53 protein-coding genes and 4 tRNA genes (2 of these 57 only partly in view) are annotated in these 56,335 nt (G+C 65.8%); 44 read left to right on the top strand and 13 right to left on the bottom strand.

The window, feature by feature from the left end; all coding sequences use genetic code 11:
* Positions 1 to 1,668: the 5' portion of an EcoAI/FtnUII family type I restriction enzme subunit R gene (hsdR, locus tag ACF3NP_RS08755; protein ID WP_181889741.1), read on the bottom strand. Its footprint begins 735 nt before the window's first position; the window shows 1,668 of its 2,403 coding nt (coding positions 1-1,668); it begins with the start codon at positions 1,666 to 1,668; its stop codon lies beyond the left edge, outside the window.
* Positions 1,669 to 1,804: 136 nt separating this feature from the next.
* On the bottom strand, positions 1,805 to 3,826 hold the full coding sequence (locus ACF3NP_RS08750) for an exonuclease domain-containing protein (protein ID WP_181889742.1): 2,022 nt from the start codon (positions 3,824 to 3,826) through the stop codon (positions 1,805 to 1,807).
* A 270-nt stretch (positions 3,827 to 4,096) separates the two neighbouring features.
* Here ACF3NP_RS08750 and ACF3NP_RS08745 point away from each other — a divergent pair, with 270 nt between their 5' ends.
* From ACF3NP_RS08745 to ACF3NP_RS08735, 3 genes are read left to right on the top strand one after another with little or no spacing between them, the layout of a single operon-like run.
* Positions 4,097 to 4,480: a hypothetical protein gene (locus tag ACF3NP_RS08745; protein ID WP_338026645.1), complete on the top strand. Its 384-nt coding sequence runs from the start codon at positions 4,097 to 4,099 to the stop codon at positions 4,478 to 4,480.
* Positions 4,481 to 4,528: 48 nt separating this feature from the next.
* Complete coding sequence (locus ACF3NP_RS08740; RefSeq protein ID WP_181889744.1) at positions 4,529 to 4,960, top strand: hypothetical protein; 432 nt, start codon at positions 4,529 to 4,531, stop codon at positions 4,958 to 4,960.
* On the top strand, positions 4,950 to 5,168 hold the full coding sequence (locus tag ACF3NP_RS08735) for a hypothetical protein (RefSeq protein WP_181889745.1): 219 nt from the start codon (positions 4,950 to 4,952) through the stop codon (positions 5,166 to 5,168). The genes ACF3NP_RS08740 and ACF3NP_RS08735 overlap by 11 nt, the downstream gene beginning before the upstream one ends.
* On the opposite strand, the gene menE is transcribed toward ACF3NP_RS08735, so the two are convergent.
* Together menE and ACF3NP_RS08725 are read right to left on the bottom strand one after the other, a co-directional pair.
* Positions 5,165 to 6,304, bottom strand: a complete 1,140-nt coding sequence (menE, locus tag ACF3NP_RS08730; protein WP_181889746.1) for an o-succinylbenzoate--CoA ligase — start codon at positions 6,302 to 6,304, stop codon at positions 5,165 to 5,167. The genes ACF3NP_RS08735 and menE overlap by 4 nt on opposite strands.
* Entirely contained in the window at positions 6,301 to 7,110 is an 810-nt protein-coding gene (locus ACF3NP_RS08725; protein WP_181889747.1) for a YhfC family glutamic-type intramembrane protease, read from the bottom strand. The genes menE and ACF3NP_RS08725 overlap by 4 nt, the downstream gene beginning before the upstream one ends.
* A gap of 275 nt (positions 7,111 to 7,385) precedes the next feature.
* On the opposite strand from ACF3NP_RS08725, the gene ACF3NP_RS08720 reads away from it, so the two are divergent.
* Positions 7,386 to 8,375, top strand: a complete 990-nt coding sequence (locus ACF3NP_RS08720) for a hypothetical protein (RefSeq protein WP_181889748.1) — start codon at positions 7,386 to 7,388, stop codon at positions 8,373 to 8,375.
* A gap of 23 nt (positions 8,376 to 8,398) precedes the next feature.
* Here ACF3NP_RS08720 and ACF3NP_RS08715 read toward each other — a convergent pair whose 3' ends face one another.
* On the bottom strand, positions 8,399 to 9,331 hold the full coding sequence (locus tag ACF3NP_RS08715; protein ID WP_181889749.1) for a 1,4-dihydroxy-2-naphthoyl-CoA synthase: 933 nt from the start codon (positions 9,329 to 9,331) through the stop codon (positions 8,399 to 8,401).
* 61 nt (positions 9,332 to 9,392) lie between these two features.
* Between ACF3NP_RS08715 and ACF3NP_RS08710 the strand changes: the two genes are divergently transcribed.
* The 10 genes from ACF3NP_RS08710 (at position 9,393) to ACF3NP_RS08665 (ending at position 19,689) form a co-directional block, all read left to right on the top strand.
* Positions 9,393 to 9,629, top strand: a complete 237-nt coding sequence (locus ACF3NP_RS08710; RefSeq protein ID WP_181889750.1) for a FeoA family protein — start codon at positions 9,393 to 9,395, stop codon at positions 9,627 to 9,629.
* Positions 9,629 to 11,557 (top strand): ferrous iron transport protein B, encoded by a 1,929-nt coding sequence (gene feoB / locus ACF3NP_RS08705; protein ID WP_392398631.1) that lies wholly within the window; start codon positions 9,629 to 9,631, stop codon positions 11,555 to 11,557. Before ACF3NP_RS08710 ends, feoB begins: the two co-directional genes overlap by 1 nt.
* Positions 11,557 to 11,826 (top strand): hypothetical protein, encoded by a 270-nt coding sequence (locus tag ACF3NP_RS08700; RefSeq protein ID WP_181889752.1) that lies wholly within the window; start codon positions 11,557 to 11,559, stop codon positions 11,824 to 11,826. Before feoB ends, ACF3NP_RS08700 begins: the two co-directional genes overlap by 1 nt.
* Before the next feature lie 44 nt (positions 11,827 to 11,870).
* Complete coding sequence (locus ACF3NP_RS08695) at positions 11,871 to 12,833, top strand: o-succinylbenzoate synthase (protein ID WP_181889753.1); 963 nt, start codon at positions 11,871 to 11,873, stop codon at positions 12,831 to 12,833.
* 49 nt (positions 12,834 to 12,882) lie between these two features.
* Positions 12,883 to 14,463: an SLC13 family permease gene (locus ACF3NP_RS08690; protein ID WP_181889754.1), complete on the top strand. Its 1,581-nt coding sequence runs from the start codon at positions 12,883 to 12,885 to the stop codon at positions 14,461 to 14,463.
* Between the two features lie 68 nt (positions 14,464 to 14,531).
* The gene (locus tag ACF3NP_RS08685; RefSeq protein WP_181889755.1) at positions 14,532 to 15,080 is read left to right on the top strand and encodes a hypothetical protein; all 549 of its coding nucleotides are present in this window, start codon (positions 14,532 to 14,534) and stop codon (positions 15,078 to 15,080) included.
* On the top strand, positions 15,081 to 16,697 hold the full coding sequence (gene menD / locus ACF3NP_RS08680) for a 2-succinyl-5-enolpyruvyl-6-hydroxy-3-cyclohexene-1-carboxylic-acid synthase (RefSeq protein WP_181889756.1): 1,617 nt from the start codon (positions 15,081 to 15,083) through the stop codon (positions 16,695 to 16,697). It begins immediately after the preceding gene.
* Complete coding sequence (locus ACF3NP_RS08675; protein WP_236883578.1) at positions 16,694 to 17,110, top strand: DUF3592 domain-containing protein; 417 nt, start codon at positions 16,694 to 16,696, stop codon at positions 17,108 to 17,110. The genes menD and ACF3NP_RS08675 overlap by 4 nt, the downstream gene beginning before the upstream one ends.
* A 645-nt stretch (positions 17,111 to 17,755) precedes the next feature.
* A complete protein-coding gene (locus ACF3NP_RS08670) occupies positions 17,756 to 18,979 on the top strand; it encodes a glycosyltransferase family 4 protein (RefSeq protein ID WP_181889758.1) in 1,224 nt (407 codons plus the stop codon).
* Between the two features lie 32 nt (positions 18,980 to 19,011).
* Positions 19,012 to 19,689: a metal-dependent transcriptional regulator gene (locus tag ACF3NP_RS08665; protein ID WP_038609549.1), complete on the top strand. Its 678-nt coding sequence runs from the start codon at positions 19,012 to 19,014 to the stop codon at positions 19,687 to 19,689.
* On the opposite strand, the gene ACF3NP_RS08660 is transcribed toward ACF3NP_RS08665, so the two are convergent.
* Genes ACF3NP_RS08660 through ACF3NP_RS08645 form a run of 4 tightly spaced genes read right to left on the bottom strand, consistent with a single transcriptional unit; the run spans position 19,590 to position 22,428 of the window.
* Positions 19,590 to 20,513 carry a metal ABC transporter permease gene (locus tag ACF3NP_RS08660; RefSeq protein ID WP_051106251.1) on the bottom strand — a complete coding sequence of 308 codons (924 nt, stop codon included), beginning with the start codon at positions 20,511 to 20,513 and terminating at the stop codon, positions 19,590 to 19,592. The genes ACF3NP_RS08665 and ACF3NP_RS08660 overlap by 100 nt on opposite strands.
* Positions 20,510 to 21,235 (bottom strand): metal ABC transporter ATP-binding protein, encoded by a 726-nt coding sequence (locus ACF3NP_RS08655; RefSeq protein ID WP_034997179.1) that lies wholly within the window; start codon positions 21,233 to 21,235, stop codon positions 20,510 to 20,512. Before ACF3NP_RS08655 ends, ACF3NP_RS08660 begins: the two co-directional genes overlap by 4 nt.
* Positions 21,232 to 22,155, bottom strand: a complete 924-nt coding sequence (locus ACF3NP_RS08650; RefSeq protein ID WP_066529067.1) for a metal ABC transporter substrate-binding protein — start codon at positions 22,153 to 22,155, stop codon at positions 21,232 to 21,234. The genes ACF3NP_RS08655 and ACF3NP_RS08650 overlap by 4 nt, the downstream gene beginning before the upstream one ends.
* Positions 22,156 to 22,191: 36 nt before the next feature.
* Positions 22,192 to 22,428, bottom strand: coding sequence for a hypothetical protein (locus tag ACF3NP_RS08645; RefSeq protein WP_181889759.1), 237 nt, complete (start codon positions 22,426 to 22,428; stop codon positions 22,192 to 22,194).
* A 93-nt stretch (positions 22,429 to 22,521) separates the two neighbouring features.
* On the opposite strand from ACF3NP_RS08645, the gene ACF3NP_RS08640 reads away from it, so the two are divergent.
* Complete coding sequence (locus ACF3NP_RS08640) at positions 22,522 to 23,211, top strand: demethylmenaquinone methyltransferase (protein WP_181889760.1); 690 nt, start codon at positions 22,522 to 22,524, stop codon at positions 23,209 to 23,211.
* Here ACF3NP_RS08640 and ACF3NP_RS08635 read toward each other — a convergent pair.
* Positions 23,208 to 24,428 (bottom strand): geranylgeranyl reductase family protein, encoded by a 1,221-nt coding sequence (locus ACF3NP_RS08635; protein WP_392398630.1) that lies wholly within the window; start codon positions 24,426 to 24,428, stop codon positions 23,208 to 23,210. The two genes, ACF3NP_RS08640 and ACF3NP_RS08635, sit on opposite strands and share 4 nt — an antisense overlap.
* A 95-nt stretch (positions 24,429 to 24,523) precedes the next feature.
* Here ACF3NP_RS08635 and ACF3NP_RS08630 point away from each other — a divergent pair, with 95 nt between their 5' ends.
* From ACF3NP_RS08630 to rplA, 9 genes are all read left to right on the top strand, one after another.
* Entirely contained in the window at positions 24,524 to 25,549 is a 1,026-nt protein-coding gene (locus ACF3NP_RS08630; protein ID WP_181889762.1) for a polyprenyl synthetase family protein, read from the top strand.
* Between the two features lie 64 nt (positions 25,550 to 25,613).
* A tRNA-Tyr gene (locus ACF3NP_RS08625) sits at positions 25,614 to 25,698 on the top strand.
* Positions 25,699 to 25,897: 199 nt separating this feature from the next.
* A tRNA-Thr gene (locus ACF3NP_RS08620) sits at positions 25,898 to 25,970 on the top strand.
* Positions 25,971 to 26,009: 39 nt separating this feature from the next.
* A tRNA-Met gene (locus ACF3NP_RS08615) sits at positions 26,010 to 26,081 on the top strand.
* Between the two features lie 64 nt (positions 26,082 to 26,145).
* Positions 26,146 to 26,221 (top strand) — tRNA-Trp (locus tag ACF3NP_RS08610).
* 21 nt (positions 26,222 to 26,242) lie between these two features.
* The gene (secE, locus tag ACF3NP_RS08605; protein WP_181889763.1) at positions 26,243 to 26,560 is read left to right on the top strand and encodes a preprotein translocase subunit SecE; all 318 of its coding nucleotides are present in this window, start codon (positions 26,243 to 26,245) and stop codon (positions 26,558 to 26,560) included.
* Positions 26,561 to 26,675: 115 nt separating this feature from the next.
* Positions 26,676 to 27,635 (top strand): transcription termination/antitermination protein NusG, encoded by a 960-nt coding sequence (gene nusG / locus ACF3NP_RS08600; RefSeq protein ID WP_236883579.1) that lies wholly within the window; start codon positions 26,676 to 26,678, stop codon positions 27,633 to 27,635.
* A gap of 170 nt (positions 27,636 to 27,805) precedes the next feature.
* Positions 27,806 to 28,234 carry a 50S ribosomal protein L11 gene (gene rplK, locus ACF3NP_RS08595; RefSeq protein WP_034997189.1) on the top strand — a complete coding sequence of 143 codons (429 nt, stop codon included), beginning with the start codon at positions 27,806 to 27,808 and terminating at the stop codon, positions 28,232 to 28,234.
* 64 nt (positions 28,235 to 28,298) lie between these two features.
* Positions 28,299 to 29,006: a 50S ribosomal protein L1 gene (gene rplA, locus ACF3NP_RS08590; protein ID WP_181889764.1), complete on the top strand. Its 708-nt coding sequence runs from the start codon at positions 28,299 to 28,301 to the stop codon at positions 29,004 to 29,006.
* A 64-nt stretch (positions 29,007 to 29,070) separates the two neighbouring features.
* Here the strand turns inward: rplA and ACF3NP_RS08585 are convergent, their stop codons facing one another.
* Positions 29,071 to 30,153 carry an HNH endonuclease signature motif containing protein gene (locus ACF3NP_RS08585; protein ID WP_181889765.1) on the bottom strand — a complete coding sequence of 361 codons (1,083 nt, stop codon included), beginning with the start codon at positions 30,151 to 30,153 and terminating at the stop codon, positions 29,071 to 29,073.
* Between the two features lie 174 nt (positions 30,154 to 30,327).
* On the opposite strand from ACF3NP_RS08585, the gene ACF3NP_RS08580 reads away from it, so the two are divergent.
* From ACF3NP_RS08580 to ACF3NP_RS08520, 13 genes are all read left to right on the top strand, one after another.
* Positions 30,328 to 31,272, top strand: a complete 945-nt coding sequence (locus ACF3NP_RS08580) for a choice-of-anchor M domain-containing protein (protein WP_181890046.1) — start codon at positions 30,328 to 30,330, stop codon at positions 31,270 to 31,272.
* The gene (locus ACF3NP_RS08575) at positions 31,269 to 32,768 is read left to right on the top strand and encodes an anchored repeat ABC transporter, substrate-binding protein (protein WP_181889766.1); all 1,500 of its coding nucleotides are present in this window, start codon (positions 31,269 to 31,271) and stop codon (positions 32,766 to 32,768) included. Before ACF3NP_RS08580 ends, ACF3NP_RS08575 begins: the two co-directional genes overlap by 4 nt.
* The gene (locus ACF3NP_RS08570) at positions 32,765 to 33,619 is read left to right on the top strand and encodes a choice-of-anchor M domain-containing protein (protein WP_236883580.1); all 855 of its coding nucleotides are present in this window, start codon (positions 32,765 to 32,767) and stop codon (positions 33,617 to 33,619) included. Before ACF3NP_RS08575 ends, ACF3NP_RS08570 begins: the two co-directional genes overlap by 4 nt.
* Positions 33,616 to 34,368, top strand: coding sequence for an anchored repeat-type ABC transporter ATP-binding subunit (locus ACF3NP_RS08565; protein WP_181889768.1), 753 nt, complete (start codon positions 33,616 to 33,618; stop codon positions 34,366 to 34,368). Before ACF3NP_RS08570 ends, ACF3NP_RS08565 begins: the two co-directional genes overlap by 4 nt.
* A gap of 28 nt (positions 34,369 to 34,396) precedes the next feature.
* Complete coding sequence (locus tag ACF3NP_RS08560; protein WP_236883605.1) at positions 34,397 to 35,230, top strand: anchored repeat-type ABC transporter permease subunit; 834 nt, start codon at positions 34,397 to 34,399, stop codon at positions 35,228 to 35,230.
* A complete protein-coding gene (locus ACF3NP_RS08555) occupies positions 35,227 to 37,452 on the top strand; it encodes a choice-of-anchor M domain-containing protein (protein ID WP_181889770.1) in 2,226 nt (741 codons plus the stop codon). The genes ACF3NP_RS08560 and ACF3NP_RS08555 overlap by 4 nt, the downstream gene beginning before the upstream one ends.
* Positions 37,453 to 37,504: 52 nt before the next feature.
* Positions 37,505 to 37,738, top strand: a complete 234-nt coding sequence (locus ACF3NP_RS08550) for a colicin E3/pyocin S6 family cytotoxin (RefSeq protein WP_181889771.1) — start codon at positions 37,505 to 37,507, stop codon at positions 37,736 to 37,738.
* Positions 37,731 to 37,952, top strand: a complete 222-nt coding sequence (locus ACF3NP_RS08545) for a hypothetical protein (protein WP_181889772.1) — start codon at positions 37,731 to 37,733, stop codon at positions 37,950 to 37,952. The genes ACF3NP_RS08550 and ACF3NP_RS08545 overlap by 8 nt, the downstream gene beginning before the upstream one ends.
* Positions 37,953 to 38,253: 301 nt before the next feature.
* Positions 38,254 to 38,775: a 50S ribosomal protein L10 gene (gene rplJ / locus ACF3NP_RS08540; RefSeq protein WP_181889773.1), complete on the top strand. Its 522-nt coding sequence runs from the start codon at positions 38,254 to 38,256 to the stop codon at positions 38,773 to 38,775.
* Between the two features lie 52 nt (positions 38,776 to 38,827).
* A complete protein-coding gene (rplL, locus tag ACF3NP_RS08535) occupies positions 38,828 to 39,217 on the top strand; it encodes a 50S ribosomal protein L7/L12 (protein ID WP_181889774.1) in 390 nt (129 codons plus the stop codon).
* A gap of 93 nt (positions 39,218 to 39,310) precedes the next feature.
* On the top strand, positions 39,311 to 40,249 hold the full coding sequence (locus ACF3NP_RS08530; RefSeq protein ID WP_181889775.1) for a DUF3068 domain-containing protein: 939 nt from the start codon (positions 39,311 to 39,313) through the stop codon (positions 40,247 to 40,249).
* Between the two features lie 294 nt (positions 40,250 to 40,543).
* A complete protein-coding gene (gene rpoB, locus ACF3NP_RS08525; RefSeq protein ID WP_181889776.1) occupies positions 40,544 to 44,041 on the top strand; it encodes a DNA-directed RNA polymerase subunit beta in 3,498 nt (1,165 codons plus the stop codon).
* Between the two features lie 84 nt (positions 44,042 to 44,125).
* On the top strand, positions 44,126 to 48,124 hold the full coding sequence (locus ACF3NP_RS08520; protein ID WP_181889777.1) for a DNA-directed RNA polymerase subunit beta': 3,999 nt from the start codon (positions 44,126 to 44,128) through the stop codon (positions 48,122 to 48,124).
* A 99-nt stretch (positions 48,125 to 48,223) separates the two neighbouring features.
* On the opposite strand, the gene ACF3NP_RS08515 is transcribed toward ACF3NP_RS08520, so the two are convergent.
* The gene (locus ACF3NP_RS08515; RefSeq protein ID WP_181889778.1) at positions 48,224 to 48,844 is read right to left on the bottom strand and encodes a DUF1707 SHOCT-like domain-containing protein; all 621 of its coding nucleotides are present in this window, start codon (positions 48,842 to 48,844) and stop codon (positions 48,224 to 48,226) included.
* 81 nt (positions 48,845 to 48,925) lie between these two features.
* On the opposite strand from ACF3NP_RS08515, the gene ACF3NP_RS08510 reads away from it, so the two are divergent.
* Genes ACF3NP_RS08510 through ACF3NP_RS08500 form a run of 3 tightly spaced genes read left to right on the top strand, consistent with a single transcriptional unit; the run spans position 48,926 to position 50,651 of the window.
* The gene (locus tag ACF3NP_RS08510; protein WP_181889779.1) at positions 48,926 to 49,516 is read left to right on the top strand and encodes a hypothetical protein; all 591 of its coding nucleotides are present in this window, start codon (positions 48,926 to 48,928) and stop codon (positions 49,514 to 49,516) included.
* Positions 49,513 to 50,010 carry a hypothetical protein gene (locus tag ACF3NP_RS08505; protein WP_181889780.1) on the top strand — a complete coding sequence of 166 codons (498 nt, stop codon included), beginning with the start codon at positions 49,513 to 49,515 and terminating at the stop codon, positions 50,008 to 50,010. Before ACF3NP_RS08510 ends, ACF3NP_RS08505 begins: the two co-directional genes overlap by 4 nt.
* Entirely contained in the window at positions 50,007 to 50,651 is a 645-nt protein-coding gene (locus tag ACF3NP_RS08500; RefSeq protein ID WP_181889781.1) for a hypothetical protein, read from the top strand. Before ACF3NP_RS08505 ends, ACF3NP_RS08500 begins: the two co-directional genes overlap by 4 nt.
* On the opposite strand, the gene ACF3NP_RS08495 is transcribed toward ACF3NP_RS08500, so the two are convergent.
* Entirely contained in the window at positions 50,621 to 51,907 is a 1,287-nt protein-coding gene (locus ACF3NP_RS08495; RefSeq protein WP_392398629.1) for a hypothetical protein, read from the bottom strand. The two genes, ACF3NP_RS08500 and ACF3NP_RS08495, sit on opposite strands and share 31 nt — an antisense overlap.
* Before the next feature lie 224 nt (positions 51,908 to 52,131).
* Here ACF3NP_RS08495 and rpsL point away from each other — a divergent pair, with 224 nt between their 5' ends.
* The 4 genes from rpsL to tuf all read left to right on the top strand — a co-directional run.
* The gene (gene rpsL / locus ACF3NP_RS08490) at positions 52,132 to 52,503 is read left to right on the top strand and encodes a 30S ribosomal protein S12 (RefSeq protein ID WP_034997208.1); all 372 of its coding nucleotides are present in this window, start codon (positions 52,132 to 52,134) and stop codon (positions 52,501 to 52,503) included.
* A gap of 3 nt (positions 52,504 to 52,506) precedes the next feature.
* On the top strand, positions 52,507 to 52,974 hold the full coding sequence (gene rpsG / locus ACF3NP_RS08485; RefSeq protein WP_085956818.1) for a 30S ribosomal protein S7: 468 nt from the start codon (positions 52,507 to 52,509) through the stop codon (positions 52,972 to 52,974).
* Positions 52,975 to 53,176: 202 nt separating this feature from the next.
* Positions 53,177 to 55,300, top strand: a complete 2,124-nt coding sequence (gene fusA / locus ACF3NP_RS08480) for an elongation factor G (protein WP_181889783.1) — start codon at positions 53,177 to 53,179, stop codon at positions 55,298 to 55,300.
* A gap of 324 nt (positions 55,301 to 55,624) precedes the next feature.
* Positions 55,625 to 56,335: the 5' portion of an elongation factor Tu gene (gene tuf / locus ACF3NP_RS08475; protein WP_181889784.1), read on the top strand. It continues 480 nt past the right edge of the window; 711 of the gene's 1,191 nt are visible here — the first part of the coding sequence; it begins with the start codon at positions 55,625 to 55,627; its stop codon lies off the right edge, out of view.

Genomic DNA, 56,335 nt, shown 5'->3' with positions numbered 1-56,335 from the left:
CAAAGGCATGTCTATGCTGCCTGCTGGGTTGCCGTCGAAATCCGGGTCGGCGAAGAGTCGGGTCGATCCACGGAAGTCCATGATCGTGAAGAACTCTTTGCCATGCTCAGGATCGAGCCGGGTGCCGCGTCCGACGATCTGTTTGAACTCCGTCATTGACCCAATGTTGGACTCCAAGACGATGAGCTTGATCGTTTTGACGTTGACGCCTGTGGTGAGCAGTTTCGATGTAGTCACCAGTGTCGGGTACTGCTCGTTGACGTCAGCGAAGTTGTCGAGCTGACCCTTGCCTTCTTTATCATCCCCGGTGATCTTCATGACGTACCGGTAGTCCTCGATGACCCGTTCAAGGTTCTCGTTCGCTAGAGCTTGGCGCATTCGTTCAGCATGCTCAATATCGACGCAGAAGACGATGGTCTTCGAATCGGTGCCGTACCTCTCGAGCCAGGACGTCACGTACTTGGCAACCATCTGGGTGCGCTCATCAATGATGAGGTTACGGTCGTAGTCCTTGACGTTGTACTCGCGATCCTCAACTTCGTTGCCATCAACGTCGACTTGCCCCTCGAACGGTCGCCAGTTTTCCAAGTCGACGTCCAAGCCAACACGGATCACCTTGTACGGAGCGAGGAAGCCATCCTCGATTCCCTGTTTCAAACTGTAGGTGTAGACAGGCTCACCGAAGTAGTCGATGTTCGACACTTCCTTGGTTTCTTTCGGTGTTGCCGTCATACCAATGTGGATGGCGCTAGAGAAATAGTCGAGGACACGTCGCCACAGCGATTCTTCGCGTGCCGATCCACGGTGACACTCGTCAATGATGACGAGGTCGAAGAACTCTGGTTTGAACTGCCGGAATGGTTCTTCACCCTCCTCACCAGTGAGCTGTTGATACAGGCTCATGTAAACCTCGTAAGAGGAATCCAAGTGCTTGCCTTTGACCTTGGTGATGCGGCCAGAGAGTGGCTCGAAGTCGCCGGTGATGGTCTGATCGATCAGCACGTTGCGATCGGCAAGGTACAGTACCCGTTTCACTGTTCTAGCTTTGAGGAGCCGCCAAATAATCTGAAAGGCCGTGAATGTCTTGCCGGTGCCGGTGGCCATCACCAGGAGTAGACGGCGGTCGCCGTGTGCGATGGCTTCCAGCGTGCGGTCTACCGCTACCTGCTGGTAATAGCGAGCTTCTTGCGGTTTGAACGGGTCAACATGGTATGGCTCAGCGATCAGTGCCGCACCCTGAGCGTCAAGTCCTTTGCCAACCAGATAGCGTTGCCACAACTCATCCTCGGTAGGGAACTCATCCAAGCCGATCTCTCGCTCAACGCCGGTGAAGAAGTCGTGCTCGATGAAGCCCTTGCCGTTTGACGAGTAGGCGAACGGGGCGTCAAGCTTCGCGGCATAACCTAGTGCCTGCTGCAGACCTGCACGGACAGTATGCTCCATGACCTTGGCTTCAACAACCGCAAGCGGCTTACGCGACTTCGAACCAAGCAGCACGTAATCCGCTTTGCTGATCTCGCCCCGTTTGGTCTTGGTACCTTGAACAATGACCTGGCCAGGAGCGATGACAAGCTCCATACGAAGTTGCTCTTTACGCCAACCAGCCGTCTCTGTGATCGCAGGTGTAATGAACCTGATTTTGACGTCCTCTTCAGTGAGCTTTTGCATCGTCATCTCCCTTCTCAAAGGCGATTCCGTACTTGCCCTGGGGCTGGTTCTCACGGAGCTGATCGAGGACTTCGCTGAAGGAGGACATGGGCATCATTTTGCCCGTAAACCTCAGCTGTTTTGGCTTAAGGGGTGTCTATTTCCCCCTGATGAGGTTGATCAGCGCCATCACACCCGAGATCGCCGCGGTGAGGCCGGCTAGCAAGAACCCGAGTGCGAACACTCCGGCGATGAACGACTTCGCGTCGGGGTCGAAAGTCTCGATGCAAAGCCCGAACAGGAAAAAGCACAGCACACCGAGGCCCGCAGACCACTTAAACACCTTGGAAGCCTTTGGGCGTTTGACTGGCGTGGGCGCCGGGTCCATCAGAGCAGGGGTGTTCCAAGACGACTGCAACGGCGCCGGGGTGTAGCGCGGGGCGTTCGCGGCGGTAAGGAGTTCTTCCGGGGTGGGGTCGACGGGGCTGCTTGCGGTTTGGCGGGGCTGCGCTTGCGTAGGGGCGGACGGTTCGGGGATTGGCCTCGGGGTGATTGCGGTGCTGCCAGCTGTGCGCTCGGGGGCGGGCTCGGGAGTGGCATTCTCGGTGGAGTCGTCCACAATGCCGTCGGCTGCGAGGCCCACCACCATCTCCACCAGTTGGCTGCGGCGCTTCGGGCCTACGCCGGGGAGTTGGAGCAGGTCGTCTGCGCTGACTTGCAGCATCTCGGGGTGCTCCAGGCTCCACACCGCGAGGTAACGGTCGATGCCCCTGCCGGTGGCTTCCGGGACGTGGTGGGGTTGGAGGTTGTCCGCCATCTCGTGCAGCGGGCGGTTCGGGTGCAGCGCGATCCACGCTGCTGCGATGCGGGATGTGGACGTGCCTGTCGTTTGAACTTGCTGCGGGGAGAGCCAGGAGAACTGTGCTGTGGACTGCTCCAACGCTGCGGGTTGCTCCGACACCGCTGGTTGCACTGAAACGGCTTCGTGATCGATCGTGCTCAGTAGCTGTGCGAACTTCGTCTCGCCGACGATTGGAATGCCGTACTTTCGCGCCTTTTGAGCCTTGCCGCTCATGGAGTCGGGGTTGGCGGCGACCAGCAGGGCACACTTCTTTGTCACTTGGCCTATGTGCAGGCCGGCGGCGGTGGCGCGGCGCACCCACTCTTCCTGCGGAATGTCCATCGCGCCAGTGAGCGCGATGTGATCGCCCAGCTGGAGGGTGAATTGGGCGGGGGCGGTGCCGGCCTGTGGTTCGTCGAGGAGCGACTGCACAAAAGCGAAGTCCACGCTGAGCGCGTCGGCAATGGCGAGCAGCTCGGCGCGCTCGCCATCGGTGATGACGCCGTCGGACCAGGCATCGACGGCGAGCTGGCGCGTGAATTCCTCATTGATCGCATCCACATCGTCCGCGTCCAGACCAGAGGCGATCGCGGTTTGTTCCAGTTGGCGCATTTCGGTGCGGGAAATGTGGCGGTCTACAAGCGCACGGGTTAGCTCATCGCGGTACGCGTCCTCATCCCTTGCACCGCTTGCGGGCAGGGCGTGAGAGAGCTGGCCGGACCAGGAGGATTCGGCACCGCGTGGTAGGACGCGGCATTCCGCGGTCGGGGCGGGGAACGTTGCCGTCGGGTAGCCCGACACATCGGCGCCGCAGTGGAAGTGGAGGTGATGGAGCAACTCCGCGGTTGCCTGCGCGTCGGCGAGGGCCGAGTGCGCTTGGGGGTTGTGGATGCGGGTGGCCGTGAGGGCGTCGCTGAGCTTCGCGCAGCCCAAGTGCTGTTTGGCCAGCGCCATCGTGTCCAGCCAGGGTTGGCAGAGACCGTTGTGCGCATGCGCGCGGTTGAACTCGTTGGTGAGGAAACGGTGCTCGAACGGCGCATTGTGCGCCACCAGGACGCGGCCGTCGAGCAAGGAGCCGAGGTACGCGGCGACGTCGCGGAACGTGGGCGCGTCCACAACATCGGTCGCGGTGATCTTGTGGATGTGGCTGTTGGGAATATCGCGACTGGGCTGGATCAGTGTCTCCCACGTGCGCTCCACGGTGAGGTCGGGCCGAAGCAGGACCACGCCGATTTCCACGATGCGGCAGGCGTTGCTGACCCCTGTGGTCTCGAGATCCACCACCGCGAACCCGGTGTCGTGGGTGGTGAGGTTTGGGTGCCCGGTCTGCGGGTCCATCGTGGCTCCTTGTTCTGTGCGGCTTTGCGCTGCTTGTTGGTGACTGCCTAGCAGAGTAGGACACGGGCCGACACGCGGTGAGGGTTGTCGGACGGGTGTTCGGCTGGGGTCGGTGCGTCTAAAAGGCGAAGGGTGGAATTGGTTGTCAACATGAGGATGACAGACGAGTGCCGGAGGGGGTTGAACAATGAAGCGTTATGCAGTAATCAAGAAGCTGCGAACGGAAGCGTGTGACTTAGGAAAAGGGTGGTGGCGATGAAGGCGTTCACGGTGACCGCAGAGCGTGGGCGCAGCGGCGCATGGGTGCTGGAATGCGACGAACTTGGGGTGGTTTCGCAGGCCCGGAGGCTCGACCGCGCGGAGGGTGAGGTCGCTGAGGCGATCGCATTTCAATCTGGGTTGCAACCGGGCGAGTTTAAGATCGAGGTCGTGCCGATCCTCCCCGCTGAAGTCGAGACGCTGCGCCAGCGTGCCGACGACCTCGGCGTGAAGGCGAAAGCCGCGTCGGAAGAAGCTGCGGCTGCGAGGGCTGCGTTGGCGCGAAAGTTGAAAGACGAGGGCTTCACACTCCGCGAGATGGGGCAGGTGCTCGGGGTGTCGTACCAGCGGGCGTCGGAGTTGGCGGCGGGGGAGGGGACCGGAGGGCGTCGATAGGTAAAAGCTCCACGGAACCGGCGGCGGGTTCGCTGCGTCTAAAGAAACATGAAGAACTCGGGAGTGATCGCTTGGCTGTTCACTGGACTGGCGGCGACTGTGGCGGTCGCGTATGCGGTGGTGCTGGCCTTGGGGCCGCCGAACATGACCGCAACGGTGCTGGACTTTTCCGCGAAAGTGATTGGGCCACTGGGAGCTGCGCTGATCGCGTGGGCGGGTGTCTCACACACGGTGGCGAACTCGCGACTGCAGGACACGGCGAAGGAATGGCATCAAGATCTGCGGTGGGCGACGGAGCTGTGTTTAACGGGCGAGCCGAAACGGATCGGTATAGGTATTGCGCTGCTTGATGAGCTGGACGATCGTCGATTTCTGGACCATGAGCAGGTTAGAATGGTCAGCAGAATAACGGACGAAGTGCTTCAAAACATCCTCGCGGAAGGGCCTGATGGAGAATGGAGCGGCGAAGATGCGGTATAGCTACAAGGAAATCAAGTCTCTAGACGGACTGCGCCTCAAGCGTCCGCCGCACCAGGGGGAGATCGCGGCTGCGCACTTAGTGATCAAGCAGATTAACGAAGGGAAGCGCCCGGGCGAAGAGATCACGCCGTTTCTCCGGTGGGTGGCTGACTACGGCTCGCCGGGCTTCCAGGTCGCGCCCGTGGTCATTGAGAACCCGAACAGCTAAAACAGCTCCTTGACGGCCGCGCGGTCCACCTTGCCCGGGCCGAGCTGCGGCAACGCCGCCACCGACTTGAGCTCCTTGGGGAGCTGCCAGTGCGCGATGCGGCCGGAGTCCTCGGCGTCGGCGAGCGCGTCGAGGATATCGGGCACTGTCGCGGAGCCGGTGTAGGCGGCGCAGATGCGCTGGCCGAAGCGGTCGTCGTCTTTGCCGATGACGGTGGCGGCGGTGACGCCGTCGATACGCAAAAGCTCTTCTTCTAGCACCTCGGGGTGGAGCTTGAGGCCGCCGGAGGAGATGACGTTGTCGGTGCGGCCGAGGACCGTGAGCACGCCGCTGTTGAGCTCGCCGGCGTCGGAGGTGCGGAACCAGCCGCCGGCGAGATCGGGGGAGTCGAAGTTGTGGTAGCCGCGGGCGACCATGGGACCGCCGAGGTGGATGCGCCCGTCCTGGATTTTCACGCGGGCTCCGGCGATGGGGCGGCCGTCGTAGACGCAGCCGCCGGAGGTTTCGCTGGAGCCGTAGGTGGTGACCACGTTGATGCGCAGCTTCTTAGCGGAGTCGAGCAGGCGCGGGTTGGTGGCTGCGCCGCCGACGAGGACCGCGCTGAAGGTTCGCAGCGCGTCGATGCCCTTGAGCGTGGAGGTGGCCTTGGCCAGCTGCATCGGGGTCAGGGCAGTGTAGGTGCGCTCGCCGGTTTGGGCGAGCTCGTGGGCGCGGGCGGCAAACTCCGCGACGTTGAAGCCGCGGGTCAGGTCAATGAACGCGGGCTCGACGCCGGCGACCATGCTGCGGACGAGGACTTGCAGGCCGGCGATGTAGGCGGTGGGCATGGCCAGTAGCCATTGGCCTTCGCCGCCGAGCGCCTGGTGGGTCGCGTCCGCGCTGGAGATCAAGTTCGCCGGGGTGAGCATCGCGCCCTTCGGCTTGCCAGTGGAGCCGGAGGTGGACACGACCAGGGCGATGTCGTCGTCGATGGGCGCGCCGGGTTTCAGCGTGTTGCGCAGCAGGTTCGTGCGCGCCGGGTCGTTCGCAGGCACAGGCAGCAGCGTGCGCTGGCCGGTCAGGGCCTCTTCCAGCGCGGGGATAATCGCCAGCGGGTTGGCGGGGTCGACGGGGAGAAGTTCCAGCAGGTGGGTCACTTGGCGGGCGTTTCGTTGTCGAGGGGGTTGGTGGGAGTGGTGCGGGCGAAGGTCTTGCGCGACAGCGGGCCGTCGATAGTTGCCCACAGCCCCGCGGCTGTGATTGCGGTGAGCAGCGCGTACATCACCGGCGCGCTGTGGGGCGCGATGAGCACGGCAACGGCGTTGAACCCAATGTGGCACACAACCGCCAGCGCCCAGAGCTGCCAGCGGCGCTCGCGCACCGCGCGCAGCACGATCAGGGTAAACACCACGTGTGCGGCGATCGCGAGCGCTCGTTCGTACCAGCTTGCGGCGATCATTCCCAAGCCGATGTTCTGCAGCGCCTCAATCTGGTCTGCAATGGCCTGCGCGGTGGCGGGGTCGTCGTTTCCGGTGGCCTGCGCCTTGATTGCGTCGCCGGTGGTCAGCAGCATGAGGTTGCCGACGAACAGGTTGGCAAAGAGCAGCAGCGCCTCTATGCCGCCGTGGCCCAGGCCGAAGCCGACGCCGTCGTTCCACTCGCGGGTGTTCGTGTCCCAGAAACGCAGCACGATCCAGCGGGCGGTCTCCTCGAACAAACCGGAGGTGACCAGGAACAGTGCCGTGGTCAGGGCAGTGGCCGTTGCTGGATCGAATGTCTTGCTGAACAGGAACTGCAGCGGGATCACCAACGCAAACCTGGCCACCTGGGACAAAGGGAACGCCAGTGTGCCCCAGCCCAGCGACGCCCACCTGAAGCCGAGCCTGCGTTTTGCCACAAACCACGCGGCCAGCACGAGAGCGGCCAAGCCGACGAATTGCAGAATGAGAAGGCCCATCGTCATGGCAGAAACGATACCGCTGCAGTCGTGGCGGGTCGCGGTGGGCGGTGCGACGGGGCGGATCGGCGGGGCGGATAAACGGGCGTTTGCGGCGAGGTCGATACCTTGATGTCGATAGTTGCTGGTCACAGCGTTTCGCCGATTTTGAGCCGAAAACACTCCCGACGCGCTGACCTGGAACTATCGACCTGGAAGTATCGACATCGAGCTATCGACCTGGCTAGGCCCGCTCCTGGTCACCTGTAACGCAGATCTCACTTGCCACCGATAAAACAGACATGAGGAAGATCATCGCACCGGCCGTCGCTGCGGCGACCGCCCTAACACTCACCGTCCCTGTCACTGCTACCGCCGCCACCTTGACCCCGTTTACCAAGGACGGCACCAACTACTGCCGCGTCACGCTCAACGACGTCGAGCGCGGCCCCGCCAACCAAGCCGAACGCGCCGCGAAAACGCTCACGCACGGCATGTACGCCACCTCGGTCGTCGAGGCATTCGAGGCAACATTCCCGGAGCTGAAGAAGCTTGGCGACGATTACGTGGCCGAGCCGGACGTCGTCAAGCATTTGCGCCTGCTGCGGGACGACAAAACACCCGAGGACGACATCCGTGCCGACGCCCGCGCCGCCGCGAAGGAAAAGCTGGCGCCGCTGGGTCTGCACGGCACCGACGCCGACTTCTACCTGGATATGAAGGAAGGCTCCCAGATCCCGCTCGGTCCGGCCGGCCGCGCGCTGAAGGGCAACGCCGACTGGTTCGTGGGCATCGACGGCGGGGTGCCGAAGGTGCAGCCGCTCGGCGACGACTACGCGTTCGGCCGCACCGGCCAGAACACCGCGCAGTGGCTGCGCCACGTGGAAGGCTGGCAGCGCGACGCGTTCGCCGCGAACATGAAAAAGACCTACTTCGGCCAGGTGCAGGACACGTTGGAAAGCTCGTACTACTACGCGCTCGAGGAGGCCAAGACCTGCCACGACGGCACCAGCCACGTCATCTTCCCCATGCAGGATCTGAAGCTGCCGAAGGCGCCGGAACTGGCCAACGCCGACTTGGGCGATACCGCGCCTGAGCCGGTTCCAGCCCCGAAGGACCCGGAGGAGAAGCCGGACACCAACGCCCCGGAGACCTTCGACGCCAAGTTGGCCAAGATCTTGGGCATCGTCGCCGCGGTGTTGACGGCACTGGGCGCGCTGTTCGGCCTGCTGCAGAACATGGGCGTCAAGGGCCTGCCCGCCATTCCGCAGATTCCGGGGTTGACCAAGTAACTAGCCGGCGCAGCCTCGCAGCGCTAGTAGTAGAACGGGAACTCGTCCCAGCGCGGCGGGCGCTTTTCCAAAAACGAGTCGCGGCCCTCGACGGCCTCGTCGGTCATGTACGCCAGGCGGGTGGCCTCGCCGGCGAAGACTTGCTGGCCCATCAGGCCGTCGTCGACAAGGTTGAACGCGAATTTCAGCATGCGCTGCGCGGTGGGGGACTTGCCGTTGATTTCGCGGGCGACCTGGATCGCCTCGTCCTCAAGCGAGGCGTGCGGCGCGACGATGTTCACCGCGCCCATGCGCTGCATCTCCTCCGCGGTGTAGGTGCGGCCGAGGAAGAAGATCTCGCGCGCGAACTTCTGGCCCACCATCTTGGCCAAATACGCCGAGCCGTAGCCGGCGTCGAAGGACCCCACGTCCGCGTCGGTCTGCTTGAAGCGGGCTTCCTCGCGCGAGGCGATGGTCATGTCGCACACCACGTGCAGCGAGTGCCCGCCGCCGGCCGCCCAGCCGTTCACCACGGCGATGACCACCTTCGGCATCGTGCGGATCAAACGCTGGACCTCCAGGATGTGCAGGCGCCCGCCCTCGGCCTTCACGCGCGCTTCATCGACGGTCTCCGCAGTCTCGCCGCCTGCGTACTGGTAGCCGGAGCGGCCCCGGATGCGCTGGTCGCCGCCGGAGCAAAACGCCCAGCCGCCGTCCTTTTCCGATGGCCCGTTGCCGGTCAGCAGCACCACGCCTACCGACGGATCGCGCCGGGCGTGATCCAACGCCTGGTAGAGCTCGTCAACGGTGTGGGGGCGAAACGCGTTGCGCACCTCGGGCCGGTCGAACGCGATGCGCACGGTGCCGTCGGCACGCGTGTCGCCCACGTGGCGGTGGTAGGTGATGTCCGTGAAATCAAAGCCCTCGACCTCGCGCCACTGGCTGGGGTCGAAGGGCTGGGCGGTGGAGTACTGCATGGGGGTAATCGTACCCATACACCCCTTTTAGTTAGGGCAGCCTTGCTTTAGTATCAGTGTCATGCAAGAACATGTGCTTATCGACGTTCCAGTCGGCCACAACGCCACCATCACGCACGTCAGCTGCCCGACGGCGCGTCGGCTGCGCGAGCTGGGCCTCCGCGCCGGTGCGGAGGTGACCGTCATGCAGAAAACCGCTGGCGGCGGCCGCGTGATCAAGGTCCGAGGCTCCCATTACGCACTGGGTAAGGACACTCTTCGCCGCATCACCATCGCTCCGACCGAGCAGGCCGCGTAATGGCCGACTGTCACGGCGCGCCGGTTTCAGAGTTCGCGCCGGTGGGCACGCCCACCATCGCGCTGGTCGGCGCGCCGAACGCGGGCAAGTCCACGCTGTTCAACGCGTTGACGGGCGCGAGCGCGACCATGGGCAACTACCCGGGCACCACCGTCGAGGTTGCCCGCGGCGTGTGGCGCCCCGCCGGCGCCACCTACAACATCGTCGACTTCCCAGGCGCGTACTCGCTGGACCCAGTCAGCCCCGACGAGGCACTCACGCGCGAGCTGCTTATCGACGACACACGTGACCGCCCCGACCTCATCCTGGCGACGGTGGACACCTCGAACCTGGCGCGCGGCCTGTACTTGGTGGCGCAACTGGCGGAGCACCCGTACCGGCTCGTGGTGGTGCTGACCAAGAGCGACGTGGCGGCCAAGCAGGGACTGGAGGTGGACCCAGTGGCGCTCGAGCGGGAACTGGGCGTGCCGGTTGTAGTGCTGGATCCGCGGCGGAGGGACGTTGGTGGGGTGGCGGAGCTCGTCGCTAAGCAACTGCACGTACCTGCCGCAGCGGCGCGTGGGACCGCGGCCGGCGACGAGTTCGCGCAGGCCGATGAGCGTTTCGAGTGGATCGACAACGCGGTGGCCGCCGCGACCGTGCGCAACGAGCACCGCGACACCGTGACCGAGGCCGTGGACCGTGTCGTGCTGCACCCTGTGGCCGGCCCTCTGATCTTTTTGGCCGCCATGTTCGCGGTCTTCCAGATCACCACCACCGTCGCGGCACCTCTGCAAGATGGCCTGGATGCCTTCTTCGCCGGGCCGCTGTCGGACTGGGCCACCGCCGGTTTGGCGCGCATCGGTCTGGGTTACCCCGTCGTGCAGGGGCTGATTGTCAACGGACTGATCGGCGGCGTGGGCATGGTGCTCACGTTCGTGCCGCTGATGGCGCTGATGTTTCTGTGCCTAGCAGTGCTGGAGGACTCCGGGTACATGGCCCGTGCCGCCGTGGTCGCGGATCGGCTGATGCGCGCGATCGGGCTGCCCGGCAAGGCGTTCATCCCGCTGATCGTGGGATTCGGGTGCAACGTGCCGGCGATCGCCGCCACGCGCGTGCTGGCCACCCCGGAGCAGCGGCGGCTGACGGCACTGCTGGTGCCGTTCACCTCATGCTCCGCGCGCTTGACGGTGTACGTAATGCTGGCGCAGACGTTCTTCCCGGACCACGCTGGCACGGTGGTGTTTGCCATGTACGTGGTCTCCATTGCGCTGGTGGTGCTGGCCGGGCTTCTGCTGCGCGGCACTCTGTGGCGGACGATGGGCTCGGACCCGTTGGTGATCGACCTGCCCACCTACCAGCTACCCACCGCGCGGCTGAGCCTGTCCGTGATGTGGTCGCGCCTGAAGGGCTTTCTCAACACCGCAGGCGGCATCATCGTCGCCACCGTGGTGGTCATCTGGGCGCTCCAATCCACACCCGCGGTGGGCGGGTACAGCTGGGGCGACGAGGACCTGGCGCCGGCGGACTCCGCCTACGGTGTGGCTTCCGGCGCGGTTGCCCCAGTGTTTGAACCGGCGGGTTTCGGCTCCTGGTCGCTCACCGGCCCGCTGGTCACCGGCTTTCTGGCCAAAGAGGCGGTGATTTCCACCTGGGCGCAGACCTACGCGCTGGAGGACCCGTCGGGCCTCGAGCCTAAGGAGCAGGGCACCTCCGACCTGGCCGCCGCAGTGCGCGCGGACTTCGACGAAGCTTCCGGCGGGCACAGGATCGCCGCGGTGTGGGCCTACATGATCTTCCTCATGGCGTACACCCCGTGCGTGGCTACGCTCGCCGCGCAGCGCCGCGAGATCGGCTGGAAGTGGACCCTGCTCGGGCTTGTGGGCCAACTCGCGCTCGCGTGGGCGCTGGCCGTGGGCACCTTCCAGCTGCTGAAGGTGTTCTTCTGATGCGCCCCATGCAGGCCGTTGTGGCGGCTATCAAAGACGGTGCACGCTCCCGCACCGACATCCGCCGCGTGACGGGGCTGACGGATTCCACCGTGGATGCCGTGGTCCACCACCTTGAGCGCACCGGCCACCTCACGCTGGAAGAGCTCGGCTCGTCTTGCGCGGGCGGGAACTGCAGTTCGTGCATCGCCGCCGCGGCCAACGGCATGACGTGCGCGGACAGACCGAAGGGGCCGGTCGCTCTCGTGCTGACCAAGCGGCCGCAGTAGCCTCTATGCAACTACCTCGGCCGGTAAAGAGGTATAAAGCACCCATGCTGCCTTCCGCCGACGAGATCCTCGAGCGCGCCCACGTTGTCGCGCTGCCCATGGCCGTGAAATTCCGCGGCGTGACCACCCGCGAGGCCCTGCTCATCGACGGCCCCGCCGGCTGGGGCGAATTCTCCCCCTTCGTCGAGTACGGCCCGCAGGAGTCCGCCGCGTGGCTGGCCGCCGGCATCGAGGCGGCGTTTACCGGCCTGCCTGAAGCGCACGGCGAAGTCGAGGTCAACGGCACCATCCCGGCGGTCGCCGACGTCGAGCCGGTGCTCGCGCGCTACCCCGGCGTCACCACCTTCAAAATCAAGGTGGCCGAGAAGGGGCAATCGCTTGACGACGACTTCCGGCGTGTCGCCGCCGTCCGCAAGCTTCGCCCCGACGCGACACTTCGCGTGGACGCCAACCGCGGCTGGAGCGTCGATGAGGCCGTCGAGGCCGCCGAGAAACTGGGGGAGCTGGAGTACATCGAGCAGCCCTGCGCCACTGTGGAGGAACTCGCGGAGGTTCGGCGACGCACCCAGACCCCGATCGCTGCGGACGAGTCCATCCGCCGCGCCGCGGACCCGTACCGCGTGGCCGAGCTCGGGGCGGCGGATGTGGCGGTGTGCAAGGTGGCGCCGTTAGGTGGCGTCGATAAGCTTCTGCGAATTGCCCGCGACTTGGACCTCGATGTGACCGTGGCCAGCGCGTTGGATACCGCCGTCGGGATGGACGCGGGGCTGGTGGTCGCGAAACTTGCCGGCTCGCGCGCGGCTGGGCTGGCCACGCAGCGGCTGTTTGTTGAAGACGTCGCGGAGCCCCGGGAGATCACAAACGGACGCATGGCTGTCACCCGCACCACCCCCGATCCGGACAGACTGCACGCGCTGCGGGCGCCAGCGACGCGCCGCGACTGGTGGTTCGACCGCGTCCGCGCCTGCGTAGAGGTGCTAAATCAGTGCCCCCGAATCCGGGTGTAATTCCGGAAACGGGTGTGGGAATCAGGGGGTGTCCGCTAACCTTTCGCCCATGTCGACTCCCGTGATCCACGATTCCGCCGCCCTTTCCGACGGCGACCTCGCCAAAGCACCCGAACCCGGCGAGTGGCGCCGCCAACTCATCGGCCTGATCACCGGCGTGATCCTCGCCGCGCTCGTCTACTTCTTTTTCCCCTCCGGCGCGGCGGACACCGTCGCTCAGTCCTCCGGCGCGAAGGAAGGCGTGGAGTACTCCGCCGACACCATGCGCATCGTCGCCGCCACCACCGTCCTCATGGGCGCGTGGTGGATGACCGAGGCGATCCCGCTGGCCGCCACCGCACTGCTTCCCATCGCCGTGTTCCCGCTGGCGGGCGTGGCGCCGTTTAAAGACGTCTCTTCGCCCTACGCGTCCGCGACAATCTTCCTCTTCATGGGCGGCTTCCTCATGGCGCTGGGCCTGCAGCGCTGGAACCTGCACCGCCGCCTGGCGCTGATGGTGGTCAAGGTGGTGGGCACCAGCCCGAAGCGCATCATTTTGGGCTTCATGCTCGCCACCGGATTCATGTCCATGTGGGTGTCCAACACCGCAACCGCCGTGGTGATGCTGCCCATCGGCACCTCCGTGCTCATGCTCACCGCGGACACCGTCGGCGGGATGAAAAACCAGAAGAAGTTCGCCACCGCGCTCATGCTGGCGATCGCGTACTCGGCGTCCATCGGCTCGCTGGCAACGCTCATCGGCACCCCGCCGAACGCGCTGCTGAAGGGCTACATGGAAGAAGCCCACGGCATCGTCATCGGCTTCGGCGAGTGGATGCTGGTGGGCCTGCCGGTGGCCGTGGTGTTCACCTTCATCGCGTGGTGGGTGCTCATCACCGTGTTCAAGCCTGAAGTGGACACCATCCCGGGCGGGCGCGAGCTCATCGACGCCGAGCTGAAAAAGCTCGGCCCCTGGACCTTCCCCCAGGTCGCCGTCGGTGTGATCTTCCTGGTGGCCGCACTGGCGTGGATCTTCATCCCGCTGGGCCGCAACCAGTTCGGCTGGGACTTCCCGTACGACGACGCGATTGTGGGCATCATCGCCGGCCTGCTCATGTTCATCGTGCCCGGCACCGCCAACGGCAAGCGCCTTCTGGACTGGGAGACGGCCAACGAGATGCCGTGGGACGTGCTGCTGCTGTTCGGCGGCGGGCTTTCCCTGTCCGCCATGTTCACCGCTACCGGCCTGTCCCTGTGGATCGGCGAGAAGGCCAAGGGGCTGGCGTCGCTGCCGATGATCCTGCTTATCTTCGCAGTCGCCGCGCTCGTGCTGATCTTGACGGAGCTGACCTCCAACACCGCCACGGCCGCGACGTTCCTGCCCATCATGGGCGGCGTTGCAGTGGGCATCGGGCTTACCGACGCCACGGAGATGAACGTCATGCTCCTTGCCATCCCGGTAGCACTCGCCGCCACCTGTGCGTTCATGCTGCCGGTGGCGACCCCGCCGAACGCGATCGCGTACTCCTCCGGCTACGTCACCATGGGCGAGATGATCAAGGGCGGCGTCTGGCTCAACGTGATCGCCATGGTGCTGATCACGCTGGCGACCTACTTCATCGCGGTGCCTGTGTTCGGGCTCGTGCTCTAAAGCCTCTAAAGCCCGACACCTTCGCGCCCCGTCAATTGCATTTGGCGGGGCGCGCTAGTGTATTTCGCATGGATAACGAGACGAGACAGTACGGCCCCCAGGGTGGCGAGCCGCGCCGCGAGCGGCCCCGGCAGTACTTCCCGGACCAGTCCCAAAACCAGTACCAGCAGCAGGCGCAGCCGCGCTACGAGGAGCACTACGCCCAGCCCGCCTACCAGCCGCAGTACGAGTACGAACAGCCGTACTACGACAACGGCTACGAGCCGGAGCCGGAGAAGGACACGTCGGCAGGCGCGATTGCGCTCGGCGTGTTCGCGGCGCTGAGCTTCATCGCCGCGGTGGTGCTGGCCGTGCTGTGGCGCGGCGCGGCGGCGGAGGCGGACAAGCCGCCGGTGACGGAGACCAGCACGGTTACCCAGACCACCACGGAAACGAAGACGGAGACCACCACCAAGTTCCCGTCCATTTTCCGGGACCGGGACAACCCCACCGCCACGCTGGAGCCGATGGAGCCTGCGCCGGATCCGAACGAGATCGAGCGCGAGATCCGCGACGGCGCCCGCGACATTCTGGACCAGCTGCGCGGCGGCGCGGACGAGTACCTACAGGAGCAGTAGATGGCAGCTATGGAGATTGCGGCGGCGGTGGCGGAGCTCGTCGCGAAGCATTGCACCGATGTGGTCATGAGCCCGGGCTCGCGCAACTCGCCGCTGGCCTACGCGCTTTTGGCGCGCCGCGACGTGACGGTGCACATGCGTATCGACGAGCGCTCCGCCGCCTTCACCGCCCTCGGCCTCGCACGGGTGCAGCGCCGGCACGTCGGCGTGGTGATGACCTCCGGCACCGCCGTGGCCAACGCGTACCCGGCGGTGATTGAGGCGCACATGTCGCACACCCCGCTCGCGGTGATCAGCGCGGACCGCCCGGAGCGCCTCGTCGGCACAGGCGCGTCGCAGACCATCTGGCAGCAGGGCATCTTCGGCCGTTACGCCGAAACGCAGCAGGTGCAATCGCTTGACGACGTCCACGCGGCCTCCTTTGCCACCCCCCAGGTCCACATCAACGTGGCCCTCGACGCCCCGCTCGTGCCGGAAGCGCTGCCGGAGCCGGTGGGGCAGCCGCGCCGGGTTGGGCCGGGTGCGCTCGAGGGGTCGCGCGACTGGGTCGATCACGGCGCTGTGGACGTGGACCTGACCCGCAACTCCCTGGTCATCGCCGGCGACGAGGCCTGGGAGGTGCCGGGACTCGAGCACGTGCCCACCATCGCCGAGCCCACCGCGCCCACACCCTTCCACCAGGTGCACCCGCTGGCCGCGCGCTTTTTCGCCCAGTCCGAGGTGGCCATCTCCCACGACGGTGGCGACTTCGCCGCCGACACCAAACCGGAGCAGGTCATCGTGGTCGGCCACCCGACGCTGCACCGCGACGTGATGGCCCTTTTGGCCGACCCGGACATCGAGGTCATCGGCATCTCGCGCACCGAGACGTTCACCGGCCAGCCCGACAAGCGCGGCTCGCGCGTCAACGCCACCGGCCAGCCCACGGACACGTGGCTGAAAATCTGCGAGGCCGCCGGCGACGTCGGCGCCGACACCGTGCGCCAGGCGCTCACCGAAGACGAGTTCGGGTTCACCGGCCTGCACGTCGCCGCCGCGGTGTGCGACACCCTCGGCGTGGGCGACACGCTGGTGCTCGGCTCGTCCAACCCGGTGCGCGACGCGTCGTTCGTGGGCATGCCCTTCGACGGGGTATCCACGTATGCCGCGCGCGGTGCCGCGGGCATCGACGGCACCGTCTCCCAGGCCGTCGGCGTGGCGTTGGCCACCCAGGCGCTGCGCCCGGACGAGATCCGCGCCCCGCGCGCGCTCGCCCTGATGGGGGATTTGACCTTCCTCCACGACGCCAACGGCCTGCTCATCGGGCCCGACGAGCCACGCCCGGGCAACCTCACCATCGTGGTGGCCAACGACGACGGCGGCGGCATCTTCGAGTCCCTCGAGCCGGGCGCGGACAACCTCCGCGGCGCGTTTGAGCGGGTGTTTGGCACGCCCCACGGCACGGACGTGGAGAAGCTGGCGGAAGCGTACGGGGCCGACTACCGCCGCGCCGACACCCTCGCCGAGCTCAACGAGGTGCTGCTGGAGCTCGAGGCCCAGCCAAACCCGATCAGCGTCGTGGAGACCGCCACCACCCGCAGCACCCGTCGAGCGCTGGCGGCGCGCCTGAACCGATGAGGTGGCGCCGCCGCGCGCACCAGGTGGTGCTCGCGCTCTACGCGTTTGCCACCCTCGGCAGCGTTGCCATGGTCGCAGGCCCCGCGCTCAACGACGCTCGCATCCAGGCCAACCCCGGCCGCGGCACCGCCATCGTCACCGAAGCCGGGCGCATGCGCACGTTTGTGGAGTACCAGACGGAAGACGGCCAGCTGGTATCCCCGCCGCGCGGGCTTCTGTACCCGACCGGCCTGGGGGAAGGGCAGCAGGTGTGGGTGACCTACGACAAAACCGACCCCGACCTGGTCAAGGTGGAAGGCCGCGGCTGGGCGCTGGCGCTTCTGCCCGCCCTGTCGACGTGGGCGGTGGCCACGCTCGTCGCGGCCGGGGCGTGGTTTGCTGTTGGGCGTTGGGGGCCGGAGGAACGTCGATAAGCTCTCGCTTCCGCGCCGCCGGCACCCCCGCGACCAAGGTGTCGCTGGGGACGTCGCGCGTGACCACCGACCCCGCGGCCACCACCACACGGTCGCCGATGCTCACACCCGGCATCACCATCGCGCCCGCGCCGAACCAGCAATCCTCGCCGATAGTGATCGGGCGGGCGCGCTCCCACCCCTGCGCCCGGCGGGCGTGATCCGTCACCGGGTGCTCCACGGTGATGAGCTGGCAGCCGGGACCGAACAGCGTCCTCGCGCCGATGTTTATGTCTGCCAGGTCCAGGATGACGCAGTTGAAGTTGAGGAAACATCCCGGGCCGAATTCGGTGTTGGCGCCGAGCTCCACGTACAGCGGGGCGAACACCTCGGGCAGCTCGCCCTGCGGGAAAATCTCCCGCAGCAGCTCGGCCGAGCGTTGTGGATCCGTCAGGGCAGGGCCGTTGAGCTCGCGCAGCGCGCGGCACACCTCGGCGCTGCAGGCGCTTGGCTCCTCGCCGCCCGGCAAGTACCAGCGGCCGGACCGGATATGGGCCATGTCATAGGTTGTGCTCCATGGGCCCCAACGTAGCGTTTGCGAAAATTCACGCGCCGTTTAACTGCGGTTGGGCGGTGGTTCGCCTGGGTGTGCAAAAGTATGTGGCTATGCGAGTGGGAATCGTGGCGGAGTCTTTCCTCCCCAACGTCAACGGAGTGACCAATTCGGTGCTGCGCGTGCTCGAGCACCTCAAGCGCGAAGGCCACGAGGCGATGGTCGTCGCACCCGGCGCGCGCGACTTTCAGGACGAGATCCCGGACTACCTCGGTTTCGAGATCGTCCGCGTGCCTACCGTCATGGTCCCGCTGGTGGATTCGCTGCCGATCGGCGTGCCCACCTCCACCGTCGCCGCGGCGCTGTCCGGGTTCAAGCCGGACATCATCCACCTGGCTAGCCCGTTCGTCCTCGGCGGGGCGGGCGCGTTCGCGGCGCGCCAGCTCGGCGTGCCGGCGGTGGCGCTGTACCAGACGGACGTCGCCGGCTTCGCCACCAAGTACCACCTGCCCATGGTGGCGAATTTGGCGTGGGACTGGACGCGCACGATTCACAATATGAGCGAGATGACGCTGGCGCCGTCGTCGAGCTACATCCGCATGCTCGAGTCCCACGGCATCAAAAACGTGCGCCACTGGGGCCGCGGCGTGGACACCGAGCTGTTCAATCCGGCAAAGCGCTCCGACGTGCTGCGCCGCATGTGGGATCCCACGGGCGAGAAGAAGATCGTCGGCTTCGTGGGCAGGTTGGCCGCGGAGAAGTCGGTGCACCGCCTCGCCCCGCTTGTCGACGACCCTGCGGTCCAACTCGTCATCGTCGGCGACGGCCCGGAGCGGGATTGCCTTGCCGAGACCCTGCCTTCCGCCGTGTTCACCGGCGCGCTGTCCGGCGAGGAGCTCGCCCGCGCCTACGCGTCGCTGGACCTGTTCGTGCACACCGGCGAGTTTGAGACGTTCTGCCAGGCCATCCAGGAGGCGCAGGCCTCGGGCGTGCCGACGATCGGCCCGCGCGCCGGCGGCCCCATCGACCTGATTAAGCACGGAGACAACGGCCTGCTGCTTGAGGTGGACACCTTCGAAGACGAGCTGCCGGACGCCGCGCGCTGGATCCTCGACGACGTCCGCCACGCCACCCTGCAGGCCGCCGCCCGCGAGTCCGTGGCCGACAAGACCTGGGCCGCACTCGGCGACCAGCTGCTGGGTTACTACACCGAGGTGCTGGACTCCTACGAGCGCAAGGTGGTCAGCCTGTTCGGCCGCGACGTGGCCCTGCCGCGCTGGGCACCGGCACGCCTAGGCCAATCCCGCAGGCAAGCGCGGCGCGGCGACACCGCGTAGGCGCATGCGCGCCGCCAAGTAGAGTGGCGAGCATGTCCGTCGGCGACCTGTCCACCAGCACCCAGAACTACCTCAAAGGCATCTGGGCGCTTTCGGAGTGGTCAGATACGCCGGTGACGCCGTCGTCAGTGGCCAAGCACCTTGGACTGCGCAAATCCACCGTCTCCGACGGGGTGCGCAAACTCGGCGAGCAGGGCCTGGTGGAGCACAAGCCCTACGGCGCCGTCGAGCTGACCGACACTGGCCGCACGTACGCGGTGGCGATGATCCGCCGCCACCGCCTGATTGAAACGTTTTTGGTGGAGGCGTTGGGCTACACCTGGGACCAGGTGCACGACGAGGCCGAAAACCTCGAGCACTCGGTGAGCGACTTTATGGTCGACCGCATCGACGCGTTTTTGGACTACCCCAGCCGCGACCCCCACGGTGACCCCATCCCCTCAGCCAGCGGGCGTGTTGATGCCCCCGAGGCCGTCCCACTGACCGGCGTGCAGCCGGGGCAGAAGGCCACGATTGAACGCATTGCCGACGACGACCCGAAACTGCTGCAATTCTTCGACAGTCACGGGCTCGTCGTCGGCGCAACCCTCGAGGTGGGAGAGGGTGCCCCTTACTCCGGCGCGGTCGCGGTCCGGCTTGCCGGCGCGGCGGAGGCGGTGCCGCTCGGCGAGGAAGCCACGGATTCCGTCTTCGTGCGCGTGGATGCGTAACGACGACCCCGCAGCACCCCATGCGGGCCGAACAGGTACACCACACCAAACACCACACCTTGGGCGAGCACAATCATGCCGCCAGAGGCTGTGTCCAGGTAGTAGGAGCAGTACAACCCCACGATTGCACACGCTGCCGACATGGTCGGGGCGATGACCAGCATCGTGCCGAACTTGTTGGTGAGCAGGTAGGCGGTCGCACCCGGGATGATCAGCATCGCCACCACCAGGATCACGCCAACGGCCTGGAGTGCCACCACTGACGTCAGCGCCAGCAGTGCCAGCAGGGCCGCACCGAGCAGGCGCGGATTCAACCCAATCGCGTGTGCATGGGTGGGATCGAACGCGTAGAGGGTGAAGTCGCGCCGCTTGAGCACCAGCACGCTCAACACGATCGCTCCCAGGATGGCCACCTGCAGCAGGTCCCCACGGGACACACCAAGCAGATTGCCGAAGATGATGTGGTTCAGATCCGTGTGCGAAGGGGTTACCGAAATGAGCACGAGCCCCAGCGCGAACATGGTGGTGAACACAATGCCAATGGCCGCATCCTCCTTCACCCGGGACGTATCGCGCACCAGCCCGATCAGTGCCACCGCAAGGAACCCGAACACCACCGCGCCGACGGCAAACGGCACGCCCAGAATGTAGGCCAGCACCACGCCGGGCAGGACAGCGTGGCTTACCGCATCGCCCATCAGCGACCAGCCAACCAACACCAGCCAGCACGACAACAGCGCGCAGACAATCGACGCCACCAGCGAGGTCGCAAGCGCACGCATCATGAACTCGTACCCAAACGGCTCCGTAAGCAGCGCAATCATGCTGACACCCCCATACCGAAGCCCTGTACCAAATTGTCCGGCTCTAACACCACTTCAGTCGGGGCGTGCATCAACACCCGGCGGTTCAACAGCACTGTCTCCGGCGCGAGCTGGGGCAAGGCAACCAGGTCGTGCGTCACCACAAAAATAGTGGTGCCTTCTGCCGCGAGGTCACGCAGCAGCTCAGTGATGGTGGCCTCGGAATGTTTGTCCACGCCGGCGAAGGGTTCGTCGAGAAGCATGATGCTCGCACCCTGAGCGATACCGCGGGCGATGAAGGCACGCTTCTTCTGGCCACCCGAAAGCTGACCGATCTGGCGGTCTGCGAACGACTCAAGGTGGGTGCGCTCAAGCGCGCGATCCACAGCCGCAATGTCCTCCGCACGCGCGTGGCGGGTAAAGCCCATGTGGCCGTAGCGGCCCATCATGACCACATCACGCACTGTGACCGGGAACTGCCAGTCCACGTCCTCGCTCTGCGGGACGTAGCCCAGCACCTGCGTCTTGCGGGCGCGCATGGGGTCGATGCCGTTGATACGAACCGTGCCGCGATCCGGCTTGACCAACCCCATGATCGCCTTGAGTAGCGTGGATTTGCCCGCGCCGTTCATCCCGATCAGCCCACAGATACGGCCTGGTTGGACGCTCAAAGTTGCGCCGTCGAGCGCGACGACGTCGCCGTAGCGCACCGCAACATCGTCAACCGCGATTGCGGGGATCACTGCTTGCCCCCGTTCAAACCGTCGATGATCACCTTCGTGTCGTGGCGAATCAGATCCAGGTAGGTCGGCACCGGACCGTTTTCCTCAGAAAGCGAATCGACGTAGAGGGTGCCGCCGTACTCCGCGCCGGTGGCCTTCACGACCTGCATCATCGGCGCGTTAGAGACCGTGGATTCACAGAACACAGACGGGACGTTGTTTTCCTTCACAAACTCGATCGCGCCGGCGATCTGCTGCGGGGTGGCTTCCTGCTCAGCGTTGACCGGCCAGATGTAGCGCTCGGTCAACTTCGCGTCGCGAGCCAGATAGGAGAACGCACCTTCGCAGGTGACCAAGGCGCGCTGCTTGTCGGGGACAGCGGCGAGCTTGGTTTCCAGCTCGTCTTGCACAGCCTGCAGTTCCTGCTTGTATGTTTCGCCGTTGGCCTTGAAATCATCGGCGTGCTCCGGGTCGAGTTCGCTGAACGCGTCGACGATGTTGTCCACGTACTTCTGCACGTTCACCGGACTCATCCAGGCGTGCGGGTTGGGCTTGCCGGCGTAGGCGTCCTCCGCGATGTCGATCGGGTCGACACCTTCGCTGACCACGGCGTGGGGCACGTCCAGGTCGGCGACGAACTGGGAGAACCAGTTTTCCAGGTTCATGCCGTTGTCCAGGATCAGGTCGGCGTCGGAGGCGCGCGAGATGTCGCCCGGGGTGGGCTCGTAGCCGTGGATTTCCGCGCCGGGTTTGGTGATGGACTCCACCCGCAGGTGGTCGCCGGCGACGTTCGAAGCGATGTCCTGGATCACCGTGAACGTGGTGAGTACCACGGGGGTGTCTTTGCCGCCTGCGGCGTCGGCGCTGTCCTGCGAACAGCCTGCGAGGCCGGCAGTTAGCGCAGCCGTGGCGGCGAGCGCGAGCACCTTGGATTTCAGCATGTTGGTCCTTTTCTTTCTGTGTACTTTTCCGTGCGGTTAGAGAAGCGGCGGCGGGCCGACGCGGTGGGACGTGGCAATGAATCGGTCGAGCTTTTCCGGGGATTCGTCGTGCAGGTAGACGGCGAGCAGCCGCATCAGGTTGAGCGTGACGTCTTCCGGGTTGGCGCTGGAGCGCACGAGCCGCGCGGACGCGAGGTGGTCGCCTTCGCGTGCGGTCTCGAACAATGCGATGGCTTCGAGCCATGCGCCCATGTTGGAGTCATCAAGTCCCATACCGGCGAATAATAAAGTTCGGTGCGCCGAACTTGCAAGTGTTGTGTTGTCGTATGGCCTCCGTTTGTGGGTGGCAAAGTAGACTTGCGCATCATGGCCAAGGCGGATCTGGACAAAAAGCCCTTCGACGTTGCCGGCATGTTCGACGACGTGGGCAAAAATTACGACAAAACAAACACTGTGCTGTCGTTCGGCCTGGACAAGTACTGGCGACGCCGCACGCGCGAGCGCCTCAACCTGCAGCCCGGCGAGCTCGTGCTGGATCTCGCCGCCGGCACCGCCGTGTCCACCGTGGAGCTGGGCAAGTCCGGCGCGTGGGTGGTTGCCTGCGACTTTTCCCAGGGCATGCTCGCCGCCGGCAAGGACCGCGACGTGCCCAAGGTCGTCGGCGACGCGATGCACCTGCCGTTTGCGGATGACACCTTCGACGCGGTGACCATCTCCTACGGGCTGCGCAACGTCCACGACTTCGAGGCGGGCCTGCGCGAGATGGCGCGCGTGACCAAGCCGGGCGGGCGTCTGGCCGTCAACGAGTTCTCCACCCCCGTGGTGCCGGGTTTCCGCACCCTGTACAAGGAGTACCTGCCGCTGGCGGTGCCAGCGCTGGCGAAGCTGTTTTCCTCCAACGCGGAGGCCTACGAGTACCTCGCCGAATCCATCCGCGCCTGGCCGGGCCAGGAGGAGCTCGCCGCGGCGATCAACGCCAACGGTTGGGCCGATGCTGGCTGGCAGAACCTCACCGGCGGTATTGTCGCGCTGCACAGCGCGGTCAAGCCTGCCTAGCGCACGTCCCAAAGCGGCTGGTCGCCCGACACCGCCCGCGCGCCCTTACCGGCCATACGCCACAGCCTTGCGACGAGGTCCGTGTCCTCCTCAGCCACGAGGTTGCCCATCAGCCGCGCCGCCACCGGCATGAGGTAACGCCCGCCCAGCCCGCGCAGCGCCACCGGTCCCGCCAGCGGCAAAAACTGCGGGTAGGTGAGCAGACGCGCCAGGGTGCGGGCCAGGGTGAACGCCTCGCCGTAGTGCTCGCGCAGAAGCGCCGGCCACGCGAGCGTCAGGTCGCCGCCGCCTGCGATCAGCTCGACGGCGGCGACCGCCGTTTCCAGTCCGTAGTCGATGCCCTCGCCGTTGAGCGGGTTCACGCACGCCGCCGCGTCGCCGATCAGCGCCCAGTTCGGGCCCGCCACGTTGGACACCGCCCCACCCATGGGCAGCAGCGCCGAGGCCACGGCCTGTTCTGGGCCGAGCTGCCACTCCTCGCGCTGCTGCGAGGCGTACAGGGCGAGCAGCTTCTTCGTGTTCACTTTCGCCGGGCGCGCATCCGTCGACAGTGCGCCGCAGCCGAGGTTCACGGTGCCGTCGCCAAGCGGGAAGATCCAGCCGTAGCCGGGCTGGATTACCCCGTCGGCGTCGCGAAGTTCCACGTGCGAGTGCATCCACGGCTCGTCCGAAAACGGCGAGGCGCAGTAGGATCGCGCCGCAATCCCGTAGACCTGCCCGCGGTGCCACGTACGCCCCAGCAGCTTGCCGAAGGGGGAGCGCACCCCGTCCGCCACGATCACCCAGCGGGCGCGGACCACCCCCTGCTCGGTCTCCACCGCGCTGATCGCGGAACCGCTGAAACGCACCCCCGTCGCGGCGCAGTTGTGGCGGACGGTGGCGCCGGCGAGCGAAGCTTCGTCGACAAGCATCGCGTCGAATCTCGCGCGCGGGGACGCGGACCCCTCGCCGCGCGGCCACGGCGCGACCACATCGCCGCCGAAGCCGTGCAGCTTCAGCCCGAAGTTGCGGTACGCGGGCACCTCAAGCCCCAGGCGCGCAAGCGTATCGACGGCCCGCGGCGTGAGCCCGTCCCCGCAGGTTTTGTCGCGGCGGGGGGATTGCGCGTCGAGAAGCAGGGTGCTCATGCCGGCGCGCTGCGCCGCGATCGCGGCGGCGGAACCCGCAGGGCCTGCGCCCACAACGACGAGGTCGAACAACTCACTCACGCGCCACATTCTGCCAGCGCCACCCGCAAGTGCACCCGGCGGGGTTATTGGGCTACGGTTAGTGCGTTACACATGGGCCCATCCAACCTGCAAGGACGTTATCTATGACGTACGGCACCACTCCGTCACCGCGCCACGGATTCAACCTGGACCTGGGCGACGACGCGCTCAACACCCGGCTCAACACCGGGCTCGAAGCGGTGGAGGAGCTGCTGATTACGGAACTTTCCCGCGGGGAGAGCTTCCTCACCGACAAAGTCACCCACCTGGCCAAAGCCGGCGGCAAACGCTTCCGCCCCATGATGGCGCTGCTGTGCAGCGAGTTCGGGCCGAACCCCGGCACCGAAAACGTCATCCGCGGCGCCGCGGCGACCGAGATGGTGCACCTAGCCACGCTCTACCACGACGACGTCATGGACGAAGCCGAGCGCCGCCGCGGCGTGGAATCCGCCAACACCCGTTGGACCAACACCGTGGCCATCCTCGCCGGCGACATCCTGTTCGCCCACGCGTCGCGGCAGATGAGCCTGATGGACCTGGACACCGTGGCCCACTTCGCCGACACGTTCTCCGAGCTGGTCACCGGCCAGATGCGCGAAACCGTCGGCGCGGACGGCGCGGGCGCCGCAGACCCGGTGGAGCACTACCTGAAGGTCATCGAGGAAAAGACCGGTGTGCTCATCTCCTCGGCCGCCTACCTGGGCGCACGCCACGCCGGCGCCTCCGACGAGGTGGTGGCGCGCTGCTCCCGCATCGGCGACGCGGTGGGCATGGTCTTCCAGATCGTCGACGACATCATCGACATCTTCTCCGACCCCGAGCAGTCCGGGAAGACCCCCGGCACCGACCTGCGCGAGGGTGTGTTCACCCTGCCGGTGCTCTACGCGCTGGAGGGGGATTCGCCCGCCGGCGAGGAGCTGCGCGGGCTGCTCACCGGCCCGCTCACCGACGACGCCGACGTCGCCCGGGCGCTCGAACTCCTCGGCCAAACCCGCGGGCGCGAGCGCGCCCTGGAGACCGTGCACGGCTACGTGGAGACAGTGGAGCGCGAACTCGACGCCCTGCCGGAAGGACCCGCCCGCGAAGCGCTTCGCACCATGACCCGCATGACCGTCGAACGGGTCGGTTAACCTGCCGATTTGCACCGATCGCGGGAGCGTGTTGTAGAGTAAATCCCGCACTTTGAACGTGCTCGCCAGGTTGCCCGAGCGGCCAAAGGGAGCGGACTGTAAATCCGCCGGCATTGCCTTCAGAAGTTCGAATCTTCTACCTGGCACCACACACAAACCCCGTCGGTTTCACCGGCGGGGTTTCGTCGTTAAGCAATTGCTTCACGACGCCTAAAGTGCGCACCGTAACCGTCTAAAAACCCGCAACTGCCTGGCGATTTGTGTTTGAAAACAACATCAGGTTAATCTTTCCAAGGCTTCAACGGAGCGGGTCAGAGCGAAAGCGAAGATTCACAACACAGAGGCTGTGCCCCCTTAGCTCAGTCGGCAGAGCGTTTCCATGGTAAGGAAAAGGTCGACAGTTCGATTCTGTCAGGGGGCTCTGTTGTTTGCTAGGGCCTTTTGGCCCGGCGAACACCAGGGCGGTGTAGCTCAGTGGTAGAGCAAGCGACTCATAATCGCTGTGTCGAGAGTTCAATTCTCTCCATCGCTACTCACCTCAAACGGGAGCCGAAAGGTGACCGTGGTAGGGTTAGGCGCACTTGAACGAGTGCCCTAGGGGCGTGGCGCAATTGGTAGCGCAACGGTCTCCAAAACCGTAGGTTGCAGGTTCGAGTCCTGTCGCCCCTGCCAAAACAACCTGGAGGAGTTTTAGTGACTAACCCCAACGGTCAAAACCCCGCACAGCCGACCGGCAAGCGTCAGCTGCGTGGGGCTTCTCCCGTTTCCTCCGAGGGCTACGAAGCGAAGCGTGCCCCCGTCGCCGACGACGCGGACGAGAAGGACGGCTCCAGCGTCGCCGCCTTCCCGGGTGAAGTCGTCTCCGAGATGAACAAAGTCATCTGGCCGACCGGCAAGCAGATGCTCAACTACACCCTCATCGTGTTCGCGTTCCTGATCGTGCTGACCATCTTCGTGTGGGGCACCGACGCGCTGGCATCCTGGCTGATTCGCTGGATCTTCATCCGCTAGGTACAATTCAACGCGCACAAGCTTTTCCCGCCGCCTCGGACGCCGAGGAGGGCGGGATAATTTTTGCCCCGGTACCCTGGGGCGCACACGTTTCGACGGATGAGGAGACACACCCATGACTGAGGCAAACAAAGACGTTGAAGGCGCAATCGAGAACAACGAGCAGGAAATGATCGACGAGGGCGCGCCCGTGCAGCCGTCCACCGACCCGGTCCTGAACGGCGGCGACGACGACCCGGCCGGCACCGAGGGCGGTGACTCCTCCGACGAGGAGAGCGACAGTAGCGGCGAGGGCGCAGCCGGCGCCGACGCTGAGGCTGAGGCTGGGGCCGCCGCCGGCGAAGCGGTGGAGGAGCCGGTCCAGGAGACCGACCTGAACACCATCGAGGCCGCCGAGGGCGACACCGGCGCCGAGGCAGACGCCGATTCCGACAGCGAGTACAAGCGCCGCCTGCGCGAGTACACCCGCGAGCTGAAGAAGCAGCCGGGCGACTGGTACATCATCCAGTCCTACTCCGGCTACGAAAACAAGGTAAAGACCAACCTGGAGATGCGCTCCCAGACCCTCGAGGTCGAGGACTCCATCTACGAGGTTGTCGTGCCCATCGAGCAGGCCATCGAGAACAAGGACGGCAAGAAGAAGCTGGTCAAGCGCAAGCTTCTGCCGGGCTACGTGCTCGTGCGCATGGACATGAACGACGCTGCCTGGTCCGTGGTCCGTGAGACCCCGGGTGTGACCTCGTTCGTGGGCAACGAGGGTAATGCGACGCCGGTGAAGCACCGGGACGTCGCAAAGTTCTTGCTTCCCAAGTCCGCCGCAACCGGCGCGAAGCCGGAGGTCAACGCCGACGGCGAGACCGTCGTGGCGATGCCGGAGGAAGAGGCACCGAAGAAGCTCGCGCACGACTACAAGGTCGGCGAGGCCGTCACAATCCTCTCCGGCGCGCTGGCGAGCGTGTCCGCCACCATCAACGCAATCGACCCGGAGACCGGCAAGATCGAGGCGCTGGTGTCCATCTTCGGCCGCGAGACCCCGGTGGAGCTGACCGCCGACCAGATCGAGCGCATCATGTAGGAGCGTTTTGCTTCTCGACGTCCTCACGGCGTATCCTGATTCGTCGCGCGTGCACGCACGCGCGACGTTTTCAATTCTTGTAAATCCCCGGTGGCTGGGTCTATCCCGGCATCCGGAAGCCCCGCGGCAGCTCATCGTGGCTGCGGGCGCTGTAACTAGGAGGTACTACGATGGCAAAGAAGAAGGTCACCGGCCTGATCAAGCTGCAGATCGAAGCAGGCATGGCCAACCCGGCCCCGCCGGTCGGTCCGGCTCTCGGTGCGCACGGCGTGAACATCGTCGAGTTCACCAAGGCCTACAACGCCGCAACCGAGTCCATGCGCGGCAACATCGTGCCGGTGGAGATCACGGTCTACGAGGACCGCTCCTTCGACTTCATCCTGAAGTCCCCGCCGGCAGCGTCGCTGCTGCTGAAGGCTGCAGGCCTGAAGAAGGGCTCCGGCGTCCCGCACACTGACAAGGTTGGCAAGGTCACCTGGGAGCAGTGCAAGGAGATCGCCGAGACCAAGAAGAACGACCTCAACGCCCGCGATATCGAGGCAGGCGCTGCGATCATCGCTGGTACTGCCCGTTCCATGGGTATTGACGTCGAGAAGTAAAGAGCTTCACGTGGAAGGGCCGTAAGCCAGGCCCGCAAACCACAACTCCTGAAAGGAACCCAACATGGCTAAGAAGTCCAAGCACTACATCGAGCAGCTGGCGAAGGTCGACCGCGACAGCTTCTACCACCCGCTCGACGCCGTCACGCTTGCGAAGGAGACCTCCTCCGACAAGTACGACGCAACCATCGACGTTGCAATGCGCCTGTCCGTCGACCCGCGCAAGGCCGACCAGCTGGTTCGCGGCACCGTCAACCTGCCGCACGGCACCGGTAAGACCGTCCGCGTCGCTGTCTTCGCCGAGGGCGAGAACGCAACCAAGGCGCAGGAGGCTGGCGCGGACATCGTCGGCACCGACGAGCTGATCGAGCAGATCAACGCAGGCACCATCGACTTCGACGTGGCTATCGCTACGCCGGACCAGATGGCCAAGGTCGGCCGCGTCGCCCGCGTGCTGGGCCCGCGTGGTCTGATGCCGAACCCGAAGACCGGCACCGTCACCCCGGACGTGGCTAAGGCTGTCGCCGACTCCAAGGGCGGCAAGATCGCCTTCCGCGTGGACAAGGCGTCCAACCTGCACGCCATCATCGGCAAGGCGTCGTTTACCCCGGAGCAGCTCGCTGAGAACTACGGCGCGCTGCTCGACGAGGTCATCCGCCTGAAGCCGGCGTCCGCCAAGGGCATCTACCTGAAGAAGATCACCGTCTCCGCTACCCAGGGCCCGGGTGTTCCGGTGGACACCTCCGTGGAGAAGAACTACGCCACCAAGTAGTTCGTCTTCTTTCGCGCGCGCCGAATCGCCGTCGTCCGTTGTTGGGCGGCGGCGTTTCGCGTTGTTAGGGCAGGGGTGTGCTTCGGGGTCCGAAGAGTTGGTCGAGTGCTCCGCGGTCGGTGTTTCTCAGGTGGTATCCCCGCGGTGAGATCCACCAGGGTGCGCCTCTGATCATGGTGATGCGGCCGCGGCTCTTGCGCCAGGGGTCGTCGTCGTTGACCCGGTTGTGGTAGCGGCACAGCGGCACGAGGTTGTTCATGTTGGTGTAGCCGCCGTGTTTCCACGCATCCACGTGGTGGATCTCGGAGCCCAACGCCCCGTGCCTGCAGCCTGGGAAGGCGCACACGGGTGAGACCATGTAGGCGAGGTCGCGTTGTTTCTGGTTGGCGAAGCGCTCGGTGTCGTAGAGGTTCACCGCGCCTTCCTCCGGGTGGAAGGCGGCAACCTCCAAAGCTTCGCCGAATTCTTGCTGGAGGTACTCCGCCCCGGTCATGATGGTGCCGTCAGTCAAGGTGAGGATCACGTCGTCGCCGTCACCCGCCATAATCCGTGCGTGTTCGGTGATCGGCACCATCACGATCGGGCGTGGTGCCGCGGCGACGACCCCGCCGGTTTTGCCTTCGACGATGCGCCAAAACGCCTCCTCCATCTGGGCTGCGGCCGGCTGTGTGGCGTCGATGTCTTGGCGCAGGCGGTGCTCGAGGTCTGCGGCTTTGCGGTCGGTGGTGTCGATGGTGATGCGCGCCCGCCCGTTTTTCGGTGCGGAGAACGCGACCTGTTGCTTTTTCGGGGTGTCATCGTCGCGGGGCACCAGCTCTCGTGCGGCGCGTTCGATCGCGCGGTATCCGCCGGTGACGTCCAGCAAGGCGAGGCGCAGCCGCCACCGCTCACCAAGATCTTTCACGCCCCCGACGCGGCGTTCGATCAGCGCGAGCTCGTCCAGGGAGAACCCGCGGGCCTTCTGTGCTGCCACAGCTTGTTTGCGGGTGAACTTGGTCGGCCCGTAGTACACCTTCTGCATTGCGTCCCACGCCCGTGCCCGATCCGGCGCCATCCCGGCGCCCAGCGCAACAGACAGGTCGAAGTGCCGCAGCGTCTCCATGGATGCTGCGGCCATCGCCTGAATGAATGCGTCGAACTGGTTCATAGCCACAGAGACTAAACACGACGCAACCCCGCACAACCCCCGAACCGAAATCTGTGGACAACTCGCCACACCAGCCCCAAAGTTGTCCACAGCCGGGGAAGACCCTTGCGTTTTCCCCGTGATGGGGGTAGCGTTCCCGCGCCAAACGCTATTGAAACTAATCTCCATTAAGTGTTGAAAAAAGTTTTCATTAGCTTGGCGGTGTTTCTACTCGCGTTGCTTGGCGTCACCCCAGCAAGCGCACAGGTTGAACGCCTGGATCGCGGCCACATCGACGCGTTCAACGTCACCGCGGACGGCGGCGAGCTCACCCTGGACCTGAAGGAGGACGCCACCGGCACCCACGTGCGGAGGGCACCGGAAGACGTGGAGTTAGTCGTCGGCAAGGATGCGTACACCGATCGCACCGCCGAGGTCCCGGAGATCGGCAAGGCCGGATACCTGCTGCCGCAGACGCAGCGCTCGGATCTGATTTGGCCGGGTTGGGACACGCAGGGCGCGCGCGATGTCGGCGCGATTGACCTGGAGTTCGTCGAGGTCACCGGCCCCGGCGAGGTGTACCTGTTCCAGACGGGCAGCTTCGGCTCGCTGGATGCGGTGCTTGAGGGCGGTGCGACGCGTTTGGAATCCGGTGCGGTCATCGCCCAGGAAGAGCCGGCGCACGTGCACGCGAACTGGCTGTTCACCGCGCCCGGCACCTACCAGATGCGCGTTGTGGCGGAGGGCGGCGGCTCGAGCTCGAACGAGGCCACATACACCTGGGTTGTCGGCGACGGTGAAGCGGCGCCCGCAGCACCGGCGCAGGCGACAACTTCTGAGGCGAGCGCAACGTCAGCCGCACCCGCAGCACCTGCGGCGCCGGCGAGCAAGGCGTCGACAAGCTCGGCCCCGAAGCAGGCTCCAAAGCAAGCCCCGAAGCAAGAAGCCAAGCCGGCCCCGGCCGAAGCTCAGCCCCAACCGGAGCCCGAGCAGCGCCCTGACGCTCTCGCGGAGACCGGTACGACGGTGATGACTGTCCCGTTCGCGGTCCTCGGCCTCGGCGTGGCGGTGTTTGGCGCGGCGATGTGCTGTCTGGACACGGCGTTGCGCCGCAAGCTGCTCGCGGGGGCGAAGCGGTGACGCGTGCGCGGGCGCTTGCCGCGTGCGCGCTCGCTGCCGGGCTCGCGGGGTGCGCGCAGGCTCCGGCGGAGGAGGGGCTGAACGTGGTGGCGTCGACAAGCATTCTTGCGGACGTTGTGCGCAACGTCGCCGGCGATAACGCCGAGGTTAAGACGCTGATGCGCCGCGGTGCCGACCCGCACTCGTACGAGCCGACGCTGCACAACACGCGCGATATCGCGTACGCGGACGCGGTGTTTACCAACGGGTTGTTGTTGGAGCCGCAGGCGCTGACCCGCACGATTGATGCGACGGCGCGCCCGCAGGCTCGGGTGGTGGCGCTGGCGGAGCAGACGCAGCGCTTCGGCTACGCGCCGATTCCGCTGGTGGAGGACGCGAGCCTGGACACGGTGTGGCTGGGGTTGCGGTTTGCGGCGGATCTGCCGCGCACGGCGGTGGCGGAGCTTGAGCTTGTCGACGCCTCCGGCCCCGGCACCGCCTCCGCCTTCATCCTCGGCACCTTTGGCACCCCGGAGCTGCTGTTTGACTCCACGGGTGGCGCCACCACGCTGCCAGTGGACGCGCACACCCACGTCAGCTGGGCTTTTTCCGCCCCCGGCGTGTACGAACTGAAGCTTCGCGCCTCAGTGCGCGACGCGGTGGACGCGCCGGTGCGCAGTCAGACGGAGCAGACGGTCACCCTCGTGGTGGGGCAGGACCCGGCCCAGGCCGCCCCGGGCAAGCATGCGGTGGAGCGCGGGCACGTGGACATCGCCACGGTCGCCGACAACGGCAACACGCAGCTGACCCTGCGCACGGACGACGAGGGCGACCTGGACCCCGCGGGCACGGTGGTCGTGGTGCCGTCGAAGACGCTGCAGCCGATCCCGCCGCAGCGCGAATTCCGCTTCCTGGGCGACCCGGGCGAGGAGACGTACCTGCTGCCGCAGGCGGTGCTGGGCCGCCACGTCCACGGCGAGCTGGATCCGCACATCTGGCACGACCCGGCCGCGATGGATGCGGTGGTGCAGGTGGTGCGCGACGAGCTGTCCGCGGCCGACCCGCGCCACGCCAGCACGTACGCCGACAACGCGGAGCGCTATCGCGCCCAGCTCAAGCAGGTGGCGCAGGAGGTGCGCGAGCAGATCGAGCAGGTCCCGGAGACCAACCGCAACCTGGTCACCACCCACCACGGCTACGCGTATCTGGCGCGCGCGTACGGGCTGCGTGTGGCCGGGTTTGTCACTCCGAATCCGCGCGTGGAGCCGAGCCCGCGCGACCTGATGGCGTTGTCGCGCACGCTGGAGAACTTGGGCGTGCCAGCGGTGTTCGTCGAACACGGCCAGGAAGACGAAACGCCCGTTTTGAACGAAACCGCTGCCTCGCACGGGGGTGAGGTGTGCCCGATCTGGGGCGACACCTTGGACCCGCCGGGGGAGGGGCCTGCGCAGACGTATGTGGATCTGGTGCGGGCCAATGGGGCGTCGATAAGCAAATGTTTGAAAGGACAACCATGAAGATTCCCGCCATTATCACCGCCGCAATGATCGCGGCCGCACCCGTCGCTGCCGCCCAGGTGCCGGACAACGACCCGGCGTTGCAGCAGGTCGTCGGCGCCGACGAGCAGGTCGCCCCGCTGGGCGAGCGCGCCGTTATCGACGCCGGCCACGCGGACCTGGGCCCCGTCTTCGCTGACGGCAAAATGCAGTTCCTGGTGCGCGACGACACGCAGGACACGCCCGTGTGGCGCCACCTCGAGGACGTGGTCTTCGCCGTCGGCGACGGCGCGAAGCAGACCCTGCCGGAGACCGACCAGTTCGCGTTCACCGGCGCGAAGCCGGGGGCCGAGGTGTGGGTGATCCCGCAGACCGAGGTCGCCGGCGTGCCGTGGCTGGGGTGGAACTCGCAGGCGCCATCGCTTCTGGAACGCTCCGCCAACGGGATGAGCCTGGAGTTCGGCGGACACGAGGGCCCGGGCCAGTTCTCCCTGTTTGTCCAGCCCGGCGGGTTCCACGAGCCGCAGCAGCTGTGGAACGAGCAGGAGCCCGGCACGCAGTCGATGTGGGTGGAGCCGAACACGCACACCCACGCCAACTGGGTGTTCACCGAGCCGGGCGCCCACCTGGTGGGTGTGCGCGCGACGGTGGAGGACCAAGACGGCACCGTGCACACCGACGAGCAGGTCGTGCGCATCGCCGTGGGTGTTGACCCGGCGGAGGCGGCGGATGCGACGTTCGGCGAATTCCGGGCTGAGGGGCAGGCCGGCGCGGAGCAGCAGAACAACGGCCTAAAAACCGGGCTGTTGGCGGGCGCGGGCGTGCTGCTTCTCGCCTTGATTGCGCTGTTTGTTGTGCGGGGCCGCCGATGAGAAGGATTGAGGTGCGCGACCTGGCGGTGTCGTATCCGGGCCGCGACGTGTTCCACGGGGTGGACCTCACGCTGCGCGGCGGCGAGTTCGTCGGCCTGCTCGGGCCCAACGGCGCGGGCAAGACCACCCTCATGCGTGCGGTGCTAGGCCTTATCCCCGCGGACGCCGGGACGGTCTCCGCTGGCAGGCGTCCGGTGCGCAAGGTGGTGGGGTACGTGCCGCAGGCGCACAACGTGGCCTGGGATTTCCCCATCGACGTCTATGACGCCACGCTCAACGCCACCCTGGGCCAGCGCCCGTGGTGGCAACGCGCTGGCGAGCGCGAGCACCGCGCCGCCGAGCGAGCTTTGGCGATGGTCAATCTGACCGACCTGGCCGCGCGCCCAATCCACGACCTGTCCGGCGGCCAGCGCCAGCGTGTGCTCATCGCGCGCGCCCTGGTGCGGCGACCGGGCATGCTGCTTCTCGACGAACCGTTTACCGGCCTGGACATCCCCACCACCGAGCATCTGCTGCGGCTGTTCCGCCGCCTGGTGGACCGGGGGCTCGGCGTTGTCATGTCCACCCACAACATCGCCGAGGCCATCGATTCCTGCGACCGCTTGGTGCTGTTCAACCGCGGCGTTGTCGCTGATGCCGCGACGCATGAACTTAACGACGACGCCCCGTGGACCCGCACCTTCTCTGTCGACGAGGATTCACCGTGGCTGCGCGGCGTGCGAGCGCATTTGGAGGCTGCCCGTGCCTGAGATTTCGTTTGTGCAATTCCTGGCCGACATGGCCAACCCCCAGCTGGCGTTTCTGCCGCGCGCGCTGGCGGCCGCGGTGATCGCGGCGGTGCTGTGCGCGGTGGTGGGCTGTTTTGTGGTGCTGCGCGGCATGGCCTTTATCGGCGACGCGGTGGCGCACGCCGTATTCCCCGGCATCGCGGTGGCGTTTGCCTGGCAGGTCTCCGTGCTGCTGGGTGGGGCGGTGGCCGGCGCGATCGTCGCGGTGCTGATCGCCGTGATGTCTCAGCGGCGCACCATTAAAGAGGACTCCGTGATCGGCATCGTGTTCACCGCCGCGTTCGCCTTCGGCCTGGTGGTGATCTCCCGGGCGGAGGGCTACACCGCCTCCGTCAGCTCGTTCCTGTTCGGCTCGCTGACGGGCGTCAGCTCCGCCACACTAGCCATCCACGCCGCCGCCGGCGCGCTGATCGTGGCCGTGGTGGTGGCGCTTCGCCCGTGGCTCACAGCGGTGGCACTGGACCGGGAGACCGCCCGCGCGATGAACCTGCCGGTCGCCGCGCTGGATCTGGCGCTGTACCTGTGCGTGACTTTTGCAGTGGTGCTGGCGGTGCAGACGGTGGGCAACATCCTGGTGGTGGCGCTGCTGATCACCCCGGCCGCCGCGGCGCGCCTGTTCACGGACAAGCTGGGCGCGATGATGTGCATCGCCGCCGCGTTCGGCGTGGCCGGCAGCGTGATGGGGGTGTGGCTGGCGTGGTCCTACGACTCGCCTACGGGCGCGACCATCGTTTTGGCCGTGACCGCCATCTTCGCGCTGAGCTGGCTGTTCGCCCCGAAGCGTGGTGCGCTGGCCGGCTGGCTGCAGGGGGTGAAACGGTGAAGCGATTCGTTGCAGCAGCAGCCGTAGCGGTACTCACGTTCGCGGCCGCGCCGCTTGCGCAGGCCGCGGAGCACAACCCCGGCGACCCGGGACACAGCGTGGAACTGGGGAAGATCGACCACCCGTGCGCCGGGCGCAAACTGCTCTACCACTCCCACAACGACGCGCTCTACGGCACCTACAAAAACGACAAGCTCACCGTGATGGCGGTGGACGGCCAGCAGGTCACCGACCAAGAAAAGGTTTGCTTCCGCCTCGCCCCGGACGCGGATGCCGACGGCAACGACGTGTCCACCTTGACCGTGCCTGAGGACGGCTCCTTGGACTTCCTCGGCGAGCCCGGCAGCACCGTGTGGGCCGCGCCGCAGTCCGCGGACTGGACCGACAGCTGGCGGCCCATCTGGTCTGGCCTGGGCGCCTTCGACCCCGCGCACGAGGCGGGCGAGATCCCGGACAACTTCGTCGACGACGTCATGCACTTCGACCTGGTGGAGATGGACGGCCCCGGCGACGTCAACGTGTTTTTCTCCTCGCGCGTGGGTGACCCGGAGCGGCTGTTTAGCTCCGCAGACGAGGACATGCGCACCATCACCTACGACGTCGGCGGCCACGGCCACTTCACCTGGACATTTTCCGAACCAGGCATCTACGAGATGACCTGGCAGGGCCGCGCCGAGCTCAAAGGCGGCGGGGTGGAGCGCTCCGAGCCGGTGACCCAGTACTGGCTCGTCGGCGACGACGCCACCGTCGGCCTCCCCGAGGGCACCACCACCGACTTGCGCACCCCCAACACCACGGAGGAAACCACCGCCGCCAGCCCGACGACGAGCGCGAAGCCGTCGCCGAAGCCCGCGCCGCGCCCCACGTCGTCGACCACGTCGCAGTCCACGTCGCGGCCCACGTCCACGACCGCGCCAACGCCGACGAGCACCGGTTCCGCCGCGGCCGAGGACCGGCGCAAGCTCATCGAGGCCGGGCATATGGATATGGCGTTGGCGGCCGAAGGGTCGTCGATAGGCGCAATGCTTATCGACGACTCCGACCCCCACAACCAGGCCAAACGCGAATCCGGCAGCTTCATTTTCGCCGTGCCAGACGCGGCCCGAAAGACGCTGCCGGAAGGTGCGCGCGAGAGCTTCCCGGAGCCGCCTGAGGAGATGTGGATCCTGCCGCAGGCGCAGGAGAAGAACCTGCCTTGGCTGGGCTTTTCCACCACCCGGGTGGGTGCCGACGCGCTGTCGCAAGGTTCGAAGGTCACAGTGTCCATGCGCGACGTGTCCGGGCCCGGTCGCATCTACACCTGGCACGAGGACCTGCGGGGTTTGCGCGTGGAGCTGGACTCCGGCGACGCCTCCAAGCAACTTGAGTACCCGGTCAACGCGCACGACCACCAAGGCTTCGGGTTCACCGAACCCGGCGTGTACACCGCCACGTTCACCTTCGCCGGCACGTCCGCCTCCGGCGAGGACTTCTCCGAGGACCTGGTGGCCACCTTCGCCGTGGGCGACGAGGCCGTCGCCGCCGCACGCGACGGCCGCCTCGGCGACGCAGGCGCTTCCGGGGCCGGTGCCGGCAAGGGCAAGCTCACGCTGCCGGGCGCGCTCGCGGAAGGCATCCGCTCGCTGGAAAAGGAGATTAAGAAGGCGGGCGACACGCTCGCGCCGCTCGCGCGCAAGACCAACGACGGTGGCAAAGGCGGTTCAGGGGCTGTTTCGACGCTGGCAACCCCGGCGGCGCTGGCCCAGGCCGCTCACGCCCAGCAACCGGCACCCGCCCAGGCTGCGCCCGCGCGTGCAGCGGAGCCAGCCTCCGCGAAACCGGCGGCACAGGTGCAGCGCACGCCGGAACGCAGCCGAGCCAGCAACTCCTCAGGCAAGCCCAGCAACCAGCAGACCAGTAAAAGCAAGACCAGCGCCGACTCCCGGGAAGACTCCAAGCCCGCGAAGGCCACCAGCAGCCCCGCGACGTCTGAGGCCCCAGCCTCGCCGGACGATTACGCCCCGTCGCGCAACCCCGCCGGCGGAAGCGGCACCGGGATCCACTCGTCGCTCGACGCAGCCGGCGCGCAGCCAGACGGCCAGGCGGCGGACACGTCGCCGACCGCGGGAGGATTCTGGGCGGGCCTCGCCATCGGCGTGGGCGTTATGGCGCTGATCGGCGGTTGCGTCCTGTTCGTCGCGGCGGCGAGATTGCTGCGGAAGGTGGAGCGGAGCACGTCGTAAAGCAAGGGAACCGGAACTCTCTCCACAACGTCTAACGGGTGGGGAGGGAACTATGGCGAGCTATATTCCGCGGCCGAGGCCGGGATTCTTGGACAAACTGGAGCGGCTGAGTAGAAGCGGTCCGCCCAGGTGGCGTGATCTCAAAGAAAAGCGTCTCTTTGAGTATGACCCTTTACACGGCCACATTGAGGGCTATAACCTGCGGGGGATACATCTCGGCGTATTTGACGCGATCACCGGAGAAAAAATTGGAGAAGCCAAACGAGGGAGGAGGATCGATGTTTAAGACGTTTGTGGAACGCTGCCTGGAAGGCACCGCGCAGCCGGGCGACATCGACGACTGGGTGACGGCCTGGCACGAATCCGCCCCCGGAAGTGAGGATCTCACCCTCGACGAGTACCTCGGTTTCACTCCGGAAGAGGGCGCGATTTGGGCGCGCTACGGCTCTAGGCTCGGCGAGATCCTGGAGAACCGCCGCCAAAACCGTCAGCCCGCGTAACCGCGATTTGGTCAAACCCGCGCCCACCCGCTAGCATTCCCTACCGAAGTTTGAACGGCCGCAAAGGTCGAGCTCAAGTTTCACCGAAGACCGTCGGTCACTCTCGTGAGGGAGTCGAAGGCGCTCCACTTACGGGGCCGACCCACGCAGGAGAAACGCGGCACACGCCAACGTATGCCTCGTGCTTCTGCACGGGGCATTTTTGCTTGATACGCGTCAGCTTCGCGCGAAGCGAACGTCGATAGGCAAGATGCTCCGGGCGGATTGAACAACATGAAGTTATCGGAAGGAGGCGTGTGTCATGGCAAACCCGAAGAACACTGCGGAACTTGCAGTTCTGAAGGAGAAGTTCGCTGAGGCGGATTCCCTCGTGCTGACTGAGTACCGTGGCCTGACCGTCGGCCAGCTGCAGCAGCTGCGCGGCGATATGGGCTTCGATGTCGAGTACCACGTCGCCAAGAACACCCTCATCAAGATCGCTGCAAACGAGCAGGGTATTGAGGGTCTCGATGATCTTCTCACCGGCCCGACCGCCGTCGCGTTCATCAAGGGCGACGCTGCTGTCGACGCTGCGAAGGTGATGAAGAAGTTCAACAAGGACCACGACGCGTTCGTGATCAAGGGCGGCTACATGGACGGCAACGTCCTGGACGCTTCCCAGGTCGACGCTCTGGCCGAGATGGACAACCGCGAGACCACCCTTGCCAAGCTTGCTGGCGCATTCGAGGGCTCTCTGGCAAAGGCAGCCGGCCTGTTCCAGGCTCCGGCATCCAAGACGGCCCGCCTTGTCGCTGCACTGCAGGACAAGCAGGAAGCCGCATAAACACTCTTTTACATCCGGGCTGTAAACGCCCAACAACAGAAAGGAAGCCACAATGGCTAAGCTCACCAAGGACGAGCTCATCGAGCAGTTCAAGGAAATGACCCTCATCGAGCTCTCCGAGTTCCTGAAGGAGTTCGAGGAGGTCTTCGACGTGACCGCAGCCGCTCCGGTTGCTGTTGCAGCTGCAGGCGCTCCGGCCGCTGGCGGCGAGGCTGCCGCTGAGGAGAAGGACGAGTTCGACGTCGTTCTCGAGGACGCTGGCGACAAGAAGATCGGCGTGATCAAGGTTGTCCGCGAGCTGGTTCCGGGCCTGGGCCTGAAGGACGCCAAGGAAATGGTCGAGGGTGCTCCGAAGGCAATCCTCGAGGGCGCCAACAAGGACGACGCCGAGGCTGCCAAGACCAAGCTCGAAGAGGCTGGCGCAAAGGTCACCCTTAAGTAAGAGCTTTTTGCTTGACGACGACACCCCCGTCGCCGGTATCCACTCCGGCGGGCGGGGGTTTCGCGTGTTTGAGGTGCGGTAGAGTAACCCACCATGCTGCCCACTTCCCGCATTCTTTCCGTGTTGCTCGCCGGCGTCGGTGCTGCGCTGGTGGTGGCGGGGCTGTTGGCGCCGAACGTGCTGCTTTCCGGCAATCGCCTGCCGTTGGCGCTGGGGGAGGCCACGTGGACCATCACGGACCCGAACGGCACCCGCGACGGCGAGGCGGCGCCGGTGACGCGCCAGCTGCACATGGAAATCCAGGAGCCGTCCGATTCCGACACGGCGAGCGTGCGCGTGGGCGACACGCTGCGGGCGGGGGAGTCGGGCTCGGACTTCAACGACCTGCTCACGGCATCGACGTGGTCGTACGCCGTGGATCGCGTCACGGGTGCGGCGACCGGGCCGGCGGAAACGCAACTCGTCATGGGTATGCCCGCAACGCAATTGCCTATCGACGGCGCGTGGTTGACCTTCCCCGCCCCCGCGACACAGGACACCGTGGAGGTCTTCGACCCGGTGCTGCGTGGCTCGGCGCCGGCGGAGTTTGACGGCGAGGAAGAGATCGCCGGGCGCACGGTGTACCGCTACGCCCAGCACATCGCGCCGACGAACGTGGCCATGCGCTACGCGGACCCGCGAAACACGCTCACGCTCGAGGGCGAAAACGGCGAGCCGCAGCGCACTTTCCTGCACCACGCCGCCGACCGCGAGATCCTGGTGGACCAGGAGACTGGTGTGGTCGTGGGCATTGACGAGAAGGTGGACGACTTCTACGCAGACGCCGAGGGCCGCGGGGTGCAGAATGTGGTCACCTATGACGGGGTGATGGACCGGCACGACGTCGAGAAGCTTGTGCAGAAGGTTGCTGACGCGCAGACCGTCGCGGCGGACCGCGGGCTGTGGCGCGTGCTGGCTTGGGTTGGTGCAGCGCTGACCCTTGCGGGCCTGGCGGGCGCGCTGCGGCCGGGGCGTGCGGCGCGTCGCGATTGACCGCGCGCGGTTGGCGGGTGGTAGGCTTCCGGCAGCAACCGCACGAGGCGCCCAGACGGCATCGGGCAGCCTTTACAAACGGGGGAGATTACTCTATGGTTGTTCTTTGCGCTGGAAGCCGTCTCCAGTACGCATAGAGAGCCTTGTGCAACGGGAATGGAAAAACCCGATTTGACAAGGTGATTTTGTTGTCTCTGGGGGCGGGTCTTCCGAAGCAGACCGAATGCTAACTTATCCTGCGGAAACGCCACTGGGCCGCGAAGCCAGACGCGGTGCGGTGAGCCTCCGCCAGAGGTGCTGGAAGGACCCAACTTGGCAGTCTCAGACCAGACCATGAACATGGCTGATATCCCCGGGGCTCCCGAACGTTACTCGTTCGCGAAGATTAATGAGCCGATCACCGTCCCGGGACTTCTTGATGTGCAGCTCGAATCCTTTGCGTGGCTCGTCGGCACGCAAGAGTGGCGCGAGCGCGAGCAGGCCAACCGCGGCGACGATGCACGCATCACGTCCGGCCTGGAGGACATCCTCGACGAGATCTCCCCGATCGAGGACTACTCCGGCAACATGAGCCTGACGCTGTCCGAGCCGCGCTTCGAAGACGTGAAGTACACGATCGACGAGTGCAAGGACAAGGACATCAACTACTCCGCGCCGCTGTACGTGACCGCGGAGTTCATTAACAACGACACGCAGGAGATCAAGTCCCAGACCGTGTTCATCGGCGACTTCCCGCTGATGACGGACAAGGGCACCTTCATCGTCAACGGCACCGAGCGTGTCGTCGTCTCGCAGCTGGTGCGCTCCCCGGGCGTGTACTTCGACGAGACCATCGACAAGTCCACGGAGCGCCCGCTGCACTCCGTGAAGGTCATCCCGTCGCGCGGTGCGTGGCTGGAGTTCGACGTGGACAAGCGCGACACCGTCGGCGTGCGCATCGACCGCAAGCGCCGCCAGCCGGTCACCGTGCTGCTGAAGGCCCTGGGCTGGACCACCGAGCAGATCACGGAGCGCTTCGGCTTCTCCGAGATCATGATGTCCACCCTGGAAAACGACGGTGTGTCCAACACCGACGAGGCGCTGCTGGAGATCTACCGCAAGCAGCGCCCGGGTGAGCAGCCGACGCGCGACCTGGCGCAGTCCCTGCTGGAGAACTCCTTCTTCAAGGCCAAGCGCTACGACCTCGCGCGCGTGGGCCGCTACAAGGTCAACCGCAAGCTCGGCCTCGGCGGCGACCACGACGGTCTGATGACGCTGACCGAAGAGGACATCGCCACCACGCTCGAGTACCTCGTGCGCCTGCACGCCGGCGAGACCGAGATGACCTCCCCGGCCGGCGAGATCATCCCGATCAACACCGACGACATCGACCACTTTGGCAACCGTCGCCTGCGCACCGTGGGCGAGCTGATCCAGAACCAGGTCCGCGTCGGCCTGTCCCGCATGGAGCGCGTCGTTCGCGAGCGCATGACCACCCAGGACGCGGAGTCCATCACCCCGACGTCCCTGATTAACGTGCGCCCGGTCTCCGCCGCGATCCGCGAGTTCTTCGGCACCTCCCAGCTGTCGCAGTTCATGGACCAGAACAACTCCCTGTCCGGCCTGACCCACAAGCGCCGCCTGTCCGCGCTTGGCCCGGGCGGTCTGTCGCGTGAGCGCGCCGGCATCGAAGTGCGAGACGTCCACCCGTCCCACTACGGCCGCATGTGCCCGATTGAGACGCCGGAAGGCCCGAACATCGGCCTGATCGGCGCGCTGGCGTCCTACGCCCGCGTCAACCCGTTCGGCTTCATTGAGACGCCGTACCAGAAGGTCAACGACGGCAAGCTGACCGACCAGATCGACTACCTCACCGCCGACGAGGAGGACCGCTACGCCATCGCGCAGGCGGCCACCCCGATGGACAAGGACGGCAACCTCACCGGTGAGCGCATCGAGGTCCGCCTCAAGGAAGGCGACATCGGCGTCGTCGGCCCGCAGGGCGTGGACTACCTGGACATCTCCCCGCGCCAGATGGTCTCCGTCGCAACCGCGATGATTCCGTTCCTGGAGCACGACGACGCGAACCGCGCGCTGATGGGCGCCAACATGCAGAAGCAGGCCGTGCCGCTGCTGCGCGCCGAGTCCGCCTACGTGGCCACCGGCATGGAGCAGCGCGCCGCCTACGACGCTGGCGACACCGTCATCTCCAAGAAGGCCGGCGTGATTGAGAACGTCACCGGCGACTTCATCACCGTCATGGACGATGAGGGCGGCCGCGACACCTACATGCTGCGCACCTTCGAGCGCACCAACCAGGGCACCTGCTACAACCAGACCCCGATCGTCTCCGCGGGCGACCGCGTCGAGGCCGGCCAGGTCATCGCAGACGGCCCGGGCACCAAGAACGGCGAGATGGCGCTCGGCCGCAACCTGCTGGTCGCGTTCATGCCGTGGGAAGGCCACAACTACGAGGACGCCATCATCCTCAACCAGCGCGTGGTGGAGGAGGACATCCTCACCTCCGTGCACATTGAGGAGCACGAGATCGACGCCCGCGACACCAAGCTGGGCGCCGAGGAGATCACCCGCGAGATCCCGAACGTCTCCGAGGACGTGCTCAAGGACCTCGACGAGCGTGGCATCATCCGCATCGGCGCGGACGTGCGCGACGGCGACATCCTCGTTGGCAAGGTCACCCCGAAGGGCGAGACCGAGCTGACCCCGGAGGAGCGCCTGCTGCGCGCCATCTTCGGCGAGAAGGCCCGCGAGGTTCGCGACACCTCCCTGAAGGTGCCGCACGGCGAGCAGGGCAAGGTCATTGCTGTGCGCCGCTTCTCCCGCGAGGACGACGACGATCTGTCCCCGGGTGTCAACGAGATGATCCGCGTGTACGTGGCTCAGAAGCGCAAGATCCAGGACGGCGACAAGATGGCCGGCCGCCACGGCAACAAGGGTGTCGTGGGCAAGATCCTGCCGCAGGAAGACATGCCGTTCATGGCTGACGGCACCCCGGTGGACATCATCCTGAACACCCACGGTGTGCCGCGCCGTATGAACATCGGCCAGGTCCTGGAGATCCACCTGGGCTGGCTGGCCAAGGCCGGCTGGACCGTCAACCCGGACGACCCGGCGAACGCCAAGCTGCTCGAGACCCTGCCGGAGCACCTCTACGACGTGCCGGCTGACTCGCTCACCGCAACCCCGGTGTTCGACGGCGCCACCAACGACGAGATCGCAGGCCTTTTGGCAAACTCCAAGCCGAACCGCGACGGCGACGTCATGGTCGACGGCGAGGGCAAGACCACCCTGTTCGACGGCCGTTCCGGCGAGCCGTACAAGTACCCGGTTTCCGTCGGCTACATGTACATGCTCAAGCTGCACCACCTGGTGGACGAAAAGATCCACGCCCGTTCCACCGGCCCGTACTCCATGATTACGCAGCAGCCGCTGGGCGGTAAGGCCCAGTTCGGCGGCCAGCGCTTCGGCGAGATGGAGGTGTGGGCGATGCAGGCATACGGCGCCGCCTACACCCTGCAGGAGCTTCTGACCATCAAGTCGGATGACGTGGTGGGCCGCGTGAAGGTCTACGAGGCGATTGTCAAGGGCGACAACATCCCAGATCCGGGCATCCCGGAGTCCTTCAAGGTGCTGCTCAAGGAGCTGCAGTCCCTGTGCCTGAACGTGGAGGTCCTCTCCACCGACGGCACCCCGATGGAGCTCGACGGCGACGACGACGAGTTCGATCAGGCCGGCTCCTCGCTTGGCATCAACCTTTCCCGTGACGAGGGTGCAGCGGCGGACACCGCCTAAGCGCCAGGTAGCCGTCGTAAAGCTTTTGCTTTTCGACGGCACGACGAACGAACAGCACACATCTAGAAGAAAAGGAATTTTTACGTGTTTGACGTAAACCTCTTCGACGAGCTTCGCATCGGCCTGGCCACCGCCGACGACATCCGCCGTTGGTCCCACGGCGAGGTGAAGAAGCCCGAAACCATTAACTACCGCACGCTCAAGCCGGAGAAGGACGGTCTGTTCTGCGAGCGCATCTTCGGCCCGACCCGCGACTGGGAGTGCGCCTGCGGCAAGTACAAGCGCGTCCGCTACAAGGGCATCATCTGCGAGCGCTGCGGCGTCGAGGTGACCAAGTCCAAGGTGCGCCGCGAGCGCATGGGCCACATCGAGCTGGCCGCTCCGGTGACCCACATCTGGTACTTCAAGGGCGTTCCGTCCCGCTTGGGCTACCTGCTGGACCTGGCGCCGAAGGACCTCGAGCGCATCATCTACTTCGCGGCGAACATCATCACCTCCGTTGACGAGGAGGCGCGCCACAACGACATGTCCACCCTCGAGGCGGAGATGTTGATGGAGAAGAAGGATGTCGAGGACGACACCAACTCCGAGATCGCGGACCGCGCGCAGAAGCTGGAGGAAGACCTCGCAGAGCTCGAGGCTTCCGGCGCGACCGCCGCTGCCCGCAAGAAGGTGCAGAACGCTGCCGACAAGGAGATGCAGCACCTGCGCGAGGCCGGTGAGCGCGAGGTTGAGCGCCTCGACGAGATCTGGACCACCTTCCAGAAGCTCGCGCCGAAGCAGATGATCATCGACGAGAATCTCTACGAGGAGCTCGTTGACCGCTACGAGGACTACTTCACCGGCGGCATGGGCGCCGAGGCGATCCAGACCCTGATCCGCAACTTCGACCTCGACGCCGAGGCCGAGGAGCTGCGCGGCATCATCGCCGAGGGCAAGGGCCAGAAGAAAGTCCGTGCCCTGAAGCGCCTGCGTGTCGTCGCCGCGTTCCAGCGCTCCGGCAACGACCCGGCCGGCATGATCCTGGACGCGATCCCGGTGATCCCGCCGGAGCTGCGCCCGATGGTCCAGCTCGACGGTGGCCGCTTCGCCACCTCCGACCTGAACGACCTGTACCGCCGCGTGATCAACCGCAACAACCGTTTGAAGCGCATGATCGACCTGGGTGCGCCCGAGATCATCGTGAATAACGAGAAGCGCATGCTGCAGGAGTCCGTTGACGCACTGTTCGACAACGGCCGCCGCGGCCGCCCGGTCACCGGCCCGGGCACCCGCCCGCTGAAGTCCCTGTCCGACCTGCTCAAGGGCAAGCAGGGCCGCTTCCGCCAGAACCTGCTGGGCAAGCGCGTGGACTACTCCGGCCGTTCCGTGATTATCGTCGGCCCGCAGCTGAAGCTGCACGAGTGCGGTCTGCCGAAGCGTATGGCGCTCGAGCTGTTTAAGCCGTTCGTGATGAAGCGCCTGGTGGACAACGACTACGCGCAGAACATCAAGTCCGCCAAGCGCATGGTGGAGCGCCAGCGCCCCGAGGTGTGGGACGTGCTGGAAGAGGCGATTTCAGAGCACCCGGTGCTGCTCAACCGCGCACCGACGCTGCACCGCCTGGGCATCCAGGCCTTCGAGCCGAAGCTGGTCGAGGGTAAGGCCATCCAGCTGCACCCGCTGGCCTGTGAGGCGTTCAACGCCGACTTCGACGGCGACCAGATGGCAGTCCACCTGCCGCTGTCCGCTGAGGCGCAGGCTGAGGCCCGCGTGCTCATGCTGTCGTCGAACAACATCCTGTCCCCGGCGTCCGGCAAGCCGCTGGCGATGCCGCGCCTGGACATGGTCACCGGCCTGTACTTCCTGACCATGCTCAAGGGCCCGCAGGAGATCGGCGGCGAGGGTGCGTACGCACCTGCCGACGAAAACGGTCCGGCCCGCGGCGTCTACTCGTCTTACCGCGAGGCCATCATGGCCTACGACCTGGGCGTGCTGGGCCTGCAGGCCCCGATCAAGGTCCGCATCGACCACCTGCGTCCGACCCCGGAGATCGAGGCGGAGCAGTTCCCGGACGGCTGGGAAAAGGGTCAGGCTTGGATGACGGACACCACCCTGGGTCGCATCATGTTCAACGAGCTCTTGCCGTTCAACTTCCCGTACCAGGAAGGTGCCATGGTCCGTAAGGGCGGTGGCGGCGGCAAGGTGCTGCTGGGCGACATCATCCAGTCCATGGTTGAGAAGTACCCGATGATCACCGTCGCGCAGGTGCTGGACAAGATGAAGGACGCCGGCTTCTACTGGGCGACGCGTTCCGGCGTGACCATCTCCATGGCCGACGTGCTCATCCTCCCGAACAAGACCGAGGTACTCGAGCAGTACGAGAAGGAAGCCGAGGCCATCGAGCGCAAGTTCTGGGAGAAGGGTGCGCTGACCGAGGAGAACCGCTACGACCGCCTGGTCGAGCTGTGGCAGGACGCCACCAACAAGGTGGGCCAGGCCGTGGAGGACCTGTACCCGGACGACAACCCGATTCCGATGATCGTGAAGTCCGGTGCTGCCGGTAACATGCGCCAGATCTGGACCCTGGCTGGCATGAAGGGCATGGTCGTGAACTCGCGTGGTGAGTACATCACCCGCCCGATCAAGACCTCCTTCCGCGAGGGCCTGTCCGTGATGGAGTACTTCAACAACTCCCACGGTTCCCGTAAGGGCCTGGCCGATACCGCGCTTCGTACCGCGGACTCCGGCTACCTCACCCGTCGTCTGGTGGACGTGGCGCAGGACGTCATCGTCCGCGAGGAGGACTGCGGCACCCGCCAGGGCGTCAAGGTTCCGGTTGCGGTCGAGTCCGGCGGTTCGTTCGCGCGCCACGACCTGGTCGAGACCTCCGTGTCCGGCCGCGTCCTGGCTGCCGACGTCAAGGGTGCCGACGACAAGGTCATCGCCGAGGCCGGCACCGAGCTGACTGAAGAGCGTATCGACGAGCTCGTGGCCGCCGGTGTCACCGAGATCAAGGTCCGTTCCGTGCTGACCTGCCAGACCCCGACCGGTGTCTGCGCCAAGTGCTACGGCAAGTCCATGGCGTCCGGCCAGCTCGTGGACATCGGCGAGGCTGTCGGCATCGTGGCTGCGCAGTCCATTGGTGAGCCGGGTACGCAGCTGACCATGCGTACCTTCCACCAGGGCGGCGTCGGCGGCGACATCACCGGCGGTCTGCCGCGTGTGCAGGAGCTGTTCGAGGCCCGTGTGCCGAAGAACCGTGCCCCGATCGCATCCGTGGCGGGCACCATCTCGCTCGAGGACGAGGGCAACTTCTGGACCCTGACCATCCACCCGGACGACGGCTCCGACGTGGTGGTCTACGAGAAGCTGTCCAAGCGCCAGGGCCTGGCCCAGGTGCGCCGCCCGATGGAGTCCAACCCGGAGGCCATGATCGAGCGCGGCCTGCGCGAGGGCGACCACGTCGAGGTGGGCGAGCGTCTGCTCCGCGGCGCTGCCGACCCGCACGACGTGCTCGAGGTCCTCGGCCGCCGCGGTGTGGAAAAGCACCTGATCGACGAGGTCCAGGCTGTGTACCGCACCCAGGGTGTGTCCATCCACGACAAGCACATCGAGATCATCATCCGCCAGATGCTGCGCCGCGGCACCGTCATCGACTCGGGTTCCACCGAGTTCCTGCCGGGCACCCTGGTGGATCTGTCCGAGGCACGCCAGGTCAACGCCGCAGCTGTGGCGGACGGCGGCGAGCCGGCGGAGATGCGCTCCGAGATCATGGGCATCACCAAGGCATCGCTGGCCACGGAGTCCTGGCTGTCGGCGGCCTCCTTCCAGGAGACCACCCGCGTGCTCACGGACGCCGCGATCAACAAGCGTTCCGACAAGCTGATCGGCCTGAAGGAGAACGTGATCATCGGCAAGCTGATCCCGGCCGGTACGGGTATTTCGCGCTACCGCAACATCCAGGTCAAGCCGACCGAGGCGGCACGCTCCGCGGCGTACTCGATCCCGACGTTCGGCGACTCCATCTACGGCGACGAGGGCTACGGCGAGTTCACCGGCGCCTCCGTCCCGATGGACGAGTTCGGCTTCGAGGAGCTGTAACACCAGGCCCAGCATTCTGGCTTAGCTAGGTCTGCGTGAAAAACGCCCGGCTTCCCCGCGAAAGGGGAGGCCGGGCGTTTTGCTTTTCGACGCCCCGCCCTACCGCACCCGTGCGCCGCGGGCCGCGCGCGTGATGCCCACGCCGCCCATCAGGGCGAGGCCGCGGACGCGGATCACGGGCGCGTCGGCAGACAGCTGCGCGACGGGGACGGTGCAGGACGGGTGGTCCTCCAACCCGAAGCCACCCATGACGCCGATGCCGTCGTCGATCACGCGGACGTCGTCGGGCACGATGATGTCGACGCCGCCCATGATCGCCACGGCGTTGACCGTGGTTTCGTGCGCGGCGAACCGGGCTTCGCGCAGGTCGAGTGCGTTGCCGCCCATCAGGGTGAGGGAGGTGTGCGTCGGCGCCATGAGCCACTGGCCGGTGCGTTCGGACCCGCCCATGACTGACAGCGTGAATGCGGAACCGCCGCTTTCGCCTGTGACCAGCGCGTGGGATGGGGCAACTTCCCGGTCCGGGCGTTTGGCGGGCGAGAGGTCCTCCACCAGGCCGGGAAGTTCGTCGGCGTAGGTGGCGGCGTAGAGGGCGCGGGAGCGTTCGTCGAACTCGGCCATGGAGATCTGTCCGTCGGCGAAAGCGTCTTGGAGGTGTTTGGCGGCGGTGTCGCGCTCAGCGTCGGAGGCGCGTTTGCGGGGCGGGGTGGGGTTGTCCATAACTTGGACAGTAGTTGCCGAAGACGGCGTCGGCAGGCGAAAGGCACGCGAATATTGCCGCATTCTGCTTAGATTCCACGTGTGAGCGAAAAGTCGGCGAAGCACCAGCCCGTGCGGGGGTTGGCGAAGTCGGTCGCGGCGGACATCGGGACGAGGACGAACGCGACCGTCGCGGGCTTGCTTGCGCTCGCCGGCGTGACAGGGCTGGCCGGCGGGTTCGAGGAGGCGGCGCCCGAGCAAGTCGTCACCGCCACCGAGACGGCGGAGCCGCAGGAGCTGGACGTTTCGCCGTTGACCGTCCAGGTGCAACGCACCTACGTCCTCGACGGCGCGCGGGTGGTGCACATGCGGCTGACCAACACCGCTGAGCGGCCCATCTACGCGGTGCAGTGGCACCAGGCGTTTGATCTGGAGGATTCAGCGTCGGAGGAGCAGCCGAAGTTCCAAAAGATCGACGCGCGCCTCACCAGCGACGAGGACTTCGAGAGCGTCCCGCTGCCGGACAACCAGCTGCTAAACCCCGGCGTGCCGCAGGACATCGCCCTCGTGTTCAGCGGCGAAGACGCCGGCGACACGCTGGTGGTGTGGTCGATGGAGTACCGCAAGTCCTTCCTGGACGGCGACAAAACCTGGTTTGCCAAAGAGCGCGTGGCGGAGGTGGAGCTGCGATGAATTTCCGCAGGGTGTGGACCACCGCCGCGGCACTCGCGTTGCTTGTGCTGGGCATGCAGCTTCGCGACGTGCTGCCCAACGCCGCCGACCGCGCCGCCGCAAGCTTCGACTACGCCAACTCGGCCCCGATCATCGGCGACGTGGAGGACGTGCAGGTCACCGTGGCGGAGACCTTCAACGGCACTGCCTCCAACGCCAGGTGGGTGGTGGTGGACTACCAGTTCACCCAGGACCAGGAGGTGTTGCTTGGCGCGGAGATTGAGGCGGCCGGCGGGAACCTCTACGCGCCGGAGAACACCCCGGGCAACGCGTGCGAGCTGACCTACCCGGGGCTGCGCAGCCCCTGCACGCTGGTGTTTGAGATGCCGGAGGATGAGGTCGAAGCCGCCACGCTGTATTTCTACGTGGGCAACCGGATGGGCCCGCGCGTGGTGGTGCAGCTGCCGGAGACGCAGCGGCAATCCCGGGTGACCCGTGAGGCGGTGTGGTTGTGAGGAAGCTCTGGTGGGCAAGCGCGCCCGTGGCTGCCGGTCTGATGCTCGCGGCGTCGTCCCAGCCGTACTTCAGCCTGGTCAGGCCGTGGACGTGGTCGCAGGAGCAGGTGATCGCCGCGGGCGCTGCGGGCAGCTTCGACCTGCCGGTCGCGGATTTCGACGGCGCACGGCACCAAGCGGACGTCGAGGTGCTCGGCTTCCAGGCAGTGGAGGACGAAAGCCAGATCGGCCTGCACTCCCCGGAGGGATTCACCATCTGGGCGGTGTTGACGCAGTGGCACGCGCCGGCGGAGTCGGTGCTGGAGAACTGCCGCATGTGGGTGACCGGCTCGGACGGCAAGGAGTATCTGCGCAAGGACGGGCTGTTCGGCACGCCCATCGACGACTTCAGCGCCCTGCACGCCTGCACCCCGCCGGGGGAGGCCGGCCCCGTGGTCCGGGTGGACGAGATCGGTTCCACCGGACAGCACCTCGAGCCGGGTGATCCGCGCCCGGACGAGTGGCGCAAGGTCACCCCGCTGGCGCTGCCGGACGGCGTGCAACCGGTCAAGCTGCATATCGGGTGGGACTTTCCCCACTACGCCACGGTGGTGCTGCCGGAGCCGAAGGTCTACGTGGATTCCCCTTCTTTCGGCGAGTAGCTGTGCCGCAGGAAGAAGTCCAGGCCTGAGGCGATTAGGCACACCACCACCAGCAGGTACACCGCCCGCGCGACCACCAGCAGGTAGTTGAGGACCTGTTCCGCGGCCATCTTGCTGTCCACCGGGCCGATGAGGGTGCGCCCAAGCTCGACCACGCCAAGCTCGACGCTGGTGGCCAGCATGAACACGATGCAGAAGATGGTCATGGGCACCAGCCCCGCCCGCGCAAGGGTGCGCAGCCCTTTGAGCGTCGCCTTGATGGGCCCGACCACGGGCTGCAGCGCCTCGTCGACCGCATGCTTGGCCTCGTTGTGGGCGGCGGCCTGCATGCGTTTGCGGATGCTTACCGACGCCCCCTCCGGCGCCTCCTCGACCTTCGCATCTTCCGCCTTCTTGGCGGCGAGCGTGGTGCCGAAGACCACGGCGCCGAGCGTCAGCCACGCAATCGGAACGGTCACTAGTTGGTTCAGCGCCGGTAGTTGGTCGGCGAGCCAGCCCCACGCGTCGCCAAGCACGCCGGTGTGCTCAGCGACGTCGGTTTTCAGCTCTTCATAGCGTTGGTGGGCCGGGGCCAGGCTGCGGCGGGAAAGCGCCCAGTCCTGCACGGCGCTGAGCCGGTTGGTCAAGAACACCGACACTGTGGTCATCCACAGCACTTCCAGGTAAGCGGCGAGGTAGGTGAATCCGAGGCCCTTCTCCGCCAGGGCGAAGTAGCCGATGACTTTGCGCAGCACTATGGTGCCGGCGATTAGGCCGATCAGGGCGGCGGTGTCGTCGATAAATGCGCGCGTGAAGTCCGCTTCAAAGCCTCGGTTGAAGTGCTCGTCGTAGGTGGTGGCGCGGCGGAACGCGGCGAGGTCCTCTTTGAGCAGGCCGTGGGTGGAGTACACCGTGAGGAAACTGATCAGCATGCCCCCGGCAGAAAGCAGGCGCACCCGGGAAGAACCGTCCTTGCGGTCCGGAAACGTCGCCGCGAGAAACGGCAGCGAGGGGCGCAAAAGCCACAGCGAGAAGATGATGGACAACATCACCATCAGCGGCGCCAGCGGCATGACAAGGCTGGCGGCGAGGCTGCTGAATGTGGAGAGCCACACCGCCAGCCAAATCACGGCCTGGCGCCCGGCAAGGCCGAGGCATACCACTGTGACCAGCTGCGACAGGTGGCGAAACAGCAGACCCGCCGCGCGTGCCGGAATCACCGCGGACTCAACAGCAACGTCGCGCAGCGACTGGGAGACACCCGTCCAAGGAGCCATGGCAGCAGTGTAACCGGGCGACCGCGGACACGCAGTTTGCTTTGCGACGTTCCTTCGGTGTACCTTTAGCGAGGTTTCGCCCGTATCTTGCGGCGCGAAGTACTCGAACTCCATGCGACTCGTTCACACGGTAGTTCATGCAATCGGCAGGGCCCCGAAGAAGAGCCCCCATTTTTGCATGTATGGCCGGGTGTGGGCGGGACGCGCTAACAGAAAGAGCGTGAATGCCTACTATTCAGCAGCTGGTCCGCAAGGGCCGCCACGATAAGTCCACCAAGGTGGCGACCGCTGCGCTGAAGGGTTCCCCGCAGCGCCGCGGCGTGTGCACCCGCGTGTACACCACCACTCCGAAGAAGCCGAACTCTGCTCTGCGTAAGGTCGCCCGTGTGCGCCTGACCTCCGGCATCGAGGTTTCCGCATACATCCCGGGCGAGGGCCACAACCTGCAGGAGCACTCCATGGTGCTCGTGCGCGGCGGTCGTGTGAAGGACCTGCCGGGTGTGCGCTACAAGATCGTCCGCGGCGCTCTGGATACCCAGGGTGTGAAGGACCGCAAGCAGGCTCGCTCCCGTTACGGCGCGAAGAAGGGACAGTAAACAATGCGTAAGCAGCAAGCACCGAAGCGTCCCGTAGTCAAGGATCCGGTTTACAACTCCGAGCTGGTCACCATGCTGGTGAACAAGATCCTGCAGGACGGCAAGAAGTCCACCGCAGAGCGCATCGTTTACGGCGCGCTCGAGCAGTGCCGTGAGAAGACCGGCACCGACCCGGTGGGCACCCTGGAAAAGGCCATCGGCAACATCCGTCCGGACCTCGAGGTTCGCTCCCGCCGTGTCGGTGGCGCGACCTACCAGGTCCCGGTCGACGTCAAGCCGGCCCGCTCCACCACCCTCGCACTGCGTTGGCTGGTCACCTTCACCCGTCAGCGCCGCGAGAACTCCATGATGGAGCGCCTCGCCAACGAGATCCTGGATGCTTCCAACGGTCTCGGCGCCTCCGTGAAGCGCCGCGAGGACACCCACAAGATGGCCGAGGCCAACCGCGCCTTCGCCCACTACCGCTGGTAGTCGCTGGAGCAAGGCGAAGCATGGAAACCCGGAAACTGCATACCCGCTTCCTAGGGAAGCGAGCTGGTGCGTTTCCGGGTTTTTCCAGCTGAGTCGGACCTCACGCTGCCACTTCCGCGATGTAGTGGCAGAATTGACAAAGGACAACTGACCGACATAGGCGCCGACAGGCGTCGACGACTTCAAAGTTGGGGTATTTAACGTGGCACAAGAAGTGCTTAAGGACCTGAACAAGGTCCGCAACATCGGCATCATGGCCCACATTGACGCCGGTAAGACCACCACGACCGAGCGCATCCTCTTCTACACGGGCATCAACCGCAAGGTTGGCGAGACCCACGATGGCGGCGCCACCACTGACTGGATGGAGCAGGAGAAGGAGCGCGGTATCACCATTACGTCCGCTGCTGTGACCTGCTTCTGGAACAACAACCAGATCAACATCATCGACACCCCGGGTCACGTGGACTTCACCATTGAGGTGGAGCGCTCCCTGCGCGTGCTCGACGGCGCTGTTGCCGTGTTCGACGGCAAGGAGGGCGTGGAGCCCCAGTCCGAGCAGGTGTGGCGTCAGGCTGCCAAGTACGACGTCCCGCGCATCTGCTTCGTCAACAAGATGGACAAGCTGGGCGCTGACTTCTACTACACCGTCGGTACCATCGTCGACCGCCTCGGCGCGAAGCCGTTGGTCATGCAGCTTCCGATCGGCGCTGAGGACGACTTCGACGGCGTTGTCGACCTCATCGACATGAAGGCCCTCATGTGGCCGGGCAAGGTCGAGACCGGCACCCCGCCGCAGATCCAGGAGATCCCGGAGGATCTCAAGGAGAAGGCTGAGGAGTACCGCGAGAAGCTGCTCGAGACCGTCGCTGAGTCCGACGAGGAGCTCATGGAGAAGTACTTCGGCGGCGAGGAGCTGACGAAGGAAGAGATCCAGGCGGCCATCCGCAAGTTGACCATTGCTTCCGAGGTCTACCCGGTGTTCTGCGGTACCGCATACCGCAACAAGGGCATCGAGCCGATTCTCGACGCTGTTGTCGCATACCTGCCGAGCCCGATCGACATCGGCGACGTCCACGGCACCTCCGTCGACGGTGAAGAGGACCTGACCCGCAAGCCGTCTGTCGAGGAGCCGTTCTCCGCTCTGGCGTTCAAGATCGCCGTCCACCCGTTCTTCGGCAAGCTCACCTACGTGCGCGTCTACTCCGGCCAGGCAATCCCGGGCGAGCAGATGCTCAACTCCACGAAGTCCAAGAAGGAGCGCGTGGGCAAGCTCTTCCAGATGCACGCGAACAAGGAGAACCCGGTCGAGCACGCCGACGCCGGCAACATCTACGCGTTCATCGGTCTGAAGGAAGCCACCACGGGCGACACCCTGTGCAACCCGGACCACCCGATCATCCTCGAGTCCATGGACTACCCGGATCCGGTGATCCAGGTGGCTATTGAGCCGAAGACCAAGGCTGACCAGGAGAAGCTGGGCACCGCTATTCAGAAGCTTGCCGAGGAGGACCCGACCTTCACCGTCCAGCTGGACGAGGAGACCGGCCAGACCGTCATCGGCGGCATGGGCGAGCTGCACCTCGACGTGATGGTGGACCGCATGAAGCGCGAGTTCAAGGTCGAGGCGAACATCGGTTCCCCGCAGGTTGCGTACCGCGAGACCATCCGCAAGAAGGTCGAGTCCCTGGACTACACCCACAAGAAGCAGACGGGTGGTTCCGGCCAGTTCGCGAAGGTCATCGTCACCATCGAGCCGTACAGCCCGGATCCGGAAGAGCTGGAAGAGGGCGAGTCCGCTTCCTACAAGTTCGAGAACGCCGTCACCGGCGGCCGCGTGCCGAAGGAGTACATCCCGTCCGTGGACGCTGGTATCCAGGACGCGATGCAGTACGGCTTCCTCGCCGGCTTCCCGCTGGTGAACATCAAGGCCACCCTCGAGGACGGCGCGTACCACGACGTCGACTCCTCGGAGATGGCGTTCAAGCTCGCTGGTTCCCAGGTGCTGAAGGAAGCTGTCGCGAAGGCGAAGCCGGTCCTGCTCGAGCCGGTCATGGCCGTCGAGGTTGTGACCCCGGAGGAGTACATGGGCACCGTCAACGGTGACATCAGCTCCCGCCGTGGCCAGGTCTTCGCAATGGAGGACCGCTCCGGTGCGAAGGTTGTCAAGGCAAAGGTGCCGCTGTCCGAGATGTTCGGCTACATCGGCGACCTGCGTTCCTCCACCGCTGGCCGCGCGAACTTCACCATGGTGTTCGACTCCTACGCTGAGGTTCCGCAGTCCGTCGCTCAGGAGATCATCGACGAGCGCAACGGCAACAAGTAGTTGCCGCCCGCCCCTCCTCACGGGTCCGCACCGCGTGCCAGCGGTGCGGCGCGGATTCCGCGGAGGCGGGGCGAGAGGGCAGCGGCCGCGCTGAGGTACCGCCCAGGAACAGGACGGTGTCTGAGCCGGCCGTTACCCTCTAGGTCGATCCGGGGGAAACGGCGAGGCCGGTTTGAAAAACGGCCGCTGGAAACCTAGGATCTTGTAACTGGCACATTGTGAAATGGCTCCCGTATCCGTGCCCTGCGCTGGGCGCGGGCCGGGGCGTATGTAAACCACGTGGCTGCGAAGGTCGTAGTCACCATGAAGTCCAGGAGGACAACAGTGGCAAAGGAAAAGTTCGAGCGCACTAAGCCGCACGTGAACATCGGCACCATCGGTCACGTCGACCACGGCAAGACCACCACCACCGCCGCTATCACCAAGGTGCTGGCAGATGCTTACCCGGAGGAGAACAAGGCCTTCGCCTTCGACGCAATCGATAAGGCTCCGGAGGAGCGCGAGCGCGGCATCACCATCAACATCTCCCACGTGGAGTACAACACCCCGAAGCGCCACTACGCTCACGTGGACGCCCCGGGCCACGCCGACTACATCAAGAACATGATTACCGGCGCTGCTCAGATGGACGGCGCAATCCTCGTGGTTGCTGCTACCGACGGCCCGATGCCGCAGACCCGCGAGCACGTGCTGCTCGCTCGCCAGGTCGGCGTTCCGTACATCCTCGTCGCTCTGAACAAGTGCGACATGGTCGACGATGAGGAAATCATCGAGCTCGTCGAGATGGAGGTCCGCGAGCTGCTGGCCGAGCAGGAGTACGACGAAGATGCTCCGATCGTCCACATCTCCGCTCTGAAGGCTCTCGAGGGCGACGAGAAGTGGGTTCAGTCCGTCATCGACCTCATGCAGGCTTGCGACGACTCCATCCCGGATCCGGAGCGCGAGACCGACAAGCCGTTCCTGATGCCGATCGAGGACATCTTCACCATTTCCGGCCGCGGCACCGTGGTTACCGGTCGTGTGGAGCGTGGCGTG

This window comes from Corynebacterium lehmanniae (assembly GCF_043161975.1).
In the GTDB taxonomy this organism is placed as follows: Bacteria; Actinomycetota; Actinomycetes; order Mycobacteriales; family Mycobacteriaceae; genus Corynebacterium; species Corynebacterium lehmanniae.
The sequence above is the reverse complement of the archived record's forward strand: the minus strand, read 5'-3'. Positions and strand labels throughout refer to the sequence as shown.

Coding starts and splice junctions, on each gene's coding strand:
- ACF3NP_RS08545 (WP_181889772.1), top strand. CDS start 37,731: ATGTTTAAGACGTTTGTGGAACGCTGCCTGGAAGGCACCGCGCAGCCG.
- ACF3NP_RS08495 (WP_392398629.1), bottom strand. CDS start 51,907: ATGGCTCCTTGGACGGGTGTCTCCCAGTCGCTGCGCGACGTTGCTGTT.
- rpsG (WP_085956818.1), top strand. CDS start 52,507: ATGCGTAAGCAGCAAGCACCGAAGCGTCCCGTAGTCAAGGATCCGGTT.
- rpsL (WP_034997208.1), top strand. CDS start 52,132: ATGCCTACTATTCAGCAGCTGGTCCGCAAGGGCCGCCACGATAAGTCC.
- rplL (WP_181889774.1), top strand. CDS start 38,828: ATGGCTAAGCTCACCAAGGACGAGCTCATCGAGCAGTTCAAGGAAATG.
- ACF3NP_RS08560 (WP_236883605.1), top strand. CDS start 34,397: ATGGCCAACCCCCAGCTGGCGTTTCTGCCGCGCGCGCTGGCGGCCGCG.
- ACF3NP_RS08650 (WP_066529067.1), bottom strand. CDS start 22,155: ATGCTGAAATCCAAGGTGCTCGCGCTCGCCGCCACGGCTGCGCTAACT.
- rplJ (WP_181889773.1), top strand. CDS start 38,254: ATGGCAAACCCGAAGAACACTGCGGAACTTGCAGTTCTGAAGGAGAAG.
- ACF3NP_RS08530 (WP_181889775.1), top strand. CDS start 39,311: ATGCTGCCCACTTCCCGCATTCTTTCCGTGTTGCTCGCCGGCGTCGGT.
- ACF3NP_RS08700 (WP_181889752.1), top strand. CDS start 11,557: ATGCGCCCCATGCAGGCCGTTGTGGCGGCTATCAAAGACGGTGCACGC.
- ACF3NP_RS08710 (WP_181889750.1), top strand. CDS start 9,393: ATGCAAGAACATGTGCTTATCGACGTTCCAGTCGGCCACAACGCCACC.
- ACF3NP_RS08640 (WP_181889760.1), top strand. CDS start 22,522: ATGGCCAAGGCGGATCTGGACAAAAAGCCCTTCGACGTTGCCGGCATG.
- ACF3NP_RS08630 (WP_181889762.1), top strand. CDS start 24,524: ATGACGTACGGCACCACTCCGTCACCGCGCCACGGATTCAACCTGGAC.
- feoB (WP_392398631.1), top strand. CDS start 9,629: ATGGCCGACTGTCACGGCGCGCCGGTTTCAGAGTTCGCGCCGGTGGGC.
- ACF3NP_RS08735 (WP_181889745.1), top strand. CDS start 4,950: ATGCGGTATAGCTACAAGGAAATCAAGTCTCTAGACGGACTGCGCCTC.
- ACF3NP_RS08585 (WP_181889765.1), bottom strand. CDS start 30,153: ATGAACCAGTTCGACGCATTCATTCAGGCGATGGCCGCAGCATCCATG.
- ACF3NP_RS08660 (WP_051106251.1), bottom strand. CDS start 20,513: ATGATTGCGCTGCTTACGGAGCCGTTTGGGTACGAGTTCATGATGCGT.
- menD (WP_181889756.1), top strand. CDS start 15,081: ATGGCAGCTATGGAGATTGCGGCGGCGGTGGCGGAGCTCGTCGCGAAG.
- ACF3NP_RS08720 (WP_181889748.1), top strand. CDS start 7,386: ATGAGGAAGATCATCGCACCGGCCGTCGCTGCGGCGACCGCCCTAACA.
- ACF3NP_RS08570 (WP_236883580.1), top strand. CDS start 32,765: ATGAAGATTCCCGCCATTATCACCGCCGCAATGATCGCGGCCGCACCC.
- ACF3NP_RS08690 (WP_181889754.1), top strand. CDS start 12,883: ATGTCGACTCCCGTGATCCACGATTCCGCCGCCCTTTCCGACGGCGAC.
- ACF3NP_RS08505 (WP_181889780.1), top strand. CDS start 49,513: ATGAATTTCCGCAGGGTGTGGACCACCGCCGCGGCACTCGCGTTGCTT.
- ACF3NP_RS08740 (WP_181889744.1), top strand. CDS start 4,529: ATGAAGAACTCGGGAGTGATCGCTTGGCTGTTCACTGGACTGGCGGCG.
- ACF3NP_RS08750 (WP_181889742.1), bottom strand. CDS start 3,826: ATGGACCCGCAGACCGGGCACCCAAACCTCACCACCCACGACACCGGG.
- ACF3NP_RS08695 (WP_181889753.1), top strand. CDS start 11,871: ATGCTGCCTTCCGCCGACGAGATCCTCGAGCGCGCCCACGTTGTCGCG.
- rplA (WP_181889764.1), top strand. CDS start 28,299: ATGGCTAAGAAGTCCAAGCACTACATCGAGCAGCTGGCGAAGGTCGAC.
- ACF3NP_RS08670 (WP_181889758.1), top strand. CDS start 17,756: ATGCGAGTGGGAATCGTGGCGGAGTCTTTCCTCCCCAACGTCAACGGA.
- ACF3NP_RS08515 (WP_181889778.1), bottom strand. CDS start 48,844: ATGGACAACCCCACCCCGCCCCGCAAACGCGCCTCCGACGCTGAGCGC.
- ACF3NP_RS08635 (WP_392398630.1), bottom strand. CDS start 24,428: ATGTGGCGCGTGAGTGAGTTGTTCGACCTCGTCGTTGTGGGCGCAGGC.
- ACF3NP_RS08675 (WP_236883578.1), top strand. CDS start 16,694: ATGAGGTGGCGCCGCCGCGCGCACCAGGTGGTGCTCGCGCTCTACGCG.
- ACF3NP_RS08665 (WP_038609549.1), top strand. CDS start 19,012: ATGTCCGTCGGCGACCTGTCCACCAGCACCCAGAACTACCTCAAAGGC.
- ACF3NP_RS08565 (WP_181889768.1), top strand. CDS start 33,616: ATGAGAAGGATTGAGGTGCGCGACCTGGCGGTGTCGTATCCGGGCCGC.
- ACF3NP_RS08550 (WP_181889771.1), top strand. CDS start 37,505: ATGGCGAGCTATATTCCGCGGCCGAGGCCGGGATTCTTGGACAAACTG.
- rplK (WP_034997189.1), top strand. CDS start 27,806: ATGGCAAAGAAGAAGGTCACCGGCCTGATCAAGCTGCAGATCGAAGCA.
- ACF3NP_RS08715 (WP_181889749.1), bottom strand. CDS start 9,331: ATGCAGTACTCCACCGCCCAGCCCTTCGACCCCAGCCAGTGGCGCGAG.
- nusG (WP_236883579.1), top strand. CDS start 26,676: ATGACTGAGGCAAACAAAGACGTTGAAGGCGCAATCGAGAACAACGAG.
- ACF3NP_RS08645 (WP_181889759.1), bottom strand. CDS start 22,428: ATGGGACTTGATGACTCCAACATGGGCGCATGGCTCGAAGCCATCGCA.
- ACF3NP_RS08685 (WP_181889755.1), top strand. CDS start 14,532: ATGGATAACGAGACGAGACAGTACGGCCCCCAGGGTGGCGAGCCGCGC.
- ACF3NP_RS08725 (WP_181889747.1), bottom strand. CDS start 7,110: ATGACGATGGGCCTTCTCATTCTGCAATTCGTCGGCTTGGCCGCTCTC.